Source organism: Vreelandella zhuhanensis (assembly GCF_009793355.1).
GTDB lineage: Bacteria > Pseudomonadota > Gammaproteobacteria > Pseudomonadales > Halomonadaceae > Vreelandella > Vreelandella zhuhanensis.
In genome coordinates this window covers 1-55,375 of sequence record NZ_WTKP01000005.1, presented here as the reverse complement: position 1 = coordinate 55,375, position 55,375 = coordinate 1, and the positions used below count along the sequence as shown (strand labels likewise).

Below are 55,375 nucleotides of genomic sequence, written 5' to 3'. Positions count from 1 at the left end.
CACCTGCTCACCTACCTCGAAGCCTGTGTGCGGGTTTACAACCAGTTCGGCCGCCGCGACAACAAATTCAAGGCGCGCATCAAGATTCTGGTCAAGGCGCTGGGAATCGAAGAGTTTCGCCGGCGGGTGGAAGAAGAATGGGTGCATCTCAAGGATGGCGCTCAGACGCTCAATCAGGCTGCGGTGGAAGCCGCCAAATCACATTTCCCCGAGCCGCCGCGGCGCCCTGTGGCAGAAGAAGCTATCGCCGAGTGCGTTCGCCTGCGCAGCGAAAACCGCGCCTTTGCCCGCTTCATGACCAACAACGTCACCGAGCATAAGGTGCCGGGCTACAAGGCGGTCACCCTTTCGTTGAAGCGTCGGGAGCATGCCCCGGGAGATGTCACCGCCGATCAGCTGAATGCCGTGGCCGATCTGGCCGATCGTTACAGCTTCAGTGAAGTGCGTGTGACCCATGAGCAGAACCTGGTGCTCTCGGATGTCCCCGTGGATGAACTGGAAGCCCTTTGGAAGGAACTGGAAGCATTGGGCATGGCCAACCCCACTGTCGGCACGCTCAACGACATTATCTGTTGCCCGGGTGGGGATTACTGTGGCCTGGCCAATGCCGTGTCGATACCGATCGCTCAGGCATTGCAGGAGCGTTTCGAAGACCTCGACTTCCTGTATGACCTTGGCCCGCTGGATCTCAATATCTCGGGTTGCATGAACGCCTGTGGCCACCACCACGTAGGCCATATCGGCATCCTGGGCGTCGACAAGAAAGGCGAGGAATATTACCAGATCTCGATTGGGGGTAATTCCACCGACGATGCCTCCCTTGGCAAGATTCTGGGTCCCTCGTTTTTCCGCGAAGACGTGCCGGACGTTATCGACAAGGTACTGAAAGTGTACGTCGAACAGCGTCATGAAGAAGAACGTTTCCTGGATACCTATCGCCGTATCGGCCTCAAACCGTTCAAGGAGCGTGTCTATGCCTGAATCTCTGATCCATGCACACCACCTGATTCGTCAGGGTGAGCTTGCCGACGAAAATGCCTGGGCCGTGTCGTATGACGCCGAGGCGCTACCGCCCGAGCAACTTCCCGCTTTCGTGCCGCTTACCCTGTGGCAGGAAAATCGTGAAGACAGCGAACTGGCTCCCTTGCTTACCAGTGATGTGGAACTGACGGCTGAGCTTGTAGCGCAACTCAAGCAAAGCCCGAGGCTGGCGGTGGATTTCCCTGCCTTTACCGATGGGCGCGGTTACACCCTGGCAAGGCTGTTGAGAGAACGCTTCGGCTATCAGGGAGAAATTCGCGCGGTAGGCGATGTACTGGTCGACCAGCTGGACTACATGCGTCGCTGTGGTTTCGATGCGATGGCGCTGCGTGACGATCAGGACCCGGAAGATGCGTTACGCGCCTTGAGTGCTTTCAGCGTGCGCTATCAACCCGATGTCGAAGAGCGCACTGCGTTGTTTGAACGACGTCTGAAAAGCCACTGAATCTTCTTAAGTCCAGACCTTCTATACCCAGCCTAACCGCGACGCTTCTGCTGGCGCTCGCGGTTATTGGCTTTGGCTCTTTCGCTTTTTTTCAGCATCACCCAAGTGGCGCCCAATCCACCTTCCGACGGCTGCGCGGACGTATACGCTTGTACTTCGTCAAATTGAGCCAACCATTTGGCGAGGTACGAGCGCAACACATTAGCTTGGCTATCGATCTCCTTGCCACGGCCATGGATGATCATCACCGAGCGCAGGTCATGGGCGTAAGCCTCCTGAATAAAGGAAAAAAGTTGCCGCCTGCACTCTGTCAGCGGGCGGCGCAACAGGTGCAATTGTGCCTGGACGCTATAGCCGCCATGGCGCAAACGGTCGAGCACCTCTTGCTGAATGCCGTTACGGGAGTACTGCATGGGATCGAAGGGTGGAATAAGTTCGACAAAATCATCCGAGAGAAAATTGCTCTCAGCGTGATTTTCTTCGGCCCATTCCCGGCGAGCGAGCTGCGCCTCCGAAGGTGTGCTGTGTTTCTTGCCCGTATCGGCACGATTGCCCGAGGGCAGCGGTTTGACTTCTCCCACCAGGGCGCGAAAGTCCATGTCATCACGAAGCGGTTGGTTCATGGCAGATTCCTCCCGGCTGACGAATACTGGCATTCTAGCAAAGCCAGCGATATAGCTTAAGCGCTTCGAGGTTTAGCCTGAAAACTGCGCGCGCTTATCGACATTTCAGACATGGCCAGTTGTTCTGCGTTCCGCCAGGTTAACCCTTTCTTTCTTATGACGAGGCCCACAGAATGGGGCGAAAAGTGGATGAATGGAGGTGGATATCAAAAGCCAGCGAAGAAAAAACCACGCAATAAAAAGCGTCTGGTGGATAAATGGGTTGATAATCCTGGGTCTCGTGGCAATGGGTGTGGCCGGCTGGCTATGGCTGTCGATGCTCAGCCCCTGGTTTTACGACCGACCGGAATCGTTGGCGCCCATCGAGAATCGGCAACATAACGTCTTTGTCTATGGCACATTGCGCTTTGCTCCGGTGCGCTGGCTGGTCATGGGCAGCACTGGTACCCCGGAACCCGCCGTATTGGAAGGTTATCGTCGCGAAGGGCTGGATTTGAAAGCGGATGACGACGCCCAGGTCGAAGGACTACGTCTGGAAGTCTCCGCTGATGAGCTGCGTCGATTAGACCGCTACGAACGCCTGGGTATTCGCTATCAGAGAGACAAACTCAAACTGGAGGACGGTACCTCAGCGTGGGTCTATCGCCGCTTTCCTGAACATGAAACCAGTGCGCTTCATCAACTCAAGTGGCCGCTAGCTCAATTGCGCTTGTGAGACGTCAGGACTGAGAGAAGTTAAGACAGAGAGAAGTTAGCACGGGAAAAAGTTACCATAGGCGAAATTTATCCAGACGCCAGGAAAGCCAATGAGCGATTCGACGCCCTACGTACTTGTTCTGTATTACTCACGCTTTGGTGCCACTGCTTCGATGGCTCGGCAGCTAGCTAAAGGAGTGGAAAGCGTATCCGGGGTTCAGGCACGTTTGCGTACCGTGCCGCCGGTATCCCCTACTTGCGAAGCGGTGGATCCAGAAATTCCTGAGGAAGGCGCGGTGTATGCCGACCTTGAAGATCTGCGCCATTGCAGCGCTCTAGCCTTGGGCAGCCCCACACGCTTCGGTAACATGGCTGCACCGCTCAAGCACTTTCTCGATACCACCAGCAATCTATGGATGAATGGAGCGCTGATCGACAAGCCGGCCGGTGCCTTTACGTCAACGTCCAGTTTGCACGGTGGGCAGGAAATCACCCTGCTCACCATGCTGGTCCCATTGCTGCATCATGGAATGGTTTACGCAGGGCTGCCCTATAGCGAAACGGCCCTGTTTACGACACAAAGTGGCGGCACGCCCTATGGCGCAACTCACCTTGCCGGGCAACGCAGTGACCGTTTGCTAGATGAGAACGAAAGTGAACTTGCCTACGCTCAAGGACGTCGTTTGGCACGCCTGGCCCTGGCTTTGGACGGCATGCGCAAGGAGGCTTCATGAGAAAGTGGCTGGATGGTCTGGAAGCCGAGCAGGGACTTGATAAATTGACCTGGCGTTCACGGCAACTAGTGCTGGGCAGTTTTGTTGCCTTGATCCTCTTGATGGTCTACCGCGGTTTTGCCGTTCAAAGCGACACAATCAATGTAGCTCCGATGCTGGTCTTTGTGTTGCCGCTGCTGCTGTTTTCACCCTCCATCATCAGTCGCCGACCACGTGGGCACGCTTGGCTGGCATTTGTCAGCTTATTGTATTTCATGCAAGGCGTCATGGTCGCCACCCTGCCCGGCCAAGGAATGCGGGGAGTGACAGAAGCCATCGTGTCGTTAGCCTTGTTCGTTGGCTGCACGGGATACGCGCGTTTTCGTAGCCGCCAACAGCGTCAGCAAAGCTGAACGCAGGAGTACTGTCTTGATAAGCCAGGCATGGCGTGAAGCGGGTCTTCAAACACTCCCGGTTATGTTCGGCTATTTGCCCTTGGGGGCGGCATTCGGGATCCTCGCCGTCGAAATGGAAATACCCTGGTACGCCGCTATGGCAATGTCATTACTGATTTATGCCGGCGCGGGCCAGTTTCTGGCTATCGCTCTGTTAGCGTCAGGTGCCGGGATGATAGAAGTTACTGTCGCCACTCTGATGCTCAACTCCCGTCACGTATTCTACGGTCTTTCCTTGCTCAAGCGCTTCCAGGGAGCCAGCTGGCGAAAACCCTATCTAATTTTCGCTCTCACCGATGAGACTTACTCTTTATTGACCAGCCAGAGCGGCTCTAATGTGACTAATCACGCCCTGGCGTTTCGGATAAGTCTACTCAATCAATTATGGTGGGTACTAGGTACTTTACTTGGGGCTGCCATCGGTTCGGCCAAGCTTTTCGATAGCCAGGGAATCGAGTTTGCCTTGACGGCATTATTCATCGTTCTCACGCTTGAACAGGCTAGACGCTTACGTCAAGCCTTGCCGTTTATAATCGCTTTGGGAACCGGCTTTGGTGCACTTTTATGGTTGCCGGAACAGCACCTATTACTAGGCGCCATCGGCTCTGCGAGTCTACTGCTTTTGGTACATTATCATTTGGCAAGCAGGAGGCCTCATGAGCATGCTAACTGACCCCTTGTGGCTATTGATCATTACCTGTGCATTGGCCACTTTCGCCACGCGAGCGTTACCCTTTGTTGCTTTTTCCGAGCAGGCAGAGCATCCGCTGGTCCTCCATCTGGGACGCTACCTTCCTCCGGCGGTGATGATGATATTGGTCATCTACGCCTTGCGTGATTTTCGTCCTTTGGTCGATTGGCAATTAAACATGGGAGAAACCGGTTTGCCCATGTTTTTAGCCGCGGGGTTTGTGGCAATACTTCACCTCTGGCGGCGTAACGCACTGCTATCCATCATGTCAGGTACCGGTGCTTACATGACGATGGTGCAACTGAGTTGGACAGTGTAGCCAGGCTTGATTCCATCGAGGACAAACAACCCCGTATACTGGTTGAGCTTTACTTGCCTACAGGCGAACATGACTGAAAACGTCAAGGAGAACAAGCTGATGACTCGCAATATTGCCGATATCAGGCGTGATTATGAGGGCGGGCAACTAGAAGAAGGCAAAATGCCGCAGGATCCATTCATTCTGTTCGATGAGTGGTTTACCTTGGCGCTGGAAAGCGAGGGTCAGGATGCTAACGTCATGACATTAGCCAGCGTAGATAGCCAAGGGAGGCCCCATGCACGAGTGGTGCTCCTCAAAGGCTTCGATGAACAGGGCGTGGTGTTTTTTACCAACTACCATAGTCACAAGGGCAGTGAACTGATGAACGTGCCCTTCGCCGCACTAACGTTCTGGTGGCCTTCGTTATCACGCCAAGTACGAATCGAGGGCAGCGTAGAGCCGATCAGCGCTGAAGAGTCGGATGAATACTTCAGCAGCCGACCACGTGCCAGCCAGTTAGGAGCCTGGATCGCCACGCAAAGCGTAGTGATTCCGGACAGGAACTGGATTGAAGAACGCCAGAAACGTTTCGAGCGTGCTTATGACGGCCAAGTCATTCCACGTCCTATCCATTGGGGTGGTTATCGTGTCGTGCCGGATATGATCGAATTCTGGCAAGGCCAACCCAGTCGGTTGCACGACCGCATACGCTACGAAAGACGCGATGCCGGCGCCTGGCACCGCTTTCGTCTCGCCCCCTGAAAACGTGATGAGCCGGGGTTTCAGTCCGGCAGGCTTTCTAAGCGATGGCGTTGCCACTCGCTTTCCGGCTCATTCAACCGCATCACGGCATCGATCACCTGCTCTTCCATGTTATAGCGACAACGAAAGCCGAGATGTTTCATTAGCGCGCGCATGGGATGGTTATCCACCATGATCTTGCCGATCATTTCCAAGGTGCCGATGCTGGTGCAATAGGCGATCATTTTCTTCATCAACAGGCTGCCGATACCCAGCCCTTGAAGGTCATCGCGAATGATCACGGAAAACTCAGTACGAATATTGTCTGGATCATTCCACACCCTGACCACCCCGAGCATCTCCTTGCTGCCATCATCACGTTGATGCTCAGCAATAAATGCCATCTGGCGGTCATAATTGATGTGAGAGAGTACCGATAGATCTCGCTGAGTCAAATTCGATTTGTTGTGAAAGTAACGGAACCGGATGCTTTCTTCCGACAGCTGGCGGTGAAAATTGGTGATCAGCGGTGCATCTTCCGCCCGAATAGGCCGCGCCTCCACTTGCCAGCCATTTTTCAGTGTGACCCACTCTCTCAAGTCTTCCGGGTACGGCATGATGGCAAAGCGTGCCGGTGTGCCCAGATCCATGGCAAAGTCAACCGCCAGAATACCGTCATGATTCAGCAACAGTGGATTGATCTCAATCCCACGTAACTCTCTCAGGTCCGAAGACATCTGCGACAGCTTGACCAGCAGCTGGCATAAACGTTCGATGTCACGCTGAGGGTCGGCGGAATGTTCACGAATCAACGACGATGCATGAGTTCGCCCGACCATATCCGCTGCCAGGCTCATGTTGAGCGGTGGCAATGCCACTTGCCGGTCCGCCAGGATGTTGACCTTGTAACCGCCAATTCCGAATACAATCAGGGGGCCGAACACGGGGTCACGGGTAATGCCCGCGCATATCTGCATTGAATGCTTGCCTCGTTGCATGGGCTGCAGACAGTATTCGCGTACTTCATACTCGGGAAACTTTTCTTTCACCTTCTCGCCTAGCTGACGCACTGCATCGGCTACCTGTTCGGGGGTTTCCAGATCCTGCAATAAACCAGCGGAAATCTTGTGCGGATGCTTGCGATAACGATAAGGACGACAATTGCCGGCATGCACTACTTTTAGCGCTTTTGGTCCGGGAAGTTTCTCCGCAGCACTTCGCCCTTCCTCCGGCGTGGCAACGTAATGGCTGGGAGCCACAGGAATGCCATAGGCTTCAAGCACCTGCGCGGTTTCCGAGTGTGTCAATGTCTGGCGACCTTGGTCCTTGGCGCGCTCGATCAAGGTACGACAGCGTGCCCGAATTTCCTGGCTGGTCGTAAACGTCAAGCTGGGGGGAATCTCGTGCAACAAGGCCTGAACCCGTTGATAATCCACCATATGCATGAAGGCTTTCACGGCCTTTTCCGGAGAAATATAAGTAGGAATACCTGCCACATTACACTCGTGACGTGCCTTCAGTGCTTCTTGCAACCCCATCCAGCTGGTCAATAAATTGCGCCGAAAACGCTTGCGATGGGTTATCAGCGCTTCAGCGGTGATTTTGGAAGGAGCCAAACGAGTGGGCGCGTGAACGACAAGCACCGCATCCACATTAGGATCTGCCGCCACCACTTCCAGCGTATCGACAAACAGCTCAGGAGTTGCGTTGCCGCCAAGATCAACCGGGTTTTCACCGGGCTTGCTCATGTCCACGTTACTTTCGCGCAAGGCGTCGCGTGTTTCAATACTGAATTCGGCGAGCTTCCCTCCGGCACTGATCAACTTGTCAATCGCCAGCATAGCCGGTGCTAGGCCATTGGACACCACCGCAAGACGATCACCACGTAGCGGCTTCACGCGCGACAGGGTCTCGAGCGCATCGAACAACTCGTCGGAGTCATTGACACGGACCACCCCGGCACGCGAAAAAGCTGCATCGAATACCGTGTCACGATTGGCAATACCCGGCGTAGGCGCCATACCGGAAATATCCGACTCCTGTGTACGTCCACTCTTGATCGCCACCACCAGGCGATTACGCGAGGCATCACGCACCGCGGTCATGAAGTGCTGGGCATCATTGACCCGTTCCAGGTGCAGCAAGATAGCTTTGGCAGGAGAGAATTGATTGACGTAGTCGATGATATCGGGAAGCAGTACATCGACACTGTCACCCACGGTGACCAAATGGGAAAAGCCGACGCCCCTCCCTGCCGCCCAGTCGATCATGGCATTGGCCAGCATGCCTGACTGGCCCAGGTACGCCACGCGCCCGGCTTTCACAGGCTGGCTGGAGTAGGATGCATTGAGATGTTTTCCGGGAACGATCAACCCCATGCATTCAGGCCCCAGCACCCGGATGCCTGACTCGCGCGCGGCACTCAGCATGCGCGCCCGAATAGAACCTTTATTGTCGCTATCGCGATCAAGATAGGCTCCCCCGGAAAGTACCAACGCCGCCTTGATGCCAAAATGGCCAAGCTGACTGATCAGCTTGGGAACTCCTTCGATAGGCGAGCAAACCACGGCGAGATCCGGAATTTCCGGCAGTTGAGAAACACTTTTGACACAGACGTGACCCAAGACACTGTCGTAACCTTTTAAATTGACCGCCCACACCTCTCCTTTAAAGCCACCTTCCTGTAGATTGCGTAATACTAGGCCACCAAGAGAATTAGGTTTTTCGGAGGCGCCGAACACAGCCACGGTACGTGGTTCAAAGAAATGATGTAGAAAACGGGTGCTCACGTGGATTTCTCCCTAAAATATATATGTCTATGTAAGACTTATTGCCAGTGTCGCGCAAGGGCGTATCCCGATTAAGGTGACTTTAGTCATAATGGAGCCTTTGAATGATCACCGCTTACCTTACCCACCCTGATTGCCAGCTGCATCATATGGGGCCGGAACATCCTGAAAGCCCGTTGCGTCTAGAGGCTATTCGTGCTCGTTTGTCACTTGCTGGGGTATTGCAGCAAACCATGCAGTTTGATGCCAAGGAAGCAAGTCAAGAGGCATTGGCCCGGGTTCATCCATGGCGTCATTTGCAAGCATTAGATAAATGCGTGCCTGAAGAAGGTATCGTGACGCTGGACAGCGACACCATGATGAATCCAGACAGTTTACAGGCAGCCCGCGTCGCTGCTGGTGCTGTCGTCAAAGGGGTAGACCAGGTCTTCAAACGCCAGGCGGATAACGTCTTCTGTGCCGTTCGCCCGCCGGGCCATCACGCCGAAGCGGCTGATGCCATGGGTTTCTGCTTTTACAACAATGTTGCAGTGGGCGCGGCACACGCGCGTGATAAATATGGGGCAAGGCGGATCGCCATATTGGATTTCGATGTCCATCAATGTAATGGGACAATCGATATTTTCAAGAATGATCCGAATATTCTTATATGTACCAGCTTTCAATACCCCTTCTACCCATGGCGTTACCTGCGCAGCGAATGGCAGAACGTCGTCAACACGCCGCTTGAAGTCGGCACGGACAGTGCCGCTTTCCGGCGGATCATCGAGCGGCATTGGCTACCGGCCCTACATGCATTCAAGCCCGACCTGGTGATGATCTCGGCTGGGTTTGATGCGCACAAGGATGATCCAATGGCTGATATCTGCCTTGAAGACGAGGATTTTCACTGGATAACCCACCTGGCCATGGAAATTGCCACGCTTTATGCGGATAACCGCCTGGTATCGGTACTCGAAGGCGGCTATAACCTGGAAACGTTGGGGCGTGGAGTCGAGGCGCACCTCAAGGCCTTGCTGGGTTTACCCTATTCAGCCAATCCACCTGAAGAACCGCAGTAGAATACTGAGATTCTCTCAAAATCAGCTAGCCAATCACCCGGGAACCTACACCTAGCAAATACGCGGCAATGGATCATCTTCCAGTTCTTCCAGAATGCGCTCACCCCCATAGTCTGTCGTTAATACGACCCGGGAATGGTTCGACTGAATTTCACCGACGATGGCAGCGTGCGAACCCGCTGGCAACGCCTGCCAGCGCTTGAGTGCCGATGGGGCATCGCTCATTGAAACGATGGCCATCACGCGGCCCTCACAAGCCAAATAATAAGGGTCGTACCCTAGCAAGTCGCAGACACCACGAACCTGGTCGCTTACCGGAATTGCTTCTTGCCAGAGGTTTATCCCAAGGCCAGTAGCCCGACACAATTCATAGGCAACGGTTGCCAGTCCACCCCGCGTAGGGTCACGCATGAAGCGAATGCCATCCAGTCCTTGTAGAGCGAGCGTCAGGGGAAGAACGCTGGCGGAATCGGACAGCAAGGTACCTGACAGGCCGAACTGCTCGCGGGCCAGCATCACGGCGGTACCATGATCGCCGATAGGGCCACTCACCAGGACTTTATCTCCCGGCTGAACAAAACCCATGCCCAGGTTAGTGCCGGGGGCCAGGGTACCTATCCCTGTCGTCGCCAGATAGATACCCCCGCATTGGCCGCGGGGAAGGACTTTTGTATCACCGGCAACGACGACAACGCCAGTCGAATCCGCGGCCTGCCCCAAGCTTTTTATCAGCCTTGCCAGACGGCTTATTTCGAATCCTTCTTCGATAAACAGGTTCAATGTCAGGTAAAGCGGCACTGCACCGCTGACGGCCAGGTCGTTTATCGTGCCATGCACTGCAAGCGAGCCAATGTCACCACCGGGAAATTCAAGAGGCTGAACCGTAAAGCCATCGGTGGTTATGACCGGTAGCCCTTCAAGGGCAGGAAGCTTAGCCGCATCCAGTTGCGTATCCAGCATAGGGTTAGCCAGGGCAGGACGGATAATATCCTCAATCAACTCATGCATCAGCCAACCGCCGTTACCGTGGCATAACTCGATCAAACCCTCTTCAGAAGTCGCCATAAAGAGCCTCTATTATCTGGCCAAAAGAGATGCTGGCGTCGTTACAGGGCACCTGTTCATTGAGACGGACCGTGAAACCCTGCTCATCGAGCAGTCCCAGGGTTTGTTCGACCAGAAGACGATTCTGGAAGACACCTCCCGCCAGTCCGATATTGATCTCACCATGCTCCGCGCGGATCCTGAGTGCCTGTTGCACCAGCGCCAAGGCCATGCTGGCCTGAAACAGGCCGGCTCGTGCAGCAGGGCTTTGCCGGCCATCCATCAGGAAAGGAATCAGCGGCGCCCAGTCTGTACGCCAGATTCTTTCAGCGTCTCGATGCAATGGCAGGGGCAACGCCGGGATATCCGGATCGGCAATGGCTTCCAGCCACATCGGCGCCTGGCCCTCAAAACTCGCCATTTCCGTTAATCCAATCATGGCAGCGGCGGCATCGAAGAGACGGCCGGCAGAAGAGGTTTCATGGCAGTTAAGCCCCTTCTGCCAAGCTTCTTTGGCCATTGATGAAGTGTTCCAGTCAAAACCCGCAGTCCAGCACAGCGCCGCGGCGCTGCGCCAGGGCTCGCGGCCGACGCGGTCTCCTCCGGCAAGGCGAAAAGGCCGGAATGAGCCTGCACGACGCCATTGTCCCGGCTTGCCGAGAAGCGCTTCGCCGCCCCAGAGCGTGCCATCAGATCCCAGCCCCACACCATCCCAGGTAAATACCAGCCAGCTACCGGTATCCTCGGGCCATTCGCCCACCAGTGCCGAGGCATGCGCCTGGTGGTGCCCCACGCGTTGCAGCGAAAGCCCGCACCCCTTTGCCCAGCGCGTGCTCGCATAACCGTCGTGGGTGTCACAAATAACAGTCTCTGCCCTCACGTCATAAAGCCTCTGTAATTCTGATGCCGTGCGAGCAAAAACTGCCTGGGAACGCCGACTATCGAGATCGCCGATGTGCGGTGATATAACAACCCGGTTGTCCCAGGCCAGAGCCAGGGTATTTTTCAGGTGGGCGCCGGTAGCCAATGTGGGAGAAGAAATGGGCCGCGGGAGCTGCAGTTCAAGTGGCGCAAGCCCTCTGCCTATTCGTATGGCTCGGGTTTTTGTTGCACAGGGTTCAACCACAGAGTCATCGATCGGACACAAAATTGGCCGGTTATGATGCAAAAATCCGTCCGCGACGTTTGCCAGCAGTGTCTCGGCCTCCTCCGGCTCGGTCACTACCGGTTCACCACTTATATTGGCGGAGGTAGTGACCAGAGCACCGCCAACGTCCTGCAAAAGTAACTGGTGCAACGGACTATAAGGCAGCATCGCGCCCAATTGACTCAGGCCGGGGGCAATGCAATCCGCCAGCCTTGATTGTCGGCGTTTGGGCAGAATTACAATAGGCCTATCGGGTGCCGAGAGCGCCGACAGTGCCAAGTCATCCGTGATGACTGCCTTGTGTAACGCAATTAAATTGTCCATCACAGGAAACAGTACCGCGAACGGCTTGTGGGGCCTGTGTTTACGGATCCTGAGTCTTGCCACGGCGCGCTCGTTGCGTGCATCAATCATCAGGTGATAGCCCCCTACCCCTTTCACGGCAACGATCAAGCCGTCCCTTAACTGAGCCACGGCGTCCGCCAGTGCGTTCTCGTTGCCATGAATCGCTGCACGCCCCGGCTCGCTGTACCAGAGCGCGGGACCGCAGGCAACGCAGGCGAGGGGTTCGGCATGGAAGCGGCGATCATTCGGATTCTCATATTCCGCCCTGCATGCACCACATAACGTAAATTCGCTCATGGTGGTCTGGGCGCGATCATAAGGCATGGCCTTGATAAGACTATAACGTGGGCCGCATTCAGTGCAGTTGATAAACGGATAGCGGTAGCGTCTGTTCGAGAGGTCCTGCATTTCTTCGTAGCAACGCGCACAGACGGAATAATCCGCTGGAATATGAATATCGGCATCGCTGACGCTACTTGCAAGGATTCGAAAATCCGCATGAAACCCGGCGGGGATCTTTTCACGCGAAGTGATGGTTGGCCGAGCCAGCGAAGGTGCCTGCTGTTGCACCGCCACCGCAAAAGCCTCGATGCTGCTGGCATCACCTTCGGTTACGACCTCCACGGTGCCGGATCGGTTTCGAACAAAGCCATTCAGCCCAAGCTCTCTGGCAAGGCGATAAATGAAAGGCCGGAATCCTACTCCCTGAACCCGACCGGTTATCAGCCAGCGGCAGGCGCCCTGCTCTTCTACTCGGGGCATATTGGCGCTTCTCTCTGGCTATGGACACCGTTGGCCCACCAGATCCGGCAAGCACCTTCGTCCGAAACCATGCAAGGGCCGACTGGATTCCTCGGCGTGCAGCCACGACCGTAGAGCGGGCACTGGTTGGGATAAATCTGTCCCATAACGACGTTGGCACAGGCGCAACCGGGCGGCATCTCTCCGGCACGACGCCGCGACGCCCGAGTGTGATCGGGAAAGCGATCTCGCGCATCATGTGAGACATGAACCTCCTTCAGGTTGAACCCGGAGCTTTGAAGGGTTCCGATGCCACGCCAGTTGGCGTCGACAACGTCAAAGGCGTTCTTGAGTAAGCGTTGTGCTGTGGGGTTGCCCTCCGGGAGTGCAACTTCCGCATAACAATTATCGAGAAAGGAACGGCCCTCCAGGGTTTGTCGCAGGCATGAATAAATCGCCGCAAGCAGGGATTCGGGGGTAAACCCAGCCACGGCCGCCGGCAAGGCATGACGTTGAGTAACGAACTGCCATTCCTCGGCCCCCATAATGGTGGCGACGTGGCCGGGCGCAATCAGGGCATCAAACGCGTACTTTTCCGACTCAAGCAGCATTGCCACAGCGGGCCAGGTGAGCCGCCCTGAAATGAGCAGGGAAAGATTATCTGGAAGGTTCTGCCCGAGCAGCGCTGCAACCGGTGCCATGGTGGTCTCAAACCCCGCTGCAAAAAAAACGACGTCGCGCTCCGGATGTTGCCGTGCAATGGCCACCGCATCCATAGGGCTGGCAATCGGTCGAATATCGGCGCCGGCGGCCCGCGCTGCATCGAGTGAGCGCGGCTGTGAACGGGGCAGGTTAACGGGTACCCGCAGCATGTCCCCAAACGCTACCAACAAGACATGTTCATCAAGTGCCAATCGCATGGCCTGATAAAGATCTTCCTCGGGGCAGATACAGACGGGGCATCCCGGCCCTGGAATGATCTCGATTTTGCGCGGCAATAGGGTGCGCAGACCCGCCAGGCTTATGGATCGCTCATGTCCACCGCAAACATTCATGATCTTGAGGGTGCGATCCAGGGGTAGCCCGTGAATAAGATCCAGCCAGTGCCTGGCTTCAGCGGTCACCCTGCGCCTCCATTCTCAACCGCCATGGCTTGATCAACGGACGATCCGGCTTTTTGTGCGTGCAGCCATGCAAGCCATTCGTCGAGGCCCGCTCTGCTTCGCGCGGACAGCGATATAATGGGCGCAGGGTTGGCGAGGGCGCGAAGAAAGTTTTCAGCCCGGTCAACCCGGAAATCACCCACATGAGGGAGCAGGTCCAGTTTGCTGATGACCAGCAGGTCTGCGGTTCTGAACATGACAGGGTACTTTGCAGGCTTGTCGTCGCCCTCGGTGACTGACAGCAGGACAACATTCAGATGCTGGCCCAGATCGAAGCTTGCAGGGCAGACCAGATTGCCGACATTTTCGATAAAAAGAAGGTCAATTTGCGCCAGATTCATGCCATGGAGGGCTTTGTGCACCAGTTGGGCATCAAGGTGACAGGCACTGCCAGTGGTGATTTGAATGACCGGAATATCCAGGGCACGGATGCGCTGGGCGTCCAACTCGGTCTCCAGATCCCCCTCCAGAACCGCGCACCGGTAGTGCTTCTGCAACGTCCGCAGCGTGGCTTCCAGCAGTGCGGTCTTGCCTGCCCCGGGTGAAGACATCAGGTTCAGTACCAGTGTGCCGGCTGAACTGAAGTGCTCGCGATTATGGGCGGCAAGATCCTGATTCTGCTGGTGCAGGTGTTGGAATAGCGAAATGGACGCTGTTTCCTGTGGTCCGGAAATCCCCGTTGGCTTACCACAACCGCAGTCTACGCACATGATCTGCTCCTTTTAATTACGGGCACTTTATCGCGGATGGTTCGTCGAGGGTCAGCTCGACACTCTCCAGTATCAATTCGTCACCGCTGACCAATTGGGTGGAACAGCTACCGCAAGAGGTACAACAAAGCTGGTTGGGTGCCGCCCGACATGTTTTTTTGCAGCTTTTGCAATAGACCTCTATGCAGGTTGCCGTCAGGTTCAGTTTTGCTGATTCAGCGATGGTACCGGCCGCTGCCAGGGGAAAAGCGGTTTTCAGCAGTTCGGGTTCGACGCTGGATAAAGGGCCAATCTGCAGACGCACAACGGTTACGGCCAGAGCCCCATGCTGTTCTGCCACCTCCAGAGTCTGGCGGAGAAGGCTCCGACAAAGGCTCAGCTCATGCATTATCGCCCCGCGCCATCTCGTCATGCAGCTCCCATGAGGTGCGAGCTTCTGCCTGACCGATTTTCTGGATCGCATAACCCACATGCACCATGACGAAATCCCCGGGGCCCAGAGCCGCACCTTCCATCAGCATCAAGTTCACTTCACGAAGAATACCCCTGGCCTGACAGCGGGCAATGCCATCATCCATGGTTTCAATTTTCATTGGCACACCTAGACACATGTTTTCACCTCGCTGTTGAGGCCCGGCCAGCGGCTGCGCCATGCGGTCAATGTTTCGTTAATAAGCACATAAAGCTCGGGAATGGCTGCAGCAACCGCTGGCGAAACATCTTCGCAGAGCGCTGATTCCGACATTTCGACGCCTAGAATCAAAAGATGCCGGGGAAGTAGCTCGAGTTCATCCGCGAGTGCCAGTGCCTCGGCCACACCGAAGCTGTGAGAGGAAAAGCAGCCATTAGCCTGTGTCAGGTCGGCCATCATCAGGCGGTGGATACGCCCGGGTTGTCCCATGTTCTTAAGGGCGTCAACCACCACGGCTCCCCGGGCTCCTGCCAGCGCCTGGATCAATCCGCTACCAGGCCTGTCGAGAGCCAACGCCGAGCATTGCGCGCCGCCGCCCGACTCTGTGGTCTTGTCCAGAGACTGAAATACTGAAACGAGGCGCCAACCCAGTTGGTCATCGCCGAAAGGCGAGCCTATGCCCAACACCCGCCAGTTGCTCATAGGCGCTCCGTCGACAATCGGAGAAAGTGCGTGGCGCAGGAAATGCAGGGGTCAAAGTTGCGAATGACCTGTTCACAGTGCAATTGCAGCTCTTTGTCCGGCTTGTCCAGGCCAAAGGCCATCAGGGAATGCTGTAAATCCCGCTCGATGCGAGCCTGATTCTGACTGGTCGGCGGCACGATGCGCGCATTCCGGATCAAGCCGCTCTCATCCAGTTCGTATCGATGCCAGAGCAAGCCCCGCGGCGCCTCGGTTGCGCCATACCCGACACCGGCGGGGGGCTTGACCAGGACCGACGCCGTGCCAGGCTCTCCGTAGTCTTCCAGAATCTGGATGGCATCGGTGATGCCATAGCAGATTTCAACGGCGCGCGCCGTCATGCTGTGGAACATGTTGCCGGAAGGCCAGTCAATCCCGGTGTTTACGGCAAGCGATCGCACCGACTCGGGTAAAGAGTCCAGGTTCAGGTTTAGACGGGCCAACGGCCCGACCAGATAAGGCTGGTCGTTGAACAGGCTGAACAAAGCGGTGGACCCGGCCACCTGATGTTCGACGATGTGCCTTTCAAAGTCCGAAACGGCAAAAGACTGCCCCCGATTGGAAGCAATCTTGCCTTTGAGAATCGGATAGTCCCCCGGTTCTTCAAGAGACAGCAGCGTCACGTTCTGATTCCGGTCCGGAACCGCAATGCCCGCCGTCCATGCAACAAGATCCTGTGCATCCTGCAAGGCATCTTCGAGCTGAACTTTCAATGCCATCGCCTCACGCATGGAAGGCGCACGGTGAAAGCCACCCATCTTGACACCGACCGGGTGAACGGATCTTGCGCCCAACAAGCGAATCAGCGCATTGCCGAGATCCTGCAGGCGCATGCCCCGTTTTACGATCTGCGGATAGTCCTTGGCCATGGCGATAGCGCTGTCGTAGCCGAAGAAATCCGGCGCGGCCAGCAAATGAATATGCAGCGCATGGCTTTGAATCCATTCACCGTAATACATAAGCCGACGCATGGCATGCACCCAGGGCCCGGGATCCGTCCCAGACAGGCTTTCAACGGCATTGATGGCGCTCATCTGATAGGCAACCGGGCAGATGCCGCATATCCGCGCCACCAACTCCGGCAGTTCCTCATAGGAGCGGCCTTCAAGAAACTTCTCGAACAGGCGGGGGGGTTCGTATATCTCCAGGTGCAAATCTTCGATTTGACCATCGCGGATGCGCAGATGCAGAGCCCCTTCGCCCTCGACCCGGGCCAGAACCGGAACATGCAGTGCGACGGTCCGTTTATTAGTGACCATGGCCGGCATCCGTAGATATGATGTTTGTGGCCGCGTCGCGGAACCCCGGGGCACTGTTGTTCAGGTGCCGGAATTGACGTGTGATGTCCTCCGGCAAGAGGCCCAGCCCTTCAAACCAGCCGGCGAGCGAATCAGTATTAAGCGCTTCTGCGGGCCCATAACAGGAATAGCAGCCGCGGCCGAAGCTCGGACAGAGCGCTCCGCAACCTGTCTGGGTGACAGGCCCCATGCATGGCATGCCCTTGGCGACAAGCACGCACACGGCGTGTTGGCGTTTGCATTCCATGCAAACCTTGTCCTGACTTTGCTTCGGCAGGGTGCCATATAACCACGCCCGAATTGCGCCAAGTACCTGGTCCCTGTTAGGGGGGCAGCCCCAAATTTCCAGGTCGACCTTGACGTGGTCCGACATGGGTGTGGAGGTAGCGAGGCTATCGATATACTCGGGCGTGGCGTAAACCGCACTGAGCCATTCCCCGGCATCCGCAAAATTGCGTAACGCCTGGATGCCTCCAGCCGTGGCACAGGCGCCAAAGGCAACGATGAAGCCGCTGTGAGAACGGATCTGCTTGATGCGCTCCAGATCATGCTCTGTGGTTACCGACCCTTCGATAAAGGCAATATCTACCTCGGCGTCAGGAGCCACGGGCCCGGCCTCTGCAAAATGTACCAGCTCGACCATGTCCGCCAGCTGCAATAATGTCTCGCCCATGTTCAGAAAGGTCAGTTGGCAGCCGTCACAAGAGGCAAACTTATGCACCGCCATGCGGGGCTTGGGTCCCGGTGTACTTGTCTGCATTAAAACCCCCTGATGCCCAAAAGGGGCTTTACATCGGGATATTGAAAGATGGGGCCCTGGCGACACAGAAACTGAGCACCAAATTGACAGTGTCCGCAGTGCCCTACCGCGCACTGTATGTTGCGCTCCATGCTCAGATAGAGGCGCTTTTCAGGCACGCCCCGCTCTAAAAGCTCCTTCGTGCCGGCGATCATCATTCCTTCCGGCCCGCACATCATCACCGTGGTGCCGTCAGGATCAATTTGGGCGTCATCGAATACCTCGGTCACGGGGCCGACGTGGAACGGCCAGAGGGGACCGCCGTGATCGGCTGCTACCAGCACCTGGGTGTTGGGGAAGGTGCGCCAGTAATCGTAGCGCTCCCGCCAGATCAGGTCTTGTGCATGCTTCACGCCTTGGATAATGGTGAGTTTTCCGTAGCGCTGCCGGCGCATCAGAACATAATTAATGACGCCGACAACCGGTGCGCAACCGATACCGCCGGTGATTATCAGTACATCGGCACCCTCGGCTTGTTTTAGCGGCCAGGGCTGGCCGTAGGGACCACGAAGCCCGATCCGCGACCCGACATCCAGCCTGGCCATGGCGTCGGTAACCCGCCCGGTCGCCCTGATGGTATGTCCGAGAATCTCGGGCTCATCCGGATCGGAGGCGATAGAAATGGCGACCTCTCCAACACCGTGCAGGTAAAGCATGTTGAATTGGCCTGGTGCAAACCGGTATGCCCGCCGCTGCTCCGGGTTGCGCAGTCGCAGACGCAGGGTAAAAATCCTGTCCGATTCCTGGACGCGGTCGATAACCTCCGCCGCCATCGGCATGCGGGAGTTAGTAGGGGGCGGGTGGCCGCCATGAGCCAGGCCAGAATTACTCATCTCTGGCATCCTTGCAAATCGCCGCAGTTTCTTCTGTCAGGTCAATGCCCACCGGACACCAGGCAATACAACGGCCGCAACCGACACAGCCACTACGGCCATATTGGTCAATCCAGCTGCCGAGTTTATGGGTAAGCCACTGGCGATAGCGCGTACGGATGTCCGGCCGGATAACGTGGCCGCTGATATAGGAATGTCCCTGGGTAAAGCAGGAACTCCACTCACGGCTGTGTTCGCTGGTCTGGCCGTCTAAAGAAGGCACCTCGTTTTCGCTTGCACAAAAACAGGTTGGACACACGGAGGTGCAGTTGCCGCACGCCAGGCAGCGCTCGGCAACCTCATCCCAGCGAGGGTGATCCAGATTCTCGAAAAGTATCCGGTTAAGGGGCCCCTCGGGCAACGCGCGCGTCTGGACGGCTACCGCTGCATTTAGTTCACGACGAGCCTGATCAAGCTGCGCTTCGTCAACCTTCGACAAGGGAAGCTGATCCAGAATCAGTTTTCCGCGATCGCTGCCCGCATCGATAACAAAACCCTCGTCCAATTCAGCCAACGCAATATCATAGCCGCGGGTTGCTGCCGGACCATCTCCGGTAGACACACAAAAGCAGGTCGATGCCGGATGGCTGCAATGGACGGCCACGATGAATAGTTGTTCGCGACGACGCGCGTAATGGGCATCCGGAGAAGGGCCTTTCAGAAAGTGCGCATCATGTATCGCAAGCGCTGCCAGGTCACAGGCGCGTACTCCTAATACGGCCAGGGGTTCAGGCTCAATTATTCGTTCTTTAAAGTTGAGGCCGCCATCCTCGTCTACCGTACCTTCCCAGAGTACCTCGCGAGAGGGAAAGAGATAGGGCTTCAGCGCCTGGGGCCCGTTGGCCCATGAGAACCAGCGCGGCCCCCCGCCATTTTCCAACCGATAATAGCCGGGCGCCTGCCGATCGCGGGCTCCCTGCGGTAATTGGCTAGCCATATCGAGCCGGTCAAAGATAATGGCTCCATCTCGCATGACGGGACCGACGCAGCCATAACCCTGCAAGGTCAACTGGTCAATAAGCGACTGGAAGCTCTGTCGCGGAAGAAAATAACGATCATGGTCTTTAAAGACATCATCCACGTTGACCCCCGGTAAGATGCTGCGCCCCTGTGTTCTCTGAGACACTTGTCTCAAGTTAGCAGATTTATCAATTAGTGTGGAAAACCGCTGACTTTTAGTAAGCGCGGCGCCACTGATAACAGCAGCGCAAAGAGCGATTACGGGTAAAAAAGAACGCGCTGGATTGGCCAGTTATCGGTTGAAATTGATATAAGTCAGTTTTTTACTCGGTCATACGGTATTGAAGTGCAAAGGCCTCAGTAGCAGCAGTCGGCTACGACTACACTCTAGGATATATGCTTATACAAGATAACAGAGGATCAATCCATGAAGCTTCGCTTCCGGGTGCTGCTCGCCTGCTTCCTGATTTCCATGCCGGGCATGGCGAGCTCCATCGGTGACGATTTGTCCACGGCCGTCGTCACCCGGGAGACACTGGACGAAACCCTGGTGCTGGATGGCCTCGTGGAAGCCGTCAAGCACAGCACCGTCTCGGCCCAGACCAGCGGCCGGGTGACCGAACTGCCCTTCGATGTGGATGACCGTTTCGTCGCCGACACCCTGATCCTGCGCCTGGAAGACACCGAGCAACGCGCCCGTCTGAATCAGGCTCGGGCAGCCCTCGAGGAAGCCGAGGCCAACCTTGTGGATGCCCGCCAGCGCTTCGAGCGCATCCGCGCTATCCGCAACCGAGATCTCGCTTCGGAACAGGCCTTCGACCAAGCCACCAACCGGCTGAATGCCGCCCGAGCCCGCCGTGAACATAGACTTGCCAGCGTGTCCGAGGCCGAGCAGCAACTCGCCTATACACAGGTGCGTGCCGCGAGTGACGGTGTCTTTACCCGGCGTCACGTGGAGCCGGGTGAGGCCGTGCGTCCGGGCCAGCCGCTCTTCGATACCCTGGCATTGGCGCCGCTTCGGGTGGAGGCCGCCCTGCCCCGGCGCCATCTTTCCTGGGTGCGAGAAAACCCGCGCATCCGTGTCAGCCTTGCCGAAGGGCAGCCGCTAGCAACCGATACACTAACCATCTACCCCCAGGCCGACCCGCGAAGCGATACTGTGCGCCTACGTCTGCGCCTTAACTCACCGGGAGCCGGCGTGCTTCCGGGTATGCTTGCCAAGGTGGCAGTCGTGGTAGCGAGTCGCGAAGCCCTTTGGATTCCCGCCGAGAGTCTGATCCGGCGAAGCGAACTCCGCGCCGTCTTCGTGCTTGATGAAGAAGATCAGCCGCGATTGCGCCAAGTGCGGGTGGGCATCGAGGAGGCCGGCCGTCTCGAGGTGCTTGCAGGGCTCGATGCCGGTGAGCGCATTCTTGCCGACCCCAAGGCCCAGACCGGCCGCGCTCAATGAAAGACGGCTCCCCTAAAGTCGGCCCTTCCGGTGCCATTGCCCGGGTCTTTCAAGACTCGAAGCTGACCCCGCTTTTGGCGGGTATTGCCATTTTGATGGGTCTGGTCATCATCCTCATCACGCCCAAGGAAGAGGAACCCCAGATCGAGGTCACCATGGTGGACATCCTGGTGGCCTTTCCCGGTGCCGGGGTATCGGAGGTGGAAAGCCTGGTCGCCACTCCCGCAGAACAGGTGCTGAGCGAGGTCAAGGGTATCGAGCACGTCTATTCAATGTCGCGGCCGGGCCAGGCCGTGATCACCCTCGAATACGAGGTGGGCCTGCCAAGGCAGGAGGCCTTGGTCAGAACTTACAACCAGGTCTACTCGAACCAAGACTGGTTACCGCCGGACCTGGGTACACGCCAGCCCTTGGTCAAACCACGCGGCATCGACGACGTGCCGATCATGACTCTGACCCTCTTCGATCCGAATGAACGTCACGGCGGCGAAGAACTCACCCGTCTGGCTCACCTGCTTGAAGTGGCTCTCAAGCGCATCCCGGGCACCCGGGATGTGTATACCGTGGGGGGCATCCCCGACCGAGTGGATGTCCGCCTCGACCTTGCCAGGCTGAACGGTGTTGGTTTGACCCTTGATCACCTTCAAGAAGCCCTTCGCGCCGCCAACACCAGCAGCCGAGAGACTCGGGTGACTCGGAATGGCATGTCGCTGCCGCTTCAAGCCGGTACCCTGCTCGAGGAGGTGACAGACGTGCGCGACCTCGTGGTGGGCATGTACGATGATGCCGCCGTGCGACTTTCTGATGTCGCTGATATCAGTCGTGGCGGCACCGTGCCCGACCAGAGCGTGATGATGGGCTTCGGCCCGGCAGGCGACACTGACCGGCCGGGCGCGGAGCCCGGAAGGCTCTATCCGGCCGTGACACTTGCCATCGCCAAGAAGACAGGCGAAAACGCTATCGACATCACCACCGCCATCGAGGCGCGCCTCGGAGAGCTTACCAACCGCACCCTGCCGCCAGGAATCGAAGTGGTTGTCACCCGCGATTACGGCAAGACCGCAACCGACAAGACCCAGACCCTGATCCGTGATCTGGTCTCGGCCACATTGGCGGTGATGCTGCTGGTGCTTGCGGCCATGGGCTGGCGCCAGGCCTTGATCGTGGGCACTGCGGTGTTGATCACCTTGCTGCTGACCCTGGTGTTCTCCTGGGCCTGGGGCTTTACCCTTAACCGGGTCTCGCTGTTCGCGCTGATATTTTCCATCGGCATCCTGGTGGATGATGGCATCGTCATCACCGAAAACATCAATCGGCGCCTCAAGAACAGCCAAGGCTCGGCCCGACGCATCATCCCTCTGGCCGTGGACGAGGTCGGCACGCCCACCATCATGGCCAGCCTCACCATCATGGCGGCACTCATCCCCATGGCCTTCGTCACGGGCCTGATGGGGCCCTACATGCGCCCTATCCCCATCAACGCCTCCGCCGGCATGGTCATCTCTCAGCTGGTGGCCTTTGTGGTCGCGCCCTGGCTTGCCCTGCGCCTGCTTGCCAAGAAGCGAAACGCGCAGGATCAGGGCACCAAGAACCAAGACATGCAAGCCAAGGACCGGGAGGCATCGGAACAAGGCCACTCGGCCGAAGGGGTGAACCCGCGCATCAAGCAGCTTTTTGGGAACCTGCTGGGTCCCTTTCTCGGTAAGCACCCTTGGCGACGCCGTCTGCTGGGCCTTGCCCTGCTGGGACTGCTGCTGGGCGCAATTTCGCTTCCGGTGTTTCAGGTGGTGATTCTCAAGATGCTGCCTTTCGACAATAAGTCCGAGCTGCAGGTCGTGGTGGACATGCCCGAGTACACACCCATGGAGCAGACCCAGCGGGTGCTGCTGGATATGGGCCGTCACTTGGAGAGCGTGCCCGAGATCGCCCACTGGCAAAGCTATGCCGGCACCGCCTCGCCGATCAACTTCAACGGCCTGGTGCGCCAGTACTACCTGCGTGAGGCGCCCTATCAGGGCGACATCCAGATCGCCCTTGCCGACAAGGACGAGCGTAGCCGCAGCTCCCACGCCATTGCTCTTGCCCTGCGCGAGCCTTTGCAGGCCATCGGCGCACGTCACGAGGCCCGGGTGAAGATCGTCGAGGTACCGCCGGGCCCACCAGTACTCTCGCCGGTGGTGGCGGAAGTCTACGCGGTGACGCCCGAGCGCCGTGCCGCCCTGGCATACCGGGTTGCCGAGCAGATGCACGCGGTGAAAGGCCTGGTAGATATCGACACCACGCTGCATGCGCCTACCCGCAAGTGGGACGTGGTGGTCGACCGCGACAGGGCCGCACGTCTGGGCGTTTCCCAGGCCCAGGTGGTCATGGCCCTTCAAGCAAGCCTTGAGGGCAGCGCGGCAAGCTATTTACATGATGAGCAGGCCAAGTACCCCGTGCCCATTCGCCTGATCCTCGAGGAAGGCGACAAGGCCCAACCCGCCAGGCTGCTGTCGCTTGCCGTGCGCAGCCGCGACGGCATACCGGTACCCCTTGCAAGCATCGCCGAAATAAGGGAGGCCGACTGGCAAGGGGTGCGCCATCACAAGGACCTCCTGCCGCTGACCTATGTCACCGCGGACATGGCCGGCGAGATCGACTCGCCCCTCTACGGCATGTTCAGAACGGTGGAAAAACTTGCAAGCCAAAACGACGCCCCGGAGCAGACCTTCATCCGTCAGCCGGTGCTACCCGAACGCCCAGCCCTCAAGTGGGACGGCGAATGGCAGATCACCTACGAGACCTTCCGCGACATGGGCCTGGCCTACAGTGTGGGGGTCTTCATGATATTCGTGTTGCTGGTGGCTCAGTTTCGTTCCTACAGCCTGCCCCTGGTAGTTATGGCACCTATTCCTTTGACGCTTATCGGCATCCTGCCGGGTCACGCCCTGCTCGAGCGAGAGTTCACCGCCACCAGCATGATCGGCATGATTGCCCTTGCCGGCATCATCGTGCGCAATTCCATCCTGCTTGTGACGTTCATCCGCCAGCTGCGCGACGAAGGCGTCTCTCTTGAAGAGGCAGTGGTGTTTGCCGGTGCCGTGCGTCTCAAGCCCATCGCCCTGACTGCTGTCTCGGCCATGCTCGGTGCCTTTTTCATACTCGCCGACCCCATCTTCAATGGCCTTGCCATCTCGCTGGTCTTCGGCCTAGCCGCCTCCACCCTGCTGACGCTTCTGGTGGTGCCGCTGCTCTATTATGCCCGTGAACGTAAGCTGTCATGACAGCCCCTGGCTTATAAAAGCGGCCCATAAAATCGATGAACTTCAGCCTGGAGGAAGAGGTGGCTTTGGGAACGGCGGAATATCATGAGGCCGCTTTTTATTGGGTTCATCTTCTGGGCGTGGGGGCTGTTGAGGCTGATGCTCATCCGGGGGAGGATCAGGCTGCATCGGGTCATCTTCCGGCCGAGGCGGTTGCCGGGGCTGCTCTTCATTCGGGGGACGCTCAGAAAAACCTGTATTTCTGATGACCATGTTCGCACTCCTATCAACTTTGTATCGGCCATTCCAAGATAGCTTAACTGCTTGATAACATGACGGCACCATAAACCTCCACGCTCATTCTGTGACTCACCCTTCAATGAAAAAAATCGAATTAGAATAAACGGTGATTTTCAGCTCAAAGGCAGTTGGTTGGTTTGGGCAGTCCGGCAAGACGGGCAATACGTTTTGCGGGGCTACCCGGGAAAAGCTGCATCAGATAAATCGAACGCCCTTTTTCCTCGCCTAGTTCCATAGCCACAGCTTTAACTAATGGCCGCATGGCAGGTGCCATTTCATAATGCTGATAAAAATTTCGAACAAGCGTTATAATTTCCCAGTGCTCCGGTGCAAGAATTAATCCCTCCTGTTCTGCTAATGTTTCAGCAATTTTTGGTGTCCATTGTTTCATATTGATTAAATAGTTTTCGGGATCAAGAGGTATAGTATTTTGTAAATCAAGATAACGGTATATTTCTGTATTTGACATATTTAAGCTCCGTCCTGAACCTAAAACCAGCTGATACATTGAGTGGCGCGCTCAGTAAGCTCGACAAACTCATCTACATTGATGCAGCTGACATTAGGACTAATCAAGTCTCCAAGCCCTCGCGCTCGGGCATCTTCTTCCAACACATAAATGTGGCCTTTCATCAATTGCCACCCTTCCCAGTCAGGAAACATGATGGCTTGAACGGCATCTTCAATCAGCAGCAAACAATCCTCTTCACTCACCGCCCTCAACGTCTGGGAGACCACTGCACCTGACGCTGGGGCACGATTAAGAATGTGTAAAATCATCAAAAGCTCTCTTAGAAATTGAGCACATTGCTATGATGGGTAAGCTCGGCGCTTATGTTTTCGCCAGAAATAACCTCAACAGCCACACACAGCTCTTCTGCCTGCAGCCCCATACGCTGCAAATCGTCTCTACAAACTAGAAGCCTGTCGATATCATACATGGTCAGCATATCGATGATCGGCGCTGTGGCTTTCTGGCCCGGTGCACCTTTCACTTGGCCCGGCATTAGCGCCAGCACGCCCTCTCCCAAAAACATAAGACTGACCTTCTGCCCGAAGGCAGCCGCTACCAGACTGATATCCAAGCCTTCACGTAACCAACTACTTCCATAGGGGCCATGTCGCAGTATCACCAGTAAATCGGCTGTCATGGTTTTTCCTCTTTTTCATGGCGCAAAGGTTATCAACCGATCGCACTGACGCTGCAATTCCAATAATTGCCCCAGGCCGGTTAGCTCAAAAGGCGCTTCAAGGCTATGAGCCGTCTTGGCATGGCGTTTGGCTTCTTGAGCATCCAACAGCCCCCGGCGAAGTGCCGCAGCAATGCACACCTCGAGACGCGTGCCATGCGCGTCGTGCAGCTCGACCCAAGTATTACGCATATGCAATTCATCCTGGGGGGGAGACATCAACGTCGAGGCGTTGTGTACACCGTCATGATAGAAAAATACGGCGTCAAGATGATGCCCTTTACGAATAATCGCCTGGGCAAAACGCAGCGCGGAATGTGCCGCTTGGTGGCTGTAGGGCGCACCCATTACTAGCAAGGCATAATGCATAAAGGGCCCACCTGAAAATTCCGGATCGAATGTCATACCACCATAAGCACTGGACGTGGCATAAAAAAAACTGACCCTTGCTTTCGGCGAGGGTCAGTTAGTATTTTACCTGTTTTCACATCTTGCTGGGATCAATCGTTGCTCATGATACCCAGAATGGCCAGCAGGCTGACAAACAGGTTATAGATAGAAACATACAAGGTGATGGTCGCTAGAATGTAGTTGGTTTCGCCCGCACGATGTACCAGCTCACTGGTTTGGTAGAGGATGGCAGCGGAGGCAAACAGCACAAAGCCTGCTGAAACCATCAGAGAGAGCGCAGGAATATTGAAAACCAATCCGGCAACCATGGCCAGGATCAGTACGATAGCGCCTGCCATCAGGAAATTTCCCAAGAAACTGAAATCTTTCTTGGTCACTAATGCTACAGCGGAGAGGCCCACGAAAGTAAGGCCCGTCATGGCAAGCGCGTTCATGATCAGAGCCGCCCCGTTAGGGAGCGTCAGGTAAGAGGACAGAATGGGCCCCAGTGTGAACCCCATAAAGCCGGTAAAAGCAAAGGTGGCGAGCAAACCCATTGCCGAGTTAGCCGTTTTATGTACCAGAAACATCAGGCCGTAGGCACCGATGAAAAAGACGAAGATATTCATCCGCTCGATACCCATCGCCATGGCGCCGCCGGCAGTGACTGCCGAGAACAACAAGGTCATGGCCAGTAACGCATAGGTATTGCGCAATACCTTGCTAGTACTGGCAGCATTTACGCCACTGCCTGCTCGATGCGTTACATTGGTTTCTTGATAAGCCATCGTTGGTATGCTCCCTAAAAGCGTTATTCAACAACAGACAAGAATGCCGGTCTATGGTTCCCGACGCAAGTTTATCCGGATGAGTCACGTTGTGCCAAGGGGTTGATAGGCAGTTCCTTCGACTGCTCGCTAGCACAGGGTATTTTTCAGCCTCAGTACCGGTTGCTTTCCATAGTGCTTCCATGCAACTCCCTAAAAAGGTTTCCAAGAAGCAGCATAGTTCACTTGGTGAATCTCTCTTCGGCACACCTGCTGTTGGGGGTAGGGATTTTCGCGATACTTCATTGGGATAACAGACAGCCACTCTTCACAGGAGCCACGATGCCATGAGCACAGCAGAAGATGCCGTTAAAGTGACTGTTCAGCTAGCCGTTATTTGTAACAGTTTGCCAAACAAAATAACGGTATAATTTTAAGGCCATGACAATCACTTGAAAAATGCCAGTAAATATTTGGACCGAGCGCCGAACAGCCTTGAATTTGAAACAAGCAGGCCCTGCCGATCATCTATCCGGCAAGGCCCTCCTTTTTAAGCCTGTGAGGCGTCATAACGCCCTTCGACGGTAATTATAAAATCATGGGCATCCACGTTTTCTGCAGGCCGCACAGCCAGAACCGTCATGTTTTCGCCCAGGATATCAATTGTATCCCCAGCCTCAAGATGCTCGTCATACTCCAGGCTACGTGGAAAGTCTAAATAAGACTTGCTGGAAACCACTAATGCCTTATACATAACCTACTCCCTTTTTCATGTGAACAAGAAATAAGGGTGGCACAGGCTCGGCGTTGCGTCAGGTGCACTTTCAATGTCACTCCACCACTTATAAGATTATTCTATTAATTCAGACCTTTCATGATAATTCAGCAGTGACTCACCTTCACTTTCTAGCCAACGCGCCCAGACAAAGCCGTAATGAGAAGCCCGTTTTTTCCGCAACCACTCCGGCCACCAGTTACGCTTGGGAAGGATGGCGACATCCTCATCACGCCTTAACCAATGTAACGCACATGCCAACGGATCTGCCTTGACGCCAGCCAGCAATAACTGTGAAGCACCACTACCAAGGGCTATCATGCTGCGCTGGTAGCGTGGTTTCTTGGAAAAAAGCGAATCCTGAAAAACGTGATAAAGGACATCAGACCGAGCATCGGTGGGTATCCCATCCGTGTAGCCCTCCTCTCCCATCCAATAGAAGGAGACGGCGACACCCTTGGCATGTCGAGCAGTTCCTGGCTCGGATGTAGTAGGAGGGCCAGCAAGATCAGTGCATTGAAATGCAAGCCAGCCGACCTCACCTTCCCACAGGTCAGCCGAAGCCATTCTGGACTGCTCCATGCGCCTATTCTTGGCATAACGTTGTAATATCTGCGAAGCCTGAGACGGTGTGACGCGCAGAAAAATTTGAGTTTTGGTCATCATTTTGTCGCGGGTCCAAGCTTCCAGGATATTTCACTTGAGAATACATTACTCAGAGCGGGTTAGGACTGAAAGATTGAAGAAGATCAAACGCAGCATGCTCGGTAGGAGGAACAACCTTGACCTCCTTGGAAATCGCCAAGGTGTTGTTACGATTTCCCAGCATCGCCACCACGCAAAAACTCTGATCGCTGCCGGAGGTTGCCCACGGCCAGTGAAGATCAGCTTGGACCAATGCACCTTGATCTGAATCTCTGCACCTTGTTAAGTAGCTATCGGAAAAAATTAAGTTTACTTTAATAAATTTTCATAAAATACTTTCAAGAAGGTACTTCGTTGCGATCACGGTAATGTTCGTGTGCTTCGATAATCTCCGGCAGCACTTTGAAGAAAGCATCTACCACCGCGGGGTCGAAGTGTTTACCGCGATTTTCCTCGATTAAAGCAAGGGCCTCGTCCAACGGCCAGGCCCGCTTGTAAGGGCGTGGTGAGGTCAGGGCATCGAAGACATCACTGATGGCGGCAATTCTTCCCGAAAGGGGAATCGCCTCGCCGGCAGTGCCGTTAGGGTAGCCGGTGCCGTCCCACTTCTCGTGGTGGGCCAGGGCGATATCTCGCGCCAGACGCAACAAGTCCGAGTCATCGCCCTCAAGCATACGCACACCGATGGTCACATGGGTCTTCATGATTTCCCATTCATCAGGCTCGAACTTGCCGGGTTTAAGCAGGATACGGTCGGGAATGCCGATCTTGCCGATGTCGTGCATGGGGCTTGCCAGCAGCATCAGCTCGCACTGATCTTCGCTCCAACCCAGCTCCCGGGCTATCAACTCGCAGCTGCGGCTCATGCGCAAAACGTGCTCGCCAGTCTCCTCATCGCGATACTCCGCGGCGAGCCCCAGGCGACGCACTACTTGAAGGCGGGTGCGGCTCACTTCCTCGGTGCGCAGGCGCACCATTTCTTCAAGTACCACGTTCTGCTCGTGCATCATGCGCTTAGCTAGATGCACTTCGAGTTGATTACGAACCCGCATCATAAATTCGGCACGGTCAAAGGGCTTAGTGATGTAGTCCCGCGCGCCGAGAGAAAGGGCATGAAGCAGAAACTCCCGGTCACTTTGGGCGGTAAGCATGATGACGGGCGGTAGCAATGGGTCGTCCAATGCCTGGAGCTGTTCGAGCACCGCAAAACCGTCCAAGTGTGGCATATTGATGTCGAGCAGGATCAGGGATGCCCCCACCTCCCGGTAGCGAGTCACTACTTCCCGTGAATCGTCGATAAGCTGGAGATTCAGGTAGCCCTGAGCGCGGAGCATCCGGTCTACGAGCTTGAGGTTGGTGGGCTCGTCGTCGATGACGATAATCCCGCCGGTCTTGATATAGTTCTCATCCATATCAGGCATGTAAAACATGAGCCTCCAGCTCTTGTCGATAGGGAATAGACAGGGTATGTCGGCGTCAAACCTGCTCATCTTGTATCTTTGTTACTTGCTTTCAGGCAGTTCGATGCAGAAACAACTGCCCACCCCGAGCTCACTTTCTACTTCCAGGCGACCCCCCATGAGTTCAGTGATACGGCGAGCGATGGTCAGGCCGATGCCGGTACCTTCGATAGGACTGCCCTCCGCTTCCAAACGGTTAAAAGGCTCAAATAGGGCTATCCGGTGTTCAGGCGCAATGCCCTTGCCGGTATCAGTGACCCGGATCTGCAGGTGTTCCGCGTCAAGTGAATGGAGCGTTACCTGTATCTGGCCCTGCTCGCGGTTGTACTTGACGGCATTGGAGAGCAGGTTGAGCAGCACCTGCTTGAGCCGTAGGTGATCAGCCCGCACCACGCCATTCTCGAGGCCTTGAGTATTGATCCGAATGCCACGCTCGGTGGCCTGGCCGCGCACCAAGCCAAGACATTCCTCCACCACCTCGGCCACCGAGACAGACTCCAGTGAAAGGTCCAGATGCCCTGATTCCACCTTGGCCAAGTCGAGCACCTCGTTGATTAGCACGAGCAGGTGGTGTCCGGCCTTGAGAATCTCAGCGACATTATCCTGTTGGTCCTCGTCGAAGCTTTCCTCGTACTCGAGAAGCTGACCGAAACCGATGATGGCATTGAGCGGGGTACGCAGCTCGTGGCTCATGCTGGAGAGGAACTCAGACTTGGCGCGATTGGCTCGCTCTGCTTCCTCTCGCGCGTTGATCAGAGCCGTTTCTACTTGCTTACGGGCGTCGATATCGCTGTGGATGCCGATCACCCGGCTCGGCCGTCCCTCGGTGTCCCGGGCAACAATAGTGCTGCGGCAAAGTATCCACTTGTAGTGGCCATTCTTGCAACGCAAACGCAGCTCGATGCTGTAGCTCTTCGAGCGACCTTCGAAATAATCCTGAAACTTATCCTGCGCATGGGAAAGGTCTTGCGGATGCACAAGCTTGGCCCAGGTATCGATATGATGAGCCAGTTCATGGTGCCGGTAGCCCAGCATCACCATGTAAAGCCGCGAGAAATGCATGATGCCGTTGTGGGCATTCCAGTCCCAGACGCCGTCGCCGGCACCTTCCACAGCAAAGATGAAGCGTTCCTGACTCTCGCGTAGCTCCCGATCGGCCTCAACCCGCTCGGTAATGTCCTGGATGGTGCCGACCAGCAACGAAAGCTGTCCTTCTTGGTTCTGCTCCATCCGAGCCAGCTCGTGCACATGGCGCATCTCTCCGCTCGGGCGCAGGATGCGGTAGGTCGTGTCATGCACGCCAGTTTCCCCTGCGCGTTCAAGGCTTTCCTCGAGCCGAACATGATCCTCCTGATGAATGCGCGCTTTCAATACCTCGGTGGAAGGAATGACGTCGTGTGGAGAGTAGCCGAGAATGCAGTAGACCTCCGCCGACCAGATCCGCTCATCGGTCAGCAGATCGAGCCGCCAACTGCCGATATGCGCCATGTGCTGAGCCTCGAGGAGCTCGCGTTCGCGCTCGGCAAGGGCGAGTTCGGCACGCTTGCGCGCATCGATGTCCTGTACCACGCCAAGCATCTGCAGAGGCTCGCCCTTCTCGTCACGCAGCACGGCACCGCGCTCGAGCAGCCAGCGCACGCTGCCATCAGGCCATACCACCCGATGCTCGCATTCATAGAGCGCTCCATCCTCGATGGCGGCACGAATGGCCTCGTTCATGGCATCCCGGTCCTCGGGGTGCACCGCCTGGATGAAGTTCTCGTAGGAAGGCCCAACTTCTTCTTCCCGGTAGCCAAACAGGGGCGCGACCCGCTCGGTCCAGTAGAGTGCCCCGCTCTGAATATCCCACTCCCAGGTGCCGATGTTGGCGTACATCTGACCGCGACGCAGGCGTTCCTTATGATGCTCCACCTCGGCCTGAACGCGCCTGCTCTCGGTGACATCGTGAAAGCTCCATACTCGGCCGATGGCGTCACCGTCAATCACCGGCTGGGAAAAGGCCTCGAGGAAGCGGCCATCGATAAGCTCGAGGGTATCGTGGAGGATGTCTCGGCTTTGGTAGAGCATATCGAAGTGCTCAAGGAAATCCCTTCTATCTGGGTGCTTTATCTTGTGTTGTACCGCTCTAAGGTGTTCGCGCTCATCCACTCCTTGGTGGACTTGTGATGAAGGCAATCCCCAGAGTTCGAAGAAACGATCGTTGGCAAAACTCACGCGGCGGTCGGGCCCAACCGCCAGGATACCATCCTGGGTGGCTTCCAGAGTGGCGGTGAGTTCGCGCTCGTGTGCCTTGAGCTCCAGTTCGGCCTGTTTCAGCCGGGTGATATCGGTGCGGATCGAGACATATTGGTAGGGTTTACCCTGCTCGTCGAGAAAGGGGGTGATGGTGGACTCCACCCAGTAGAGGTGGCCATCCTTGCCGCGATTGCAGATCTCGCCCTTCCATACCCGGCCGCTGCTGATGGTTTGCCATAGCTGATGATAGAAGTCCGGCGAATGAACGTCGGATTTCACGATGCGGTGGTTTTGTCCCAGAAGTTCCTCCCGCGAATAGCCGCTCAGCTTGCAGAAACGCTCGTTGACCTCGGTGATCCGGCCGCGACCATCGGCAACACTGACGATGGCATGGTGATTGAGCGCCAGGTGTTCGCGCTCGCGTTCGTAGAACGAGATTTCCAGGCGCTTGCGGATGGCGCCGTGCTGGCGGCTGCGGCGAGCGCGCACTGTCACCGCCTCGATGAAGTGCTCGGGCACCACCGGCTTGACCAGAAAGTCGTCGCTGAGGTTCAGCGCTTGAAGTTGCTGCTGAAAATCGGTTTCCGTGGAAAGAAATAGGATCGGCAATTCAAGATAGTTGTCCTGTTCGCGCAGGATGGCGGCAAGCTCGGGGCCACTTACCTCGGGCATATGCACATCGAGCACTACCACATCCGGCGCGCACTGCGCCATGGCCTCGAGCAGCGCCATTGGCTCGTCTAGGGAAAAAACATCCATGCCGGCGTGCTCAAGTATCAGCGTTTGGCTTTCTAGCAGCATAGGATCGTCATCCACCAGCAGGACGCGGTAGGGCGTGGCTGGCTGACGCCCGCTCAGGGTATCCAGCAGCTGAGCGAGATTTCCGGAATCCACTGGCTTGGTCAGGTAACGACAGGCCCCGGCTCGCAGGGCGGCAAGCCTTGCCTCGAGGTCGTCGCGCATCGAGATCACCACGGCGGGAATCCCATCGCTTCCGCCGAGGCCGAGTTCCCGGAACATCTCGGTCCCTTGCAGGATGCTATCCTCGAGGATCATATCGATGATCACCGCGGCCGGCTCCTCGGCATATGGGTCGCTCAATGCCTCCCGGAAGGCCATGGACTGCGTGAAGCCCTGCACCCGGTAGCCCCTCTTTGCCAGGGCGTGCTCAAGGTGGACAAGCTCCAGGGCATCATCCTCGAGCAGAAACAGCAACGGCTGCGCGGGGAATGCTTCGGGAGTAGCCAGGGCTTCCTGTGGCAAGGTCATGGCGTTCTGCCCTGCCAAAGAGCATTGATTTGGCTTGCCAGCATCAAGGAATCGAAGGGCTTAGTGATCATCCCGCTGGCACCCAGATCAAGGTAATACGAAATTCCCTCTGGCTGCACCCGGGCGGCCATGGAGGTCACAGGGCACCCTCTCGGGGACGTCAGGGGGTTCGGACCGTCTTCCATGCACAGAATTTGCTGTAGCATCAGAGCATACTTCCTGGTGCAGGAGGTTTATTTTTCTGCTGCCCGTCTACAGCCGCGAGCAACTTCTCAGTGCTATGTCGGATCAAGCAGCACCACATTCGACGCTTGCAGCCTTGGTCTCGGATATCTTCCGAGCGGTGAGTACCCTCACATCGAAACGCTACAGAGCCACTAGCGCCTACCATTCGCTGTTTTCGGTGGAGCCAGCTCTTCGAACTGTCACAGGCAGGTATCTAGTAAAAAGAGCGTACCCGTCAGGCTCCTGATGATCAAATAAGTGAAGATAAGAGATAGTCCAAAGAACTGACCAGCCATTGCGCCTTTACCCGAGGAGTGCGCAAGCGTTAAGGACACACTAGGCTGACCACTGACTGAAGGCTAAGGTACCCGCAAACCGACATTCTGCCGATGGTCATCGCACTTGCGTTGCTCAAGCCCCGCCAGCCTGTCACCGCTTTTCACGCCCATCGTTGCCGGCGATATCCGGACCATCTTCAACTACGAGGTTCTTATCCGCAGCCCGTCCATCTGCAACATCACGCAGGTGGCAGTAGCTCGTGGCAAGCACGGCACCGAAGATAAGATGTGCCGCAATGGTGAGCCAGGTGCGCGCCTCTTCGAACCAGGGAAAGAGAATCGTGAACAGATAAAAGTTGACCGCATAGATCACAAGCCCGAAAAGAGCACCCCTGAACATAGCCGTGAAAGGCTTGGTGCCTTCCAGAAAGGGGGCAAGCAGCCAGGCATAGATCAATGACAGGGTGAAGTGCACCACCATGGCGGCTAGGCCCACATCCAGTGCAATCGCCGTCGGCGACTGCAGAACCTCGGCGCCAAGACCGATCGCAGCCATCATGCGCACCGGCACCCAGGGGCTCGTCTGCTGAAAAAGAGGCACCAAGGTCATTTCCAGAACCAGGAAGACCACACCGGCAATCACGCCGGCAATGGCCGCCGCACCCCAGGCACTGGCATCCAGACGCCTGGAAAGCCAGGGCGACATGTCCGCCATGACCGCTTCCGGTCGGGTGGAAGCTGGCACTTCCGGTGCCGGAAGTTCAGCAATGGTCGCTTTTTCCAGGTAATACTTGAGCAGCACGGGATGCACGACAATGCTGTAGGCGACAAGCGAGAAACCCATTACCAGCAACTCATCGCGGTAGGCATAGTCAAGGGGCAACATGAGTATCAGTGCCGCCGGCACCGCTCCCCGTAGACCGCCGAGCATCAGCACATGTCGCCAGCTGGTCGGCAGCGAGCAACCCTGCAGGCGAAGCAACGGACCCGTGGCATAGATCAGCAGGGCCCGGCTTGCGAGTAACAAAGGAATGACTAGGGCAAGGCGCCAGTTCAGCGACAGCAGCTGTGGTCCCATGGCCGCCCCCAAGGCAAAGTAGAGCGCGCTTGAGCCAAGCTCGCCCAAGTATTCCCAGAAGTCGTCATAGAGCTCGCGCTTTTCCTCTGTTTCCCGGCGCCGATTGTGGCTGAAGGCCAGGGCCGCGAACACCACCGCAATGATGCCCGAGGCATGCAACAGCTGCTCGCTCAGAAGAAAGGTACCGATGGGCAGCGCCAAGGTCAGGGTCAGCCCCGGCATACAGTTCTGTTCCTGCCAGTGACGCACCAGCAGCCCCAGAAGCCAGCCTGTCAGCAGGCCGATGGGCACCGCCAGCAGCATGCTACGCAGCGTGGCGATGGTGATTTCACCCAGTGAGAAGTCCCCGGCTCCGATCACCACGCCAGCCAGGGCCGTGAACACCACGACGGTGATGGCGTCATTGAAGATGGACTCGCCCTGAATCAGCAGTTCGAGACGTTTCGGGATATCAAAACGCCCGAGCACGGGTCCCGCCGTGGTGGGGTCGGTAGCCGCCACGGCCGCCCCAAACAGCAAGCCGTGCCATAAGGGAATGTCCGCAAGCCAGGCCATGGGCAGGCCGATGACAGCCAGGGCAAGGGGCATGCTTAAAAGGACGAGAAGCGCCAGAGGACTGGCGGCACGCAGCACAAGACCGATTGGCAGATGCCGTCCTTCGGCAAATACCAGCACCGGCAGCAGCATGCCGATCACAAGCTCCGGGTTCAGACGGATGGCTGGAAATGCCGCCGCCTCAGCGGCTAGCAGTCCGTAGCCGATACCGACGACCAGCAACCAGGATTCCGCTGGCAGCACCGAGCGCGGCGCATAGTGGCGGACCATGGCAACCAGCAGAAGAAAACCGCACAAGGCGGCTATCAAAAGGCTTTGACCGTGACCAAATCCTTCCATCCTCACACTCCCCGCCAGATTTTATTCTGGACTTGCTGCCGAAAGCCATAGCTTTCGGGTACGGGCCGCACGGAATGCACACCTCCCCAACTTAGCTCAGTAAAGCCCTTCTCAACTTAGCTCAGTAAAGCAGCGTCATTGAGAGCTAGTGCTCCCCGGCAGTGTAGTCGAGACGCCCCGACACCGAAATCCTAAACGACCTTAATGAAAGCTTCCTCGAGAAATAACCATCAGGAGCTGTAAGAACTTTCGAGTTTTGACGACAAAGACTCAAGTGCAACAACTAGAGCCAATGGCACCACCAAGGAGAAACAACACCATGAATGATGACGCCACTTCACGTCCTGCAGACGCCTCTCCTGTTCAACGTCATGCCCACTGGTTCCTGCGCCTAGGCCTTGCCAGCGTCTTTCTCTACATGGGAATCGACAAGTTCATGGGCGGAGGCGTTGGCGAATTTTCCACCATGATGGGCCTGCCCGTGATGCTTGGGGGACTTGTGGCTCTCGGCGAGATCGGCACCGGCCTGCTTGTAGTACTGGGCGGGTTGATGGCCAGTCGCCTAGGCGACGTCATCACCCGGCTGGGTGCCCTCGGCATGATCCCCATCCTGCTCGGTGCCATCTTCATGGTGCACTGGGGACAGTGGCACTTCATGGCTACCTCGTCTCACCCACTTGGCGGCATGATGTTTCAGGTGACCCTGGTGATGATTGCCCTCTATCTATTGGCCAAAGGCAATCAGGCCTAACCGCTAACTAGAACAAACCCGATATTTCGGATCAGGAGGCTTTATGTCAGACGAAAAGCGAAAAACTCTTCTCGACAACCTATCTAGGGGGCTTGCCTATGCAGTACCCGTTCTCGCCCTGGTTGCGGGCGGCTCGGCAGTCCATGCCATCTATTCGGATGTGGCCGTGGAAAGCGGCTACTACATGATGGCACAAGCTGGCGAAGCCGAGGGTGAAGCGACCAGCTGACCCTCGGCTGACCTACAGGGGGAACCGGGGGTGCGGCCCACGTCGGCCGCCACTCGGTTTTCTCTTTCACCGCGGCTTTGCTGCAATTCGGAGTTCATCTTCGAGGAAACACCCAGCGGTTTCATCTCTGTTTCGTTCTCGATGATATGCACTCGCACCTGACGGTATTCGTCCGACGAGAGCTTGCCCTGACGGATCAGCCGGTCGACAAAGTCGATCGCGCGCAGCTCCTTCAGCAAGCTGCTGTTGAAACTGATCTCGTTAATCCGGTTCTGGATTTCCTGCTGTGTCTTCGGCGCGCCCTTGCGCTCTATCGGATTGACTTGGATCACCACGATGTAGCCGCATTACCACCGCACTCGATCTCAATGCTTAACATCCCACCGAAGCCCTGCATCTGGCGCTTGGCCAAGTCATGGCCGGGAAAACCCGGCTGGCCGGGATAGTACACTCGGTGGTTCTGCGAGTGCTTCTCCATGGTTTCGGCAATGGACTGAGCGGAGGCATTCTGCTGGCGAACTCTTGCTACCAGCGTACGCAGACTACGCGCCAGCAGGGAAGCCGGACACTCGCCGTGGTGGCAATGGAAGTCAACAAGCTTGCGGACAACGTAAGTCGAGCAGCCGACAATAATCCATCACCGTTTGGAAGCCTTGGCCGAGACCACCGCCACGCTGACTCAGCAAGTGGATGTCTTGAACGACCGAATATTTCCAATAGTATGGCCTAAGCTGAACAGACATTTCACGCTGCACCCTCCAGGCAAGGAGATTGAATGCCATGGCATGGAAAGAGTGGTTCAACATTTCAAGGCACATGGCCAGCTGTTCTCAGGCACTCAAGGATACCAACCGTCTCCTGCGCGAGGAAATTGAGCAACGTCGTGAGGCTCAGGCAAGGGTAGCCAGCCTCGCCCGTTTTCCCGACGAGAATCGCAACCCGGTACTGCGCTTGAATGCGATGGGGGAACTTTTGTATGCCAACCCGGCAAGTGCCCTATTGCTCGCCCAGTGGGCTGACAACAAACAAGCGCCCCAACACTGGCAACTCAAGGTGGATAGTGCCTTGGCTACCGGTCGTGTGCATGAAGAGGAGCTCTGGCTTGACAGCCGTTGTCTGCTCCTGAGCCTGACTCCAATTCCAGATGCAGGTTACGCTAATGTATATGGTATCGACATTACCGATCGTAAGCGCTATGAAGCCGAGCTCGAACAGCGTAACCGTCTCGATACCCTTACCGGACTTGTCAACCGCCAAGTACTCGATGATCGGATCACCCAAGCATTGTGTGAAGCGCGAGTTCGCCAGCACTCGGTAGCCGTGATCGTGCTGGATTTGGAAAACTTCCGCCTGATCAACGGCATGCTCGGACATCAGGGAGGTGACCAAGTGCTTCGTGCACTGGCACAGCGGCTTGTCACCCATGTTGATAACAATGCCACACCCTCGCGGCTGGATGGGGATACCTTCGCGGTCTTGCTGCCGCTTTCTCCCGAAGCTGACGACTTGGCAAGCCAGGCCAGTCAATGGCTAAGCCAGCTCCAGGCTCCCATGGCGGTTGAAGATCAAACACTTGAATGTCAGATAGTGGCGGGCATTGCTGTCGGCCCCGAGGATGCCGATAACGCTGGTAACCTGCTTCGTCACGCTCACCTTGCCGCCAACCGGGCACGGCAGCTACGTCAGCGCTATCACTTTTTCATCGAAGAACTCAACACCTCGGTACGCCAGCGCCATCAGCGCTTACAAGCCCTCAAGGCTGCCTTGGCGAATGAAGAGCTTATTCTCCACTACCAATTGCAACATGATGCCCACGGCCAGGTTTGTGGTGCCGAGGCGTTGATGCGCTGGCCACAACCCGACGGCAGCATGGTATCGCCCGGAGATTTCATTCCCTTGGCGGAAAGCAGTGGAATGATCATTCCGTTAGGCAATCTTGCCCTGAACCAGGCCTGTATTCAGGCCGCTGCCTGGCGTGAAGCCGGCTGGCCGCTTCGCATTGCCGTCAATTTGGGTGCAGAGCATTTCATTGACAGCTCGCTTATCGACACCATCACTGAACTCTTGCACCGTCATGATCTGCCGCCGGGAAGCCTGGAAGTGGAAATCACCGAAAGTACCTTGATGGAAAACACAGGCATCGCCCAAGAGCAGATCAAGACCTTGAACTGCCTTGGCGTCGATGTGGCCCTGGACGATTTCGGTACCGGCCACACCTCAATGGCTTACCTGCGCGACCTGCCGGCACAGCGCCTCAAACTCGACCGACAGTTCGTTCAGGGGTTGCCCGAGAATAGACATAATCGAGCCATCTGCCACGCCATGATCACACTGGGCCATGAGCTCGGCATGTGCGTCCTTGCTGAAGGGGTGGAAGATCAGGTGGAGATGGATGCTTTGCGCGATATGGGGTGTGACGAATTTCAAGGCTTCTTACTGGCTCGCCCACAAGCGAGTCAGGACATTGCTCTACCAGAAGCTACGACTTCCACACTGCCATGAGTCCAGTTCCGTTATGTCTGTCGCTGATTACTCATGGCGCTCCGTCCATACGAACTTTTCGACATCCAGTTCGTACTCGCCATCCCAGCAGTAGGCGCACAGCTTGGGTGTCTCTCCAGGTTCGAAGTCCCGGCCGGCGATGCTGTAGTCGAGGCAGGCGATGTGCGGGGTCAACGGCTCGGGCGTGCCGGAGCGCCAGTAGTGGCCGACGAAGAGCGGCTTGTCGCCCTCATAGCCAGGCATCACGTCTTCGGGAATGGGGTCGTGGGGGATCTGATGAATGGCGTCGGCAGGCACCATGGCCAGATCGCGGTAGGTGATGCCTTCCAGTTCCCACCAACGAGTACGGATGTTGTGCTGAGGGTTTCCGTCCTTGTCGAGAAACTCGTTACCCGCGGGCAGGGAGATCTCCAGGCCCTTGATCAGGGTCTCCAGGGCATCGTAGGCGGATGTGCCCTTGCGGGTCAGCTCCGGCCAGGCATCCAGCAGGATGCGCTGGTGATCATCGAGATAACCACCCAGCACGTCGAGAGACTTGGGATCCCAGCAGGCGTGCACGACGCGCAGGCCATCGAGATCCAGGTAAAGCGGCAGTGTCTTGAACCAGGCGATATGCTCACGGTGAAGCTCGCTTCCCTCCCCTACCTGATCCAGATAGGCCTGGTGCTGGTTGCGATTTTTGTCGCTATGGGGGCGGAGATATTCACCGGGACGCTCAGGATCCGCACTGGCCCAGGCCACGGCATTGAACTCGTGGTTGCCCATCACCGCCAGGGCCGTGCCAGCCTCGACCATAACTCGGGCAATGCGAACGGTCTCGATCTGCTCGGGGCCGCGATCGACGAAGTCGCCTAGAAAGATCACCCGGCGCTCGGGATGCGACCAGAGACCTTGCGATTCCTGATAGCCAAGAGTTTCGAGCAATCGTTTCAGCGGGGTGGCGTAGCCGTGAGTATCGCCGATTAAGTCATACATGCAAGTCTCCTGTGCTGGATGTTGGAACGTCCTTCTGCGGTGACATCGGGTCGGCATGAAACAGCAGGTCGGAGAGTTCAGGGGGGCGTTGGCATGGCAGTCCCTCCCATACCACGAGTTAAGATCACAGGCTGAAAAAATATAGTTTTTAAAGCATTCACTTGCTTAGTTATTCATATCAAGCTCCCTTGTCACTGATGAAGCCTGCCATGTCTATCATACAGATCGGGCAAGGCCAGCCATGCTTGGGACGTGATGCTCAACAATGAACGCTAGTCGAAGCTGAAAACCTATCAAGCTTTAACAAGGAATTCATCACAAGCCCGGTCTACGAAGAACGGATATACAAAGCGGGAATCCGGCACCAGACCTGCTGGCTGATCCCCTGAGCGGTGAGAAGCGTGAACGCAACGAACGATTAATGGCAACGCTGTACAAGCTCAACAAGGAGCACGGCAAGAATACAGTACGGCTGGGAATGCCGAGGAAAGAAAATGCATGGGAGTTGCGCTGCGCGCACCGCTCGCCGCGGTACACCACCAAGTGGGATGAGCTGCCAGTCGTGCGGATAGAGTGAGAGGCGAGATACAAAGAAGCCCGGCCAGTGGCCGGGCTGTGTCTTCCCTTCCTTGTATTCTATCGTAGGCTTCCTGACTCGTCCTTCCCTGATGAGCCTCCCTGGCTCAGTACAAATAGATTGCCAACCCAGTACCGCCTGGGAAATAACCTAAGTTAATGGATCCGATAAAAACTGTTTACCACGCTTACGTCGCAACAGGATTCGGAGTCACGATTGGGTCATAGCGCATTGCGGCATGAGTATGCACAGGTGCCACTCTGTTTTCTTTGACACAAAAGAAGCCCATTAGCGCTCTCCTAAGCGCTAGGGGCCAATGCTTTAGAGAGCCTTATTCAACTCCCCATAGTCTCCCCCCACACGCAACAAAACTGTTACATCGTTGTCATTGCGATTGCGAAAGAACCAACCGTGGTTGCCGGTGAAGGCGGCTTCCAGTTCGCCTTCATCTTCGGGCACGCCACGCCCTTTTTCATAGCTGATCGAGTTGCCATTTCCGTCACCGTGGGTGTCGAAATTAAGAGGCCCACCGTCAGACGCCCAGGCGTATGTCGCGACAGCACCTTCCTCCATCGTCAGCTTGTACTCGGTGCCCTCTCCCGGCGTGAGGGTGAAGGTCACTTCATCGCTCCACGTGGCAGCTTCTTCAGTCGCCTGGGAGGATGCCTCCTCAGCGGCCAAAGCGTCAGCAAGTGCTAGGCTAGCCTCGGGCTGCACCACCTCTTGGTCAGGTACCGAGGAGACTGCTTGATCTGACTCTACGTCTGAAGTCTGCGGATCAGCAGCGGTTCCGGCCGTGCCCTGATTATCACTTGCCGTCTCTTGAGGTGCCGTGGGTTGTGATACCTGCATTGCAGCGGCTTCGTTATTGGCCTGATCAAGCTCGGCCTCCTCGGCCAGCTGGGTCTTGATTTCACCCATCTCGATCAGCCCCAGTAGGCGTCCCGCGCCGATAGGATCGATGGCGTACTCTGCAGGCAACACCACGGTAGTTAATAGGACACTGGCCACCACAGCAGCCAGCAATGTGGAACGCAGTAATTTACCCGTAGACGGCAGGTCGGCACGGGCGGGAAGATCGGTATTGTACATCTCTGACACCCTGAATTAGGTAATGAAATAGCCGGTGAGCTGATAGCCGACCAGCATGAAACCGGCGCACATCATGGCGACGTTGGCGGTATAGGCATGGCGTAAGAAACCGGCAGTACGTCGCCAGAACCCCATGACGATGAGGATGGCACTTAAAGCCAACAGCTGGCCGATCTCTACCCCGACGTTGAACGCCAGGAGATTGGGGACCAATCCATCAGGCGAGATATTGTACCCAATGATCTTGCTCGACAATCCAAAGCCATGGAACAGACCGAAGACCAGCGTTGCCGCCTTGGTATTGGGCTGAAAGCCGAACCAGCGCTGGTAGGCACCGATGTTGTCCAGCGCCTTGTAGACGACGGAAAGTCCGATGATGGCATCGATGAGGTAGCTATTGATGCCGATATTGAAGTACACCCCCAGCAGCATGGTCATGGAATGACCAATGGCGAAGAGGCTGACGTAGATGGCGATGTGCTGCATCCGATAGAGGAAGAAGATCACCCCCAGCAGAAACAGGATATGGTCATACCCGGTCACCATGTGCTTGGCGCCAAGATAGACGAACGAGATCAGGTGAACCCCATAGATCTCCTGGATATACCCCTTGTCGCCTTCGGCAACGGCGTGGGCAAAAGCATCGCCACTGGCGCCCAGGAGCATTACCAGCAATGTGAGAAGGGTTAGGGCGTGGCGTCGGGCCATATCGGGCAGGCCTAGCGCACTCCTCATTCGGGATGGAAACATGCAACCTCCACGGGTCTGTCATAAATAGTCGGCCGTCCAGCGGACGGCCCCAGTCATCCAGCGATGACCGGCCGTGGGGGTCTCTCCAGGCGGTAGACGCGGCGCAGCGGAATGCCATGCTGATCACTGACTCGCAAGTCATTATGGAACGTCGACTCAAGGGTTATGCCTGTTGCGAGTCGATCGACTGTTTCATGGAAGTGGCTACCACTCTCGTGGTGAAGGTGGCGACCATCCTCATGGTTATGAACGTGTCCGTCTTGCACGTTATTCTGATGAACTGTCTCAACGCCACCGGCCACACTCAGGGGGCCATGGGCACGCGCCTCGCCGATACTGGTTGTAACCAGGCCGGGAGCGATCAGCAGAAGCAAGATCAAATAGCTCAGACGTTGACGCCACTGATTGGGCATGGAAGATAAACCAGGATAAAAGAACAATAGGCAAATACCTGCATAAAAGGCATTGGTAACATGCCGCCGATACTTTAACATCCCCTCCAGGGGGATAGGAATAAAATAAAGGAAAAGAAGATGACATCACATACCCACCAGACACACCCTGATATCATCAAGCGCCTGAATCGCGCTCGGGGTCACCTACAGAGCGTGACCCAGATGATAGAGGATGGGCGTCACTGCCTGGACATCGCTCAACAACTCCATGCGGTAGAGAAAGCCATTCAGCAAGCTAAACGTACCTTGGTGCTGGATCATATCGATCACTGCCTAGACGAAGCCCTTGGTTCTCAGAATCAAACGCAGCGGGCCAGGGCCGAAGAGTTCAAGACGATTGCACGCTACCTGTAAGCGCTTATAGGCACCCCTCTCTTGAGGAAGTTCTATGCTCGACGTACTCGCCCATCGCGTCTACCGCCATCTCTTTCTAGCTCAGGTCATTGCACTGATAGGCACTGGCCTGACTACGGTTGCCTTGGCGCTGCTGGCTCATGACCTGGCCGCCGGGCAGGCGGGGATCGTGCTGGGCACGGCCCTGGCGATCAAGATGGTGGCTTACGTGGGCATTGCCCCGCTGGTCGGCGCCTATGCGGCGCGCTTGCCGCGGCGCGCCTTGCTGGTCAGCCTGGACCTGCTTCGTGCGGCCGTGGTCTGCGCGCTGCCTTTCGTCACCGAAGTGTGGCAGATCTATGTGTTGGTCTTTTTGCTCAACGCTTGCTCGGCAGGCTTCACGCCGGTCTTCCAAGCGACGATCCCCGACATCCTCGAAGACGAGGGGCAGTACACGCGGGCGTTGTCATTGTCGCGCCTCGCCTATGATCTAGAGAACCTGCTCAGTCCGGTGGCCGCGGCGGCGCTGTTGATGGTGATGAGCTTCGACGTCCTGTTCCTGCTCAACGCCCTGGCGTTCCTGCTCTCGGCCGCCCTGGTCGTATCGGTGACGCTGCCCTCGCCTCGTCCCGTAGAAGAAACACCCGGCGTCTGGCGGCGAGTCTCCCACGGCGTGCGGATCTACCTGAAGACACCCCGGCTGCGCGGGCTGCTGGCATTGAACTTGGCGGTCTCGGCCGCTGGGGCCATGCAGATCGTCAACACCGTAGTATATGTGCGCTCCGTCCTGGGCTTGGGCGAGCGTGAGGTGGCCCTGGCCTTCGCCGCGGCCGGCGGGGGCTCCATGCTGGTGGCCTTGCTGCTGCCCAAGATTCTGGATCGGGTGCCCGAGCGGCCGATCATGCTACTGGGCGGCGTCCTGATGACGCTGAGCCTCTCGCTGGGCCTGCTTGACCCCGGGTTCGCCGGGCTGCTCGGGCTTTGGCTGCTACTGGGGGCCGGCGCCTCGCTCGTCATGACCCCCACCGGGCGCCTGCTCAAGCGCTCGTGCCAGCCGGAGGACCGGCCGGCACTATTTGCCGCGCAGTTCTCGCTGTCACACGGTTGCTGGCTGGCTACCTATCCGCTGGCGGGTTGGATGGGGGCTCATCTGGGGCTGACCGGAACGTTCGCCCTGCTGGGGACGATAGCGCTGGCGGCGACGGGGCTCGCGGCCCTTGTCTGGCGAGCCCATGATCCGATGGTCCTCGGGCATGAGCACGCCTCCCTGACCCACACCCACCTGCACTACCACGATGAGCACCACCGGCACGAACACGAAGGATGGGAGGGGCCGGAGCCTCATCACCATCCCCACCATCATCCTGGAGGCCGGCATCGGCACACCTTTGTGATCGATGGCCATCACATGAGATGGCCGTAGTGACATGACAAAGGGCGTGCTGCCGAGGCTAGTTATCCATGCCGACCCCGGTCTTCTTATCTCTCCCGATACGGCCGACTGGTATCCGCTCTGGCCATCTTTATCGGCCTGATCCTGTATGCGCTGTGGCGCAAGAAGCAATATGACGCCTGTTGTGGCAACGCCTCACCCCATTCAAGGAATCTCCCTCATGAAAGATGACAAGAACTTGCACATCGCCGTAATCGGCAGCGGCGGCGCGGCCATGGCAGCCGCCCTGAAAGCGGCCGAGCACGGTGCCCGCATCACTCTGATCGAGCGTGGCACTGTCGGCGGCACCTGCGTGAATACCGGCTGTGTGCCCTCAAAGATCATGATTCGCGCCGCGCATATTGCGCATCTACGTAAGGAGAGCCCCTTTGATGAGGGGCTGAGCTCCCAGACTCCGGTGGTAAAGCAAGCGAAGTTACTCCAGCAACAGCAGGAGCGTGTCGAGGAACTGCGTGACACCAAGTACGAAAGAATCCTGCGCGACCATCCGGCCATCACGGTCCTGAACGGTGAGGCCCGGTTTGTCGATGCCAATAACCTGGCGGTCAAGCTGAATGAAGGCGGCGAGCAGACCGTCCGCTTCGATCGCGCCTTCATCGGCACCGGCGCTCGTCCGGCAGAACCGCCGATACCGGGGCTGGCCGATACGCCGTACCTGACCTCCACCAGCGCGCTGGCACTGGACGCCTTGCCCAAACGGATGATCGTGATCGGCGCCGGATTTGTCGCCCTGGAACTGGCCCAGGCGTTCGCCCGGCTGGGTAGCCAGGTCACCGTGCTGGCTCGCAGCCGCCTGCTCTCTCAGGAAGACCCCGCCATCGGTGAAGCTATGGAAGCAGCGTTTCGCCGTGAGAGCATTGAAGTGCTGAAGCAGACCCAAATCAGTCGCGTGGACTACGTCAACCATGCGTTCGTGCTGGACACCGATACCGGGATATTGCGGGTGGACCAACTGCTGGTAGCTACCGGGCGGACACCCAATACCGAGGCATTGAACCTGGAGGGCATTGGAGTGAAAACCGCGCGTGGCGCGATTCTGGTGGATGAGCACCTACAAACATCGGTACCGGACATCTATGCCGCCGGGGACTGTACCGATCAGCCGCAGTTCGTCTATGTCGCTGCCGCCGGGGGCAGCCGGGCCGCCGTCAACATGGCGGGCGGAGAAGCGCTCCTTGATCTCAGCGCCATGCCGGCGGTGATGTTTACCGACCCCCAGGTCGCCACCGTTGGCCTGACAGAAGCCGAGGCAAGCAAGCAAGGCTTCAGCGTGGAGACCCGCGTGCTCGACTTGGGGAACGTGCCGCGAGCGCTGGTCAATTTCGACACCGCTGGTTTCATCAAGATGGTGGCTGAACGCGATACAGGACAGTTGCTGGGAGTCCAAGTGGTAGCGGGGGAAGCTGGTGAGCTGATCCAGACAGCGGTGATGGCGCTGCGCGCCCGCATGACGGTGCAGGCCATCGGCAATGAGCTATTTCCCTACCTGACCATGGTCGAAGGCCTCAAGCTCTGTGCACAGACTTTTACCAAAGACGTGAAACAGCTGTCCTGCTGCGCCGGGTAGAAAAGCAAAACGCAACGTTTGCGGCACTGGGACCCCTTGCGCAGATTCTCTATACAAGCCAATCATCTTATAAATTAAAAACTCAGGGTCGGCGGTCTCAAGTTCCACCCGCTTAGTTTATTCGTAACGCTAAACCTCAAACATCGAACCGATAGTGGCGTCTTGTGTCAATTCTGTTCAAGGAGTATGGGTGCGAATCCGCCGCCCGGTGTACGAAAATTTGTGGTTTGCCCTTGATACAGCCGTGCCGCAGCCAGGATCAGATTGCCGCGATAGGTATACAGGCGTACGTCTACCTTGAGCATTTTCCGTTCGCCATCGACCAGAACCAGACGTTCCGAGGGCGGCACATACGCCTGAGCAATATAGTCACTCTCTAGGATCTGGGAAAATGTGCGTTTGGTGAGTTTGCTGCCCCGGTAAACGCCCTTGCTGCCATAACCTGCTACAGGTTTGAAAAACCATTGCCGCCGCTGTTGCCAAAGATCATCCGCATTACTGGCGGCAACGTTAACGGTGCGCGGAATACCACAGCGAAGCAGCTCGACGTTTTCAGGGCTCAAGCCCCAATTCTGAAGGGTAGAGGGATCAGACCATTCTGCTAAATTGCGCTTGTCCGCAAACAGGGCATGTGCGAATGGGTTTGGGGTTATGACAGCGCCTCCGTCCAGCCAAGCCGAGCGCAAGGCGGTGTGCTCGGGCGCTTCCAAGGCGAAGTCCACCAGGCGGTTGTAAACCATGTCGATTCGCTTGTCGCCGCTGTATAACACACCTGACTCATATCTGAGTTCAGAGGGAGAGACTATGAGGGCGTCAATTCCATTATCTCGGAACAGCTGTTGTGCCAGTCGGAACTCAGGATAGAGGTATTGCTCGGTAGGCTGGTCATCGACGATCGCTATGCTTTTGGGCCGTCCACTGCCCCGCTGGGCGCGCCATTCATTCTCGAACTGGGCGATGACTGCAGCATCAAAGTCTTCGGCCCAGGCCACCCGAGTAGCTCCGCTGCAGCATTGCAGCTGGGCTCGTGCGAGCGCAGCATTGAGAAATGCGCCCCCTGCATTGGTGTTGACTTCAATGAGGCGGGGCCCCTCCTCGCTGAGGTGAAAATCATAGCCCATGAAGGCCCCCATGGGACCAGGGTCGGCTTGGGCGCTCTGAGGAGCTCTGGATAGCACGCGACGACGATAGTCGGGAAGCGCGGTAGCAGCTTCCAGGGCTCGGGCAATGGCCATCATGTGATCCAGATCCTGGCTGGGAACAAAGACCGCAGCATCTGAAAAGAAGTGATGCCAGGCTGCACTGGAAAGCATCTCGTCCGCATTATCCCCCAGCTGGTTGGCTAGACTGCGAACCACTTCTGGCCGATCGAGAGTGGCGCAGACACAATGCTGGTTCAGCTTTTTCGCCTTCGCCTGTGCTGGAGAATCATAGGTGTGGTGCAAGAGAATGCCCTCTGTATCTGTAGTGCCGATCTCCAGCTATAGCCGGTTTGTCAAAACTTGGCACCGTGGTTGGTCAGCCCGCGCTGTGTAACCAGCGTAGCAAAGGGGCCGGTTGAGTCGCCCCGAAGTTTTTGGTTATGAGTCAGCTTGATCAACCAAATGGCAATCTCGTTGCTGAGTTTCGCCTGGTATCAATAGCAGGTCTCACTGATGATAAACATCCAGCAGGATATGTAATCGAGTCAATTGTCTCGATATTGAGCCTTGCTGGCACCATACGAGACAAACTGTCCGAAATGGGGTTTCATAGCCTTTACGGCTGGGGGCTGCAAAGTAAAATGAGAAACCGAGCTGAAGCCGGTTCACAGCAAATACTCTTAGAGCAAACTTTCAATGGAGAACGTCGGATGAAGATCCAAACCTTTCAAGACCTTATCGAATGGACTCAGCAGCTGCATGCCTATCTAGCAGAGTGCCTGAAGCACTGTGCCACCCAACAAGAGGAAGCCCGGGCCAAGTGGTTATTGGAATATCTAGCGGATCACGAGGCTACCTTGGGACAGACCGTGGCCAACTTCGAGAAACAAGCCGACCCAAAGGCCTTGCACACCTGGGTCTATGATTACCTGTCACATGTCCCCATCACCCCGCACCAGGCATGCAGCTCACCTTATGCCGAGATGAGCTTCGATGATATCAGCCGGGAAATCTTTTCCCTGCATGATCAGGTCATCGCGCTTTATCGCTACCTTGAAGGACGAGCCGATATCCCCGAAGCCCGGGAACTTGTTAACGAGCTCTTAAAGTTGGAGGAACACGAAGCAATGCGCCTAGCTCAGCAAATTAACCGAGCTCGAGACCTGTAATCATTCCATGAAAAAGAGGCGGTATTCCGCCTCTATAAAAGTACTCGGCATTACGAAGGCCCTTAATGGAAAATCATAGGGCCTCGGTCTCACTCGTCGCGGCCATGGCGATGCACATAGAGATGCACTCCCAGGCAAAGCCCCATCGGCAGGAGCAGCAGCCAGGTGCTGGTGCCGAAGGGATTGCCGCGCCATAGCACGATGAGCATGGCCACGCCCATCAGCACTAGGCATGCAATCATGAACCAGTTCTGACGGTTCATTTCGACTCTCCTTGCGTTTTCGCTCGGGCGTAGCGCCGCTTGAGCAGCAGAGAGTTGCCGATGACAGACAGCGAGCTTGCGGTCATGGCGATGACGCCGATCATGGGATGCAGAAGGCCAGTGGCGGCGATAGGAATGGCAGCAAGGTTGTAGCCACTGGCCCAGATCAGGTTCTGAACAATCTTCGAGAAGGTCGCCTTCGATAGTTCCATGGCATCCGCCACAGCGGTGAGCTCACCACGCACCAGGGTCACATCCGCCGCCTCGATGGCCACGTCTGCCCCAGCACCGATGGCAATACCCACATTGGCCTGTTTGAGGGCTGGAGCATCATTAATGCCGTCGCCCACCATGGCCACATGGTTACCGTACTTGTCCTGAAGCTTCTTGATGGCGTCCACCTTGCCATCGGGAAGCACCTCGGCCTGGACCTCGTCGATGCCCACCTCGTCGGCCACGGCCCGGGCCGCACGTTCATTGTCGCCGGTGATCATCACCACGTGCAGACCCAAGTCATGCATGCCACGGATGGCTTGCTTGGACTCCTTCTTGATGGTGTCGGCCACGGCCACCAACCCCATCGCCTTGCCGTCTGCAGCGACGATCACCACAGTACGGCCTTGATCCTCGAGCTCCTGCTTGGCCTCTTCAAGATCATCCAGGCCGCTCACGCCTTCTTCCTCCAGCAGGCGGCGGTTGCCGATCAGCACGCTTTCATCGCCCACCTTGCCCGAGACGCCCCGGGCGCCGGTGGACTCAAAGTTGCTGACACGTTCGGGCTTGACGTCGCGCGCTCGCGCGCCGTCGACGATGGCTCGGGCAATGGGGTGCTCCGAGGCATCCTCAACGCTTGCCGCCAGGGTCAGAAGGTGCGTCTCTTCGACCCCTTCGGCAGAGACCACATCGGTAAGTTCAGGCTCACCCCGGGTGATAGTGCCGGTCTTGTCAAGGACGATCACCTGGATATCCTTGAAGGTCTGGATGGCTTCGCCCGAGCGGATCAAGATGCCGCGCTCGGCACCGATCCCTGATCCCACCATCAGTGCCGTGGGTGTGGCAAGGCCCAGGGCGCAAGGGCAGGCAATAACCAGCACCGCAATGGCGGCCAGTATCGCAAGGATGGGGGTAGGTGCCACAGGATCGACCCAAGGCAGGAAGGTCGCCCCCCACTCGAGAACCGGGCGCAGGGCATCGCCCGCGACCAGCCAGACCAGAAAGCTAGCCAGGGCTATCACCAGCACCGCCGGTACGAAGCGCCCGGTCATGCGATCAGCAAATTCCTGAATCGGCACCCGCGAGCCTTGGGCTTCGTCGATCAGCTTCACCACCTGAGAAAGGAAGGTATCGCCGCCCACCTTGGTGGCTTTCACCTTGAGGCGTCCCTCCTTGTTGATGGTGGCGCCGATGACGGCATCGCCTTCGCTCTTGTAGACTGGCACCGACTCGCCGGTGGCGATGGACTCGTCCAGATGGCTCTCACCTTCGACGACCTCACCATCGGTGGGGATCTTCTCGCCGGGGCGTACGAGCATGATGTCACCGGGGGAAAGCTCCTTCACCGGTACTTCTCGTTCCTCACCGTCGCGCTCGATCCGGGCGGTCTTGGCGCTCATGTCCATCATGCGGCGGATGGCTTCGGAAGCGCGGCCCTTGGCCATGGCCTCGAGATAGCGCCCCACCAGATGGAAGGTCATGATGGTGGCGGCCATCTCGATGAAGGAGGTCATGGGGTAGAAGAAGCCGATTAGCCCCAGCACATAAGGCGGAAGGCTGCCCATGGAGATCAGTACATCCATGTTGAAGGTGCCGTTCTTCAACGAGCGCCAAGAAGCCTTGTGGGTGGCTGCACCCCCATAGAGAAACACCACGGTAAAGGCGAGCACGGCGATGATTGCCAGATATCCCGGAATCGCCACCCAGAACATGTGTACCATCATCAGGATCATGATCAGGGTGGTGGGGATGGCGGCGATGATCAGGCGCTTTCTCGCCTGCTCGAGGTAATCCTGCTCAATGCGGCTATCTCCGCCTTCCTCCTCGCCTTCACGCTCGTCGTGCACTGCCTTTACATCGTAGCCTGCACCCTCCACGGCCTCTTTGAGGGCATCACCATCAGGCCCCTCCTCTTCATCGACACGTACCCTGACTCGATGGCTTGCGATATTGGTCTTGATATCCTCGATGCCGTCAAGACGCTCAAGGGTCTTGCGCACAATGCCGGCGCAGTGATCCGAGCCCATGCCCGGCACCGTCAGGGTAATGGTGATGGCCTTGTCGCTCATCCATGCCTCCTTTTGATAAAAAACTCAGTGGGCAAAAAGCTCAGTGATGGTCGTCATGGTCGACGGCTTCAGGCCCTTGGGAGCCCTGCTGCATACCTTGAGCAAAGGCGGCATTAGTAGTAGCTGCGATACCCACACTGGCGGTCAGAATGATGGCAAGGATTTGCTGGTGCTTAACCATGGTATTTCCTCTCCCATTACTGATGATAGAGAAGCCTTATTTTTTGACTTGGGGTAGCTTCAACTATGAGCCTACAACCTATAGGTTACCCAAAGGTCAAGGGGTTTGATGGACTGACACTATTTTTTAACTCAACCCCCTGCTTGCGTTATTACCAAATGTTGAAATGGCCGGTCGGCAGCAGTTCTATCTAATTGATCAGCCTGAATTCAGGCAATAGGAACACGAAGCTCTGGGAGTAAGCGGACTGTATGGTGCTTCATGTAGCGTTCATATCAAAGTTAGCCACCGCTTGGATTTCAATACCATTCAATGGCAGCTCCAAGGCTCCTTCTTTGCATTATCTTTTATGTTTTGATCAACAAAGCGATAATACTCCTCCTTAAAGCGATTCCACCGACTAGAGCTAATATCGACCCCATGCGACTCCAATATTTTTTCAACATCATCAATGCAAAGCCGCGAGGCATCATAGGCTAGGCGAATATGCCTATGCTTTCCCTCGTATGACACCTCATCCATTCCATATAGCTGGTCGATATCATAAACAGCCTCCTCAATGCGCTCGGATTCGTTAGGTTCAATTACCAAATTCCGAGTGACCAAGGTATTTTTGGAGACTCCCAGCCGGTGCTCTCGATGTTTCATAACAAACCTCCAGAAAGTGCAATATAGAACCACGCAGACTGGTTAGCGCATAAACCAGATGTTTTCTCTTATGACCCAGCCTAGCCCCAAGGCCTGAATCCAAGCTTAATACACGCTCATAAAGAGAAAAATCAAGAGTTCGCCGCTGGCGCGCTTCATGAATTCATAGAATAACTGTTCGCCTTAGGCTGGGGCACTAAAGACAATGTATTCGAGCGTCTAAGTGCCTCAACCCGACTTCGACAAGCTGCAAGTATCGCTTTCCAAGCGCCTTGTCCTGATGGAAATCCGCGTGATTGATCACCTCGTGGTGGGAATGAAGGATGCGCTTCACTTGCGGAGCTGGGGCACCTCTGAATTTTTACCGCATAGCACCGAGCGCCATCAGCCAGAAGCGGTCTTTGATCACTTTCGAATATACGCTAAAAGCCTTGCACAATGTGTCGTGGCCTGGGTAGTTAATCATCCAGGCCTCGACACATAAGATGTTATTTCTTAAGAGCAAGAATACGCTTGGCACCATTAAGCACGATAATCCCCACAACGGCACCTATGATCAGATCTGGATAGTTAGAGCCAGTCCAGGCAACCAGGGCTCCCGCGAGGATAACGCCCAGATTGATAACCACATCGTTGGCCGAAAATATCCAACTGGCTTTCATGTGGGCACCACCTTCACGGTGTTTGGCGATCAGCAGTAAACACGTTGTATTGGCGACCAGGGCCAGGAGCGCGATGGCCATCATCATCAGAGACGCTGGCTCGCTACCATGAATAAAACGCCTGCCGACTTCAACGAGTACACCGAGCGCAAGAATTAATTGAAGAACGCCTGCCACATGGGCTGCCCGTAGCTGCATTTTGACACTATGCCCGACGGCATAAATCGCAAGCCCGTACACGGCTGCATCGGCAAACATGTCAAGCGAGTCTGCAATTAGACCAGCGGACTGGGCAATCAGGCCCATCGTCATCTCAACCAGAAACATCAAGCCATTGATGGCGAGCAATATCCACAAGGCTCTCGACTCTTCAGACTGCTCGGCAGTGGAGAATTCAACAGCCTTGAGGGTTTCAGGATTCGCTTCTCGGGTGTATTGAAGCGAGGCTCCCAAACCCAGCGTTGCCAGTTTACTGGTGATCGGCCCGACCTCCCCGTTATGGAGAACTTCCAAGGTGCGGCCTGAAAAATCGAATGAAAGCGCTTGAACGTTATCGAACCTACCGAGTGCCATATGGATCATCCTCTCCTCCGAAGGACAGTCCATCTTTGGCACTGTATAGACACTGAGCCACTCGCTGGACGAAGTGGAAACGGCTGGATTTGTGGTTTTTCCTATTCCGGGCTCGCCACGAGCGCAATGATCGTTACAGGCTTTACTCATTTATAAGGTCTCTTCCTTCAAGCGTTGCTTCCTTTAAAATCCTATAGCTACTACAAAGTCAATAAACGTCCCGGTGCCTTATAGTTGAGTCATCGAAACACCATCCGTGTGATGCACGAATCAAGAGACCCAAGAGGATGTTCACAATCCTGCCCGCAAGTAGGTGATGAGTGACCAGATTTCCTCTTCCTCTAAATTCTGCTGAAAAGCTGGCATTGCCGAGTTCACGGGAGCCCCACCTTCCGCAATGGTCCAATACAAGTAAGCATCGCTTGCCATGGGCATCCTGCTAAAGGCGGTAATATTCGCTGGTTTGGGATTTAGCGAATCGGCAGCGAGTCCGTCTCCGAGCCCAGACTCCCCGTGACATGACGCACAATTATTCGTGTACAGGCGCTCACCCGTCTCAAGAACAGGAGGATTGGGGTCAAGAGGGTTGGATTTATCAGCGTAAGTCGTGTCAATCCCATGGCGCATGAAGTAGCGGTGACGAAGCCTGGAAATATCTCCCATTCCTGCTCCGCCCATCATATGGCCCTCCTCCATCATGCTGTTTCCTCTCATGCCACCCATTTGACTCGTCGCTGAATGCGATGCCACAGAGATCATCAATGTCGCTACCGCCACTATCATCGGCTTCATCGTTGTTTTCCTCGTATGCACTCTGCTTCGAAGGGCATGCGACCCTAATGGCGTAGTCGTTTATCTCGATGGTGTGGCAGGAGCCAAGGCGGTCATGGAGTAATCTTCATCATCACGGGGTTATTGTGTGTCGGCGGTGCGCTCGACGCCATTGATCCAGCACATCCTGGAGTGATATGGCATAGCGGTGCCCACCGAGCGGCGAGCACCGAGGGTATGCCCGACATTACTGCGCGGCGTTGTCCCGCTGCATCTGCTCGCGCTGCTCGTCAGTCAGCAGGTCCTGCATCTGGTTATGCATGCGCACCTTGTCCGCCATCATCTCGCCGCGCAGGGTCGCCATCTGGCCATGAAGAGCTTTAACCTCCTCCGGATCCGGGCGTTCCGCCCGCATCAGGCTCATCATGTCGTCACGCAGGTTCATCATCTCGCCCATACGCTCGAACTGGGCGGAACGATGCTCCTGGCGCATCTCGCGCAGGGAGCTCAACTGCTCCTCGTCGAGTATTTCGGCCATGTTGCCCATCATTCCGGATCCCATGCCGCCTTGGCCGCCCATCATCATGCCGGGACCCATGCCGCCCTGGCCGCCCATCATCATGCCGGGGCCCATGCCTCCCTGGCCGCCCATCATCATGCAGGGACCCATGCCGCCCTGGCCGCCCATCATCATGCCGGGACCCATGCCGCCTTGGCCGCCCTGAGGCATTCCCTGAGCGGAAGCGGCACCGCTGGCAGCGATGCCCAAGCCGGCGGCCAGCGTGATGGCGATTAGCTGTTTGCACTTGACCATGGTCTTTCTGATCTGGCAACAGTTTTCCGGACATGCTTTTCAAGCAGCTGCTAGTAGCTCTGATTCGTAGTCCGCTGGACTCATATAGTCATTGCTGGAGTGCAGCCGCATCCGGTTATAAAACACTTCGATATATTCGAAGATGGTCTGCTTCGCTTCTCCTCGCGTTCTGAAGTCCTCGTGATAAACCAACTCGGTTT

Annotated in this window: 60 protein-coding genes (1 of these 60 cut by a window edge); 21 read left to right on the top strand and 39 right to left on the bottom strand. The window is 56.6% G+C overall.

All coding sequences use genetic code 11. The features are described 5' to 3' along the window. Positions 1–981, top strand: partial view of a nitrite/sulfite reductase gene (locus GPM19_RS08155; protein WP_160418553.1) — the 3' portion only. Its footprint begins 672 nt before the window's first position; only the last 981 of its 1,653 coding nucleotides appear in the window; its start codon lies beyond the left edge, outside the window; its stop codon occupies positions 979–981. Next, positions 974–1,486: a DUF934 domain-containing protein gene (locus GPM19_RS08150; RefSeq protein ID WP_227842286.1), complete on the top strand. Its 513-nt coding sequence runs from the start codon at positions 974–976 to the stop codon at positions 1,484–1,486. Before GPM19_RS08155 ends, GPM19_RS08150 begins: the two co-directional genes overlap by 8 nt. A 32-nt stretch (positions 1,487–1,518) precedes the next feature. Here the strand turns inward: GPM19_RS08150 and smrA are convergent, their stop codons facing one another. Continuing rightward, positions 1,519–2,109, bottom strand: coding sequence for a DNA endonuclease SmrA (smrA, locus tag GPM19_RS08145; RefSeq protein WP_160418551.1), 591 nt, complete (start codon positions 2,107–2,109; stop codon positions 1,519–1,521). A 262-nt stretch (positions 2,110–2,371) separates the two neighbouring features. Between smrA and GPM19_RS08140 the strand changes: the two genes are divergently transcribed. The 6 genes from GPM19_RS08140 (at position 2,372) to pdxH (ending at position 5,727) form a co-directional block, all read left to right on the top strand. Continuing rightward, complete coding sequence (locus GPM19_RS08140; RefSeq protein WP_227842285.1) at positions 2,372–2,824, top strand: gamma-glutamylcyclotransferase family protein; 453 nt, start codon at positions 2,372–2,374, stop codon at positions 2,822–2,824. A gap of 91 nt (positions 2,825–2,915) precedes the next feature. After that, positions 2,916–3,539, top strand: a complete 624-nt coding sequence (wrbA, locus tag GPM19_RS08135; protein ID WP_160418549.1) for an NAD(P)H:quinone oxidoreductase — start codon at positions 2,916–2,918, stop codon at positions 3,537–3,539. Next, entirely contained in the window at positions 3,536–3,931 is a 396-nt protein-coding gene (locus GPM19_RS08130) for a DUF2069 domain-containing protein (RefSeq protein WP_160418548.1), read from the top strand. Before wrbA ends, GPM19_RS08130 begins: the two co-directional genes overlap by 4 nt. A gap of 16 nt (positions 3,932–3,947) precedes the next feature. After that, positions 3,948–4,646, top strand: coding sequence for an AzlC family ABC transporter permease (locus GPM19_RS08125; protein WP_202114764.1), 699 nt, complete (start codon positions 3,948–3,950; stop codon positions 4,644–4,646). After that, a complete protein-coding gene (locus GPM19_RS08120; RefSeq protein WP_227842283.1) occupies positions 4,630–4,983 on the top strand; it encodes a branched-chain amino acid transporter permease in 354 nt (117 codons plus the stop codon). The genes GPM19_RS08125 and GPM19_RS08120 overlap by 17 nt, the downstream gene beginning before the upstream one ends. A gap of 99 nt (positions 4,984–5,082) precedes the next feature. Beyond that, positions 5,083–5,727, top strand: coding sequence for a pyridoxamine 5'-phosphate oxidase (gene pdxH / locus GPM19_RS08115; RefSeq protein ID WP_160418547.1), 645 nt, complete (start codon positions 5,083–5,085; stop codon positions 5,725–5,727). Positions 5,728–5,747: 20 nt separating this feature from the next. Here pdxH and GPM19_RS08110 read toward each other — a convergent pair whose 3' ends face one another. Then, positions 5,748–8,495 carry a bifunctional acetate--CoA ligase family protein/GNAT family N-acetyltransferase gene (locus tag GPM19_RS08110; protein WP_160418546.1) on the bottom strand — a complete coding sequence of 916 codons (2,748 nt, stop codon included), beginning with the start codon at positions 8,493–8,495 and terminating at the stop codon, positions 5,748–5,750. Between the two features lie 104 nt (positions 8,496–8,599). Here GPM19_RS08110 and GPM19_RS08105 point away from each other — a divergent pair, with 104 nt between their 5' ends. After that, positions 8,600–9,556, top strand: a complete 957-nt coding sequence (locus tag GPM19_RS08105; protein WP_160418545.1) for a histone deacetylase family protein — start codon at positions 8,600–8,602, stop codon at positions 9,554–9,556. A 51-nt stretch (positions 9,557–9,607) separates the two neighbouring features. Here GPM19_RS08105 and hypE read toward each other — a convergent pair whose 3' ends face one another. Genes hypE through GPM19_RS08050 form a run of 11 tightly spaced genes read right to left on the bottom strand, consistent with a single transcriptional unit; the run spans position 9,608 to position 19,954 of the window. Further along, complete coding sequence (hypE, locus tag GPM19_RS08100; RefSeq protein ID WP_160418544.1) at positions 9,608–10,621, bottom strand: hydrogenase expression/formation protein HypE; 1,014 nt, start codon at positions 10,619–10,621, stop codon at positions 9,608–9,610. Further along, positions 10,608–12,854, bottom strand: a complete 2,247-nt coding sequence (gene hypF, locus GPM19_RS08095) for a carbamoyltransferase HypF (RefSeq protein ID WP_160418543.1) — start codon at positions 12,852–12,854, stop codon at positions 10,608–10,610. Before hypF ends, hypE begins: the two co-directional genes overlap by 14 nt. Then, positions 12,842–13,957 (bottom strand): hydrogenase formation protein HypD, encoded by a 1,116-nt coding sequence (gene hypD, locus GPM19_RS08090; protein ID WP_160418542.1) that lies wholly within the window; start codon positions 13,955–13,957, stop codon positions 12,842–12,844. Before hypD ends, hypF begins: the two co-directional genes overlap by 13 nt. Beyond that, positions 13,954–14,706, bottom strand: a complete 753-nt coding sequence (hypB, locus tag GPM19_RS08085) for a hydrogenase nickel incorporation protein HypB (RefSeq protein ID WP_160418541.1) — start codon at positions 14,704–14,706, stop codon at positions 13,954–13,956. Before hypB ends, hypD begins: the two co-directional genes overlap by 4 nt. A gap of 16 nt (positions 14,707–14,722) precedes the next feature. Then, positions 14,723–15,094: a hydrogenase maturation nickel metallochaperone HypA gene (gene hypA, locus GPM19_RS08080; RefSeq protein ID WP_160418540.1), complete on the bottom strand. Its 372-nt coding sequence runs from the start codon at positions 15,092–15,094 to the stop codon at positions 14,723–14,725. Continuing rightward, complete coding sequence (locus tag GPM19_RS08075) at positions 15,087–15,299, bottom strand: HypC/HybG/HupF family hydrogenase formation chaperone (RefSeq protein WP_202114763.1); 213 nt, start codon at positions 15,297–15,299, stop codon at positions 15,087–15,089. The genes hypA and GPM19_RS08075 overlap by 8 nt, the downstream gene beginning before the upstream one ends. Before the next feature lie 8 nt (positions 15,300–15,307). After that, the gene (locus GPM19_RS08070; RefSeq protein WP_160418538.1) at positions 15,308–15,820 is read right to left on the bottom strand and encodes a hydrogenase maturation protease; all 513 of its coding nucleotides are present in this window, start codon (positions 15,818–15,820) and stop codon (positions 15,308–15,310) included. Beyond that, entirely contained in the window at positions 15,817–17,118 is a 1,302-nt protein-coding gene (locus tag GPM19_RS08065; protein ID WP_160418537.1) for a Ni/Fe hydrogenase subunit alpha, read from the bottom strand. The genes GPM19_RS08070 and GPM19_RS08065 overlap by 4 nt, the downstream gene beginning before the upstream one ends. Beyond that, entirely contained in the window at positions 17,108–17,917 is an 810-nt protein-coding gene (locus GPM19_RS08060; protein ID WP_160418536.1) for an NADH-quinone oxidoreductase subunit B family protein, read from the bottom strand. Before GPM19_RS08060 ends, GPM19_RS08065 begins: the two co-directional genes overlap by 11 nt. After that, positions 17,917–18,789, bottom strand: coding sequence for an FAD/NAD(P)-binding protein (locus tag GPM19_RS08055; RefSeq protein WP_227842281.1), 873 nt, complete (start codon positions 18,787–18,789; stop codon positions 17,917–17,919). Before GPM19_RS08055 ends, GPM19_RS08060 begins: the two co-directional genes overlap by 1 nt. Further along, positions 18,782–19,954 (bottom strand): 4Fe-4S dicluster domain-containing protein, encoded by a 1,173-nt coding sequence (locus GPM19_RS08050; RefSeq protein ID WP_319928104.1) that lies wholly within the window; start codon positions 19,952–19,954, stop codon positions 18,782–18,784. The genes GPM19_RS08055 and GPM19_RS08050 overlap by 8 nt, the downstream gene beginning before the upstream one ends. Positions 19,955–20,215: 261 nt before the next feature. On the opposite strand from GPM19_RS08050, the gene GPM19_RS08045 reads away from it, so the two are divergent. Genes GPM19_RS08045 through GPM19_RS08035 form a run of 3 tightly spaced genes read left to right on the top strand, consistent with a single transcriptional unit; the run spans position 20,216 to position 24,746 of the window. After that, entirely contained in the window at positions 20,216–21,238 is a 1,023-nt protein-coding gene (locus GPM19_RS08045) for an efflux RND transporter periplasmic adaptor subunit (RefSeq protein ID WP_160418535.1), read from the top strand. After that, complete coding sequence (locus tag GPM19_RS08040) at positions 21,235–24,501, top strand: efflux RND transporter permease subunit (RefSeq protein ID WP_160418534.1); 3,267 nt, start codon at positions 21,235–21,237, stop codon at positions 24,499–24,501. The genes GPM19_RS08045 and GPM19_RS08040 overlap by 4 nt, the downstream gene beginning before the upstream one ends. A gap of 35 nt (positions 24,502–24,536) precedes the next feature. Continuing rightward, on the top strand, positions 24,537–24,746 hold the full coding sequence (locus tag GPM19_RS08035) for a hypothetical protein (protein ID WP_160418533.1): 210 nt from the start codon (positions 24,537–24,539) through the stop codon (positions 24,744–24,746). A gap of 152 nt (positions 24,747–24,898) precedes the next feature. Here GPM19_RS08035 and GPM19_RS08030 read toward each other — a convergent pair whose 3' ends face one another. The 11 genes from GPM19_RS08030 to GPM19_RS07980 form a co-directional block, all read right to left on the bottom strand. Next, on the bottom strand, positions 24,899–25,249 hold the full coding sequence (locus GPM19_RS08030; RefSeq protein ID WP_160418532.1) for a TusE/DsrC/DsvC family sulfur relay protein: 351 nt from the start codon (positions 25,247–25,249) through the stop codon (positions 24,899–24,901). A gap of 20 nt (positions 25,250–25,269) precedes the next feature. Next, on the bottom strand, positions 25,270–25,560 hold the full coding sequence (tusB, locus tag GPM19_RS08025; RefSeq protein ID WP_160418531.1) for a sulfurtransferase complex subunit TusB: 291 nt from the start codon (positions 25,558–25,560) through the stop codon (positions 25,270–25,272). Between the two features lie 11 nt (positions 25,561–25,571). Then, entirely contained in the window at positions 25,572–25,931 is a 360-nt protein-coding gene (gene tusC / locus GPM19_RS08020) for a sulfurtransferase complex subunit TusC (RefSeq protein ID WP_160418530.1), read from the bottom strand. Positions 25,932–25,946: 15 nt separating this feature from the next. Continuing rightward, positions 25,947–26,339: a sulfurtransferase complex subunit TusD gene (tusD, locus tag GPM19_RS08015; protein ID WP_160418529.1), complete on the bottom strand. Its 393-nt coding sequence runs from the start codon at positions 26,337–26,339 to the stop codon at positions 25,947–25,949. Between the two features lie 131 nt (positions 26,340–26,470). Beyond that, positions 26,471–27,148 carry a Bax inhibitor-1/YccA family protein gene (locus GPM19_RS08010; protein WP_160418528.1) on the bottom strand — a complete coding sequence of 226 codons (678 nt, stop codon included), beginning with the start codon at positions 27,146–27,148 and terminating at the stop codon, positions 26,471–26,473. A 529-nt stretch (positions 27,149–27,677) separates the two neighbouring features. After that, positions 27,678–27,881 carry a hypothetical protein gene (locus GPM19_RS08005; protein WP_160418527.1) on the bottom strand — a complete coding sequence of 68 codons (204 nt, stop codon included), beginning with the start codon at positions 27,879–27,881 and terminating at the stop codon, positions 27,678–27,680. Between the two features lie 96 nt (positions 27,882–27,977). Continuing rightward, positions 27,978–28,568, bottom strand: a complete 591-nt coding sequence (locus GPM19_RS08000; protein WP_160418526.1) for a hypothetical protein — start codon at positions 28,566–28,568, stop codon at positions 27,978–27,980. Positions 28,569–28,885: 317 nt separating this feature from the next. Then, positions 28,886–29,968 carry an HD-GYP domain-containing protein gene (locus tag GPM19_RS07995; protein ID WP_227842279.1) on the bottom strand — a complete coding sequence of 361 codons (1,083 nt, stop codon included), beginning with the start codon at positions 29,966–29,968 and terminating at the stop codon, positions 28,886–28,888. 81 nt (positions 29,969–30,049) lie between these two features. After that, on the bottom strand, positions 30,050–33,511 hold the full coding sequence (locus GPM19_RS07990; RefSeq protein ID WP_160418525.1) for a PAS domain-containing protein: 3,462 nt from the start codon (positions 33,509–33,511) through the stop codon (positions 30,050–30,052). Further along, positions 33,508–33,717, bottom strand: a complete 210-nt coding sequence (locus GPM19_RS07985) for a response regulator (protein WP_160418524.1) — start codon at positions 33,715–33,717, stop codon at positions 33,508–33,510. Before GPM19_RS07985 ends, GPM19_RS07990 begins: the two co-directional genes overlap by 4 nt. Positions 33,718–34,165: 448 nt before the next feature. Continuing rightward, positions 34,166–35,986: a cation:proton antiporter gene (locus GPM19_RS07980; protein ID WP_160418523.1), complete on the bottom strand. Its 1,821-nt coding sequence runs from the start codon at positions 35,984–35,986 to the stop codon at positions 34,166–34,168. Positions 35,987–36,305: 319 nt separating this feature from the next. Between GPM19_RS07980 and GPM19_RS07975 the strand changes: the two genes are divergently transcribed. Next, positions 36,306–36,737 (top strand): DoxX family protein, encoded by a 432-nt coding sequence (locus tag GPM19_RS07975; protein ID WP_160418522.1) that lies wholly within the window; start codon positions 36,306–36,308, stop codon positions 36,735–36,737. 43 nt (positions 36,738–36,780) lie between these two features. Beyond that, positions 36,781–36,966: a hypothetical protein gene (locus GPM19_RS07970; protein ID WP_160418521.1), complete on the top strand. Its 186-nt coding sequence runs from the start codon at positions 36,781–36,783 to the stop codon at positions 36,964–36,966. On the opposite strand, the gene GPM19_RS15230 is transcribed toward GPM19_RS07970, so the two are convergent. Together GPM19_RS15230 and GPM19_RS15675 are read right to left on the bottom strand one after the other, a co-directional pair. Continuing rightward, positions 36,918–37,301, bottom strand: coding sequence for a hypothetical protein (locus GPM19_RS15230; protein WP_202114762.1), 384 nt, complete (start codon positions 37,299–37,301; stop codon positions 36,918–36,920). The genes GPM19_RS07970 and GPM19_RS15230 overlap by 49 nt on opposite strands. Beyond that, a complete protein-coding gene (locus tag GPM19_RS15675) occupies positions 37,295–37,519 on the bottom strand; it encodes a PLP-dependent transferase (protein ID WP_227842298.1) in 225 nt (74 codons plus the stop codon). The genes GPM19_RS15230 and GPM19_RS15675 overlap by 7 nt, the downstream gene beginning before the upstream one ends. 227 nt (positions 37,520–37,746) lie before the next feature. Between GPM19_RS15675 and GPM19_RS07955 the strand changes: the two genes are divergently transcribed. Further along, positions 37,747–39,468: a putative bifunctional diguanylate cyclase/phosphodiesterase gene (locus tag GPM19_RS07955; protein ID WP_160418520.1), complete on the top strand. Its 1,722-nt coding sequence runs from the start codon at positions 37,747–37,749 to the stop codon at positions 39,466–39,468. Between the two features lie 27 nt (positions 39,469–39,495). On the opposite strand, the gene GPM19_RS07950 is transcribed toward GPM19_RS07955, so the two are convergent. Beyond that, a complete protein-coding gene (locus tag GPM19_RS07950) occupies positions 39,496–40,443 on the bottom strand; it encodes a metallophosphoesterase (RefSeq protein WP_160418519.1) in 948 nt (315 codons plus the stop codon). 421 nt (positions 40,444–40,864) lie between these two features. Between GPM19_RS07950 and GPM19_RS07945 the strand changes: the two genes are divergently transcribed. Next, the gene (locus GPM19_RS07945; protein WP_160418518.1) at positions 40,865–41,020 is read left to right on the top strand and encodes a DUF4113 domain-containing protein; all 156 of its coding nucleotides are present in this window, start codon (positions 40,865–40,867) and stop codon (positions 41,018–41,020) included. A gap of 321 nt (positions 41,021–41,341) precedes the next feature. Here GPM19_RS07945 and GPM19_RS07940 read toward each other — a convergent pair whose 3' ends face one another. From GPM19_RS07940 to GPM19_RS07930, 3 genes are read right to left on the bottom strand one after another with little or no spacing between them, the layout of a single operon-like run. Then, on the bottom strand, positions 41,342–42,112 hold the full coding sequence (locus tag GPM19_RS07940) for a hypothetical protein (RefSeq protein WP_160418517.1): 771 nt from the start codon (positions 42,110–42,112) through the stop codon (positions 41,342–41,344). A 15-nt stretch (positions 42,113–42,127) separates the two neighbouring features. Further along, on the bottom strand, positions 42,128–42,862 hold the full coding sequence (locus GPM19_RS07935; RefSeq protein ID WP_202114761.1) for a HupE/UreJ family protein: 735 nt from the start codon (positions 42,860–42,862) through the stop codon (positions 42,128–42,130). 53 nt (positions 42,863–42,915) lie between these two features. After that, on the bottom strand, positions 42,916–43,275 hold the full coding sequence (locus tag GPM19_RS07930; RefSeq protein WP_160418516.1) for a hypothetical protein: 360 nt from the start codon (positions 43,273–43,275) through the stop codon (positions 42,916–42,918). A gap of 120 nt (positions 43,276–43,395) precedes the next feature. Here GPM19_RS07930 and GPM19_RS07925 point away from each other — a divergent pair, with 120 nt between their 5' ends. The 3 genes from GPM19_RS07925 (at position 43,396) to merA (ending at position 46,670) form a co-directional block, all read left to right on the top strand. Then, complete coding sequence (locus GPM19_RS07925; RefSeq protein ID WP_160418515.1) at positions 43,396–43,671, top strand: metal-sensing transcriptional repressor; 276 nt, start codon at positions 43,396–43,398, stop codon at positions 43,669–43,671. Between the two features lie 34 nt (positions 43,672–43,705). Further along, positions 43,706–45,073: an MFS transporter gene (locus GPM19_RS07920; protein ID WP_160418514.1), complete on the top strand. Its 1,368-nt coding sequence runs from the start codon at positions 43,706–43,708 to the stop codon at positions 45,071–45,073. 190 nt (positions 45,074–45,263) lie between these two features. Further along, positions 45,264–46,670: a mercury(II) reductase gene (gene merA / locus GPM19_RS07915; protein ID WP_160418513.1), complete on the top strand. Its 1,407-nt coding sequence runs from the start codon at positions 45,264–45,266 to the stop codon at positions 46,668–46,670. A gap of 167 nt (positions 46,671–46,837) precedes the next feature. On the opposite strand, the gene GPM19_RS07910 is transcribed toward merA, so the two are convergent. Continuing rightward, entirely contained in the window at positions 46,838–48,115 is a 1,278-nt protein-coding gene (locus GPM19_RS07910) for an ATP-grasp domain-containing protein (protein WP_202114760.1), read from the bottom strand. Between the two features lie 137 nt (positions 48,116–48,252). Here GPM19_RS07910 and GPM19_RS15395 point away from each other — a divergent pair, with 137 nt between their 5' ends. Beyond that, positions 48,253–48,981: a hypothetical protein gene (locus GPM19_RS15395; RefSeq protein WP_227842277.1), complete on the top strand. Its 729-nt coding sequence runs from the start codon at positions 48,253–48,255 to the stop codon at positions 48,979–48,981. A gap of 89 nt (positions 48,982–49,070) precedes the next feature. On the opposite strand, the gene GPM19_RS07900 is transcribed toward GPM19_RS15395, so the two are convergent. From GPM19_RS07900 to GPM19_RS07885, 4 genes are all read right to left on the bottom strand, one after another. Next, positions 49,071–49,244 carry a hypothetical protein gene (locus tag GPM19_RS07900; RefSeq protein ID WP_160418512.1) on the bottom strand — a complete coding sequence of 58 codons (174 nt, stop codon included), beginning with the start codon at positions 49,242–49,244 and terminating at the stop codon, positions 49,071–49,073. Then, positions 49,241–51,526 carry a heavy metal translocating P-type ATPase gene (locus GPM19_RS07895; protein ID WP_160418511.1) on the bottom strand — a complete coding sequence of 762 codons (2,286 nt, stop codon included), beginning with the start codon at positions 51,524–51,526 and terminating at the stop codon, positions 49,241–49,243. Before GPM19_RS07895 ends, GPM19_RS07900 begins: the two co-directional genes overlap by 4 nt. Positions 51,527–51,566: 40 nt before the next feature. Beyond that, on the bottom strand, positions 51,567–51,707 hold the full coding sequence (locus GPM19_RS07890) for a hypothetical protein (protein WP_160418510.1): 141 nt from the start codon (positions 51,705–51,707) through the stop codon (positions 51,567–51,569). Between the two features lie 309 nt (positions 51,708–52,016). Next, complete coding sequence (locus GPM19_RS07885) at positions 52,017–52,355, bottom strand: cation transporter (protein ID WP_160418509.1); 339 nt, start codon at positions 52,353–52,355, stop codon at positions 52,017–52,019. 223 nt (positions 52,356–52,578) lie between these two features. Here GPM19_RS07885 and GPM19_RS07880 point away from each other — a divergent pair, with 223 nt between their 5' ends. Next, positions 52,579–52,839, top strand: a complete 261-nt coding sequence (locus tag GPM19_RS07880; RefSeq protein ID WP_160418508.1) for a hypothetical protein — start codon at positions 52,579–52,581, stop codon at positions 52,837–52,839. Between the two features lie 4 nt (positions 52,840–52,843). On the opposite strand, the gene GPM19_RS07875 is transcribed toward GPM19_RS07880, so the two are convergent. The 4 genes from GPM19_RS07875 to GPM19_RS07860 all read right to left on the bottom strand — a co-directional run. After that, positions 52,844–53,740, bottom strand: coding sequence for a cation efflux transmembrane domain-containing protein (locus GPM19_RS07875; protein WP_160418507.1), 897 nt, complete (start codon positions 53,738–53,740; stop codon positions 52,844–52,846). A 141-nt stretch (positions 53,741–53,881) separates the two neighbouring features. Beyond that, entirely contained in the window at positions 53,882–54,382 is a 501-nt protein-coding gene (locus tag GPM19_RS07870; protein WP_160418506.1) for a c-type cytochrome, read from the bottom strand. A gap of 226 nt (positions 54,383–54,608) precedes the next feature. Beyond that, the gene (locus GPM19_RS07865; RefSeq protein WP_160418505.1) at positions 54,609–55,175 is read right to left on the bottom strand and encodes a periplasmic heavy metal sensor; all 567 of its coding nucleotides are present in this window, start codon (positions 55,173–55,175) and stop codon (positions 54,609–54,611) included. Between the two features lie 39 nt (positions 55,176–55,214). Next, positions 55,215–55,375 (bottom strand): IS3 family transposase (locus tag GPM19_RS07860; protein ID WP_160418504.1); only part of this gene is annotated, 161 nt, incomplete at its 5' end.

Excerpts from the sequence above, each read along its gene's own strand:
- GPM19_RS08150 (WP_227842286.1), top strand. The coding sequence starts at position 974 with ATGCCTGAATCTCTGATCCATGCACACCACCTGATTCGTCAGGGTGAG.
- smrA (WP_160418551.1), bottom strand. The coding sequence starts at position 2,109 with ATGAACCAACCGCTTCGTGATGACATGGACTTTCGCGCCCTGGTGGGA.
- wrbA (WP_160418549.1), top strand. The coding sequence starts at position 2,916 with ATGAGCGATTCGACGCCCTACGTACTTGTTCTGTATTACTCACGCTTT.
- GPM19_RS08130 (WP_160418548.1), top strand. The coding sequence starts at position 3,536 with ATGAGAAAGTGGCTGGATGGTCTGGAAGCCGAGCAGGGACTTGATAAA.
- GPM19_RS08120 (WP_227842283.1), top strand. The coding sequence starts at position 4,630 with ATGAGCATGCTAACTGACCCCTTGTGGCTATTGATCATTACCTGTGCA.
- pdxH (WP_160418547.1), top strand. The coding sequence starts at position 5,083 with ATGACTCGCAATATTGCCGATATCAGGCGTGATTATGAGGGCGGGCAA.
- GPM19_RS08105 (WP_160418545.1), top strand. The coding sequence starts at position 8,600 with ATGATCACCGCTTACCTTACCCACCCTGATTGCCAGCTGCATCATATG.
- hypE (WP_160418544.1), bottom strand. The coding sequence starts at position 10,621 with ATGGCGACTTCTGAAGAGGGTTTGATCGAGTTATGCCACGGTAACGGC.
- hypF (WP_160418543.1), bottom strand. The coding sequence starts at position 12,854 with ATGCCCCGAGTAGAAGAGCAGGGCGCCTGCCGCTGGCTGATAACCGGT.
- hypB (WP_160418541.1), bottom strand. The coding sequence starts at position 14,706 with ATGTGCGTAGACTGCGGTTGTGGTAAGCCAACGGGGATTTCCGGACCA.
- hypA (WP_160418540.1), bottom strand. The coding sequence starts at position 15,094 with ATGCATGAGCTGAGCCTTTGTCGGAGCCTTCTCCGCCAGACTCTGGAG.
- GPM19_RS08075 (WP_202114763.1), bottom strand. The coding sequence starts at position 15,299 with ATGAAAATTGAAACCATGGATGATGGCATTGCCCGCTGTCAGGCCAGG.
- GPM19_RS08070 (WP_160418538.1), bottom strand. The coding sequence starts at position 15,820 with ATGAGCAACTGGCGGGTGTTGGGCATAGGCTCGCCTTTCGGCGATGAC.
- GPM19_RS08065 (WP_160418537.1), bottom strand. The coding sequence starts at position 17,118 with ATGGTCACTAATAAACGGACCGTCGCACTGCATGTTCCGGTTCTGGCC.
- GPM19_RS08060 (WP_160418536.1), bottom strand. The coding sequence starts at position 17,917 with ATGCAGACAAGTACACCGGGACCCAAGCCCCGCATGGCGGTGCATAAG.
- GPM19_RS08055 (WP_227842281.1), bottom strand. The coding sequence starts at position 18,789 with ATGAGTAATTCTGGCCTGGCTCATGGCGGCCACCCGCCCCCTACTAAC.
- GPM19_RS08045 (WP_160418535.1), top strand. The coding sequence starts at position 20,216 with ATGAAGCTTCGCTTCCGGGTGCTGCTCGCCTGCTTCCTGATTTCCATG.
- GPM19_RS08040 (WP_160418534.1), top strand. The coding sequence starts at position 21,235 with ATGAAAGACGGCTCCCCTAAAGTCGGCCCTTCCGGTGCCATTGCCCGG.
- GPM19_RS08035 (WP_160418533.1), top strand. The coding sequence starts at position 24,537 with ATGAACTTCAGCCTGGAGGAAGAGGTGGCTTTGGGAACGGCGGAATAT.
- GPM19_RS08030 (WP_160418532.1), bottom strand. The coding sequence starts at position 25,249 with ATGTCAAATACAGAAATATACCGTTATCTTGATTTACAAAATACTATA.
- tusB (WP_160418531.1), bottom strand. The coding sequence starts at position 25,560 with ATGATTTTACACATTCTTAATCGTGCCCCAGCGTCAGGTGCAGTGGTC.
- tusC (WP_160418530.1), bottom strand. The coding sequence starts at position 25,931 with ATGACAGCCGATTTACTGGTGATACTGCGACATGGCCCCTATGGAAGT.
- tusD (WP_160418529.1), bottom strand. The coding sequence starts at position 26,339 with ATGCATTATGCCTTGCTAGTAATGGGTGCGCCCTACAGCCACCAAGCG.
- GPM19_RS08010 (WP_160418528.1), bottom strand. The coding sequence starts at position 27,148 with ATGGCTTATCAAGAAACCAATGTAACGCATCGAGCAGGCAGTGGCGTA.
- GPM19_RS08005 (WP_160418527.1), bottom strand. The coding sequence starts at position 27,881 with ATGTATAAGGCATTAGTGGTTTCCAGCAAGTCTTATTTAGACTTTCCA.
- GPM19_RS08000 (WP_160418526.1), bottom strand. The coding sequence starts at position 28,568 with ATGATGACCAAAACTCAAATTTTTCTGCGCGTCACACCGTCTCAGGCT.
- GPM19_RS07995 (WP_227842279.1), bottom strand. The coding sequence starts at position 29,968 with ATGCCTGATATGGATGAGAACTATATCAAGACCGGCGGGATTATCGTC.
- GPM19_RS07990 (WP_160418525.1), bottom strand. The coding sequence starts at position 33,511 with ATGACCTTGCCACAGGAAGCCCTGGCTACTCCCGAAGCATTCCCCGCG.
- GPM19_RS07985 (WP_160418524.1), bottom strand. The coding sequence starts at position 33,717 with ATGCTACAGCAAATTCTGTGCATGGAAGACGGTCCGAACCCCCTGACG.
- GPM19_RS07980 (WP_160418523.1), bottom strand. The coding sequence starts at position 35,986 with ATGGAAGGATTTGGTCACGGTCAAAGCCTTTTGATAGCCGCCTTGTGC.
- GPM19_RS07975 (WP_160418522.1), top strand. The coding sequence starts at position 36,306 with ATGAATGATGACGCCACTTCACGTCCTGCAGACGCCTCTCCTGTTCAA.
- GPM19_RS07970 (WP_160418521.1), top strand. The coding sequence starts at position 36,781 with ATGTCAGACGAAAAGCGAAAAACTCTTCTCGACAACCTATCTAGGGGG.
- GPM19_RS07955 (WP_160418520.1), top strand. The coding sequence starts at position 37,747 with ATGGCATGGAAAGAGTGGTTCAACATTTCAAGGCACATGGCCAGCTGT.
- GPM19_RS07950 (WP_160418519.1), bottom strand. The coding sequence starts at position 40,443 with ATGTATGACTTAATCGGCGATACTCACGGCTACGCCACCCCGCTGAAA.
- GPM19_RS07945 (WP_160418518.1), top strand. The coding sequence starts at position 40,865 with ATGGCAACGCTGTACAAGCTCAACAAGGAGCACGGCAAGAATACAGTA.
- GPM19_RS07940 (WP_160418517.1), bottom strand. The coding sequence starts at position 42,112 with ATGTACAATACCGATCTTCCCGCCCGTGCCGACCTGCCGTCTACGGGT.
- GPM19_RS07935 (WP_202114761.1), bottom strand. The coding sequence starts at position 42,862 with ATGTTTCCATCCCGAATGAGGAGTGCGCTAGGCCTGCCCGATATGGCC.
- GPM19_RS07930 (WP_160418516.1), bottom strand. The coding sequence starts at position 43,275 with ATGCCCAATCAGTGGCGTCAACGTCTGAGCTATTTGATCTTGCTTCTG.
- GPM19_RS07925 (WP_160418515.1), top strand. The coding sequence starts at position 43,396 with ATGACATCACATACCCACCAGACACACCCTGATATCATCAAGCGCCTG.
- GPM19_RS07920 (WP_160418514.1), top strand. The coding sequence starts at position 43,706 with ATGCTCGACGTACTCGCCCATCGCGTCTACCGCCATCTCTTTCTAGCT.
- merA (WP_160418513.1), top strand. The coding sequence starts at position 45,264 with ATGAAAGATGACAAGAACTTGCACATCGCCGTAATCGGCAGCGGCGGC.
- GPM19_RS15395 (WP_227842277.1), top strand. The coding sequence starts at position 48,253 with ATGAGTCAGCTTGATCAACCAAATGGCAATCTCGTTGCTGAGTTTCGC.
- GPM19_RS07900 (WP_160418512.1), bottom strand. The coding sequence starts at position 49,244 with ATGAACCGTCAGAACTGGTTCATGATTGCATGCCTAGTGCTGATGGGC.
- GPM19_RS07895 (WP_160418511.1), bottom strand. The coding sequence starts at position 51,526 with ATGAGCGACAAGGCCATCACCATTACCCTGACGGTGCCGGGCATGGGC.
- GPM19_RS07890 (WP_160418510.1), bottom strand. The coding sequence starts at position 51,707 with ATGGTTAAGCACCAGCAAATCCTTGCCATCATTCTGACCGCCAGTGTG.
- GPM19_RS07885 (WP_160418509.1), bottom strand. The coding sequence starts at position 52,355 with ATGAAACATCGAGAGCACCGGCTGGGAGTCTCCAAAAATACCTTGGTC.
- GPM19_RS07875 (WP_160418507.1), bottom strand. The coding sequence starts at position 53,740 with ATGAGTAAAGCCTGTAACGATCATTGCGCTCGTGGCGAGCCCGGAATA.
- GPM19_RS07870 (WP_160418506.1), bottom strand. The coding sequence starts at position 54,382 with ATGAAGCCGATGATAGTGGCGGTAGCGACATTGATGATCTCTGTGGCA.
- GPM19_RS07865 (WP_160418505.1), bottom strand. The coding sequence starts at position 55,175 with ATGGTCAAGTGCAAACAGCTAATCGCCATCACGCTGGCCGCCGGCTTG.